Source organism: Ochrobactrum sp. MYb379 (genome assembly GCF_037479515.1).
Lineage (GTDB): Bacteria > Pseudomonadota > Alphaproteobacteria > Rhizobiales > Rhizobiaceae > Brucella.
The window spans coordinates 286860-344530 of sequence record NZ_JBBGYW010000003.1 but is presented as its reverse complement, the minus strand read 5'-3'; the positions used below and the strand labels follow the sequence as shown (position 1 = coordinate 344530).

Sequence of the window (57671 nt, the reverse complement as noted above, 5' to 3'; positions counted from 1 at the left end):
AGAAGCTTGAAAAAACCTTTGATGGCTTTGTCGATGAGCTTGCTTCACTGAACAAGGAAGTCTACTTTTCTGGTGAGGTCATGCCCGATGCTGTTGAGAGATTGAACGCGCTCTCGTCACGCATAAAGTCTGATGTTATGCAGAGCGAAATTCCACCAGAAGATCAGGCTGTTTCTGCTGAGGAAGCAGAACACGAGGGGGCAACTAAAATCGATCAGCATCTTGCGCATATGGAAGCACTTTTGGCAGGCGGCAGGGTATGAGAAAGCCTGCGACGCTGAAATTCATTGCGCTATTTTCAATTTTTGCTCTTACCCTGAGCGGCTGTGCGACTGAAGCCTTGAAGCTCGCTCCGGCGTCCCCTGATCAGCCTTGGAAACCTGCGCAGGGGAAAAATGCACCTGCTGAAAATACCACAGGTGCTAAAGATTTCAGTATTCCATCCAACCCTGAACTGGCGCTCATTTCCAGTCCAGTCTCCGTTGATACGCGCTCGTCTTATGATCTTGCGCAGTTGATTGATCTTGCGCAGCGCAGCAATCCAACCACAAGAAATGCATGGGAAAAAGCACGTCAGGCTGCCCTTGCTGTAGGTATGGTAGAGGCAACGATGCTGCCCATAATCACAGCGAACGTGATTGGTGGTGTTCAAAAGACAAGTACGCCAGTTGATGTTCCTCTGATAGGAGAACGTACAGTTAATACGACCTTGAAGGGCGTCGCTCCTTCGGTAGCATTACAATGGCTGGTTTTTGATTTTGGTCAGCGCGCGGCGCTTGCGGATGCTGCAAAACAAGTCTCCTTTGCAGCCAATGTCACTTTTAATGCGATGCATCAGAAAGTTATTTTTGATGTTACCCGCACTTACTATGAATATAGCGCGGCGGTGGCCGGGCATCGGATTGCTGAACAAACCATGCGTAACAGCAAGGCCGTTCTTGCTGCGGTACAGGCGAAGCTGAATGAAGGCCGCGCCACAACTGTTGAGTTGGCACTTGCGAAGCAGCAGGTTGCGCAATCTGAATTGCGGCTTGTGAAATCGCAGGGGCAACAGCAGAATATTTATCAGGCACTTCTGGCGTCGATGGGCGTAAATGCCATGCTCAACATCAATGTTGAAAGTTCGATGAAAAGGCCGCTGCCCGCTAAGTTTGAAGGCATAACACAGCAGGCTGTCGAGACAGCCTTGTCCCGACGCCCTGACGTTGTCGCCAGTTACGCGGCATTGCAGGCAAGCAAGTCGGGCATAAAAGTTGCTCAGGCCGAATTTATGCCGAAAGTTTTTGTAGCGGGCGCGCTTGCTTCCACTAACAACCGTTTTGAAGCTGGCAGCTTGCCCTCAATTGGCAACCAGTCATCTGGAGCGGGTGTTCTGATCGGTGCCACGATGCCGCTTTATGATAGTGGGCTCCGTGCGGCCCAGCTCAAAAGCGCTGAATCGACACGCAATGCCGCGACTGAAACGTTCCGTAAGGTTCAGCTTGATGCGGTTGCAGAAATCGTTCTTGCATCCAATCTTCTTAAAACGTCTCTGGCTGCTAACAAAGCTGCGGGCGTTCTGGTTCAGACGTCCGCCACAGCATATGATGCGGCGCTTGAATCTTATAAGAATGGGCTTGGTACGATTACGATCGTCAATGAAGCCAACAATGCGTTGCTTGATGCAAAACTGGCGCAAACAGATGCACGTGCTGCCTCACTGATCGCGGCTGCTAATCTGGCATTCTTCACCGGGGCTTTGACATCAAGTTCGAGTGCTGTTGCGAGCTTGCCGGGAGTTTCAGCAGGGCAATGAAGGCTGGCTAAGGGCGGGGTAAAATGGCAAAATACTGGATAGCAGCAGGAATTATTCTGCTTTTTGCGATTGCCGCCTTTGTGTTCTGGTTTCTGATACGACACAAAAAAGGCTGGTCCAGAAATATTTTAGCTCACCTGACCTTCGTTGTAGCGATGTTTGGACTGATTATGACGTTCAGGCAAGTCGCTTATATGCTGCTTATTGACTATAAGATAACAGCGATTACGCCCGAAGTTATCAACACGGTATCAACTTTCGTCATGGCATTGATTGCCATGCAGCAGCTATTCCAGTTGATTAATCGCCTCACGCACAGCCAGATTGAACGTGGAAATGATGTGACGTCTGCGCGTATGGTCGCTCGTATTTTAAAGCTTGCGCTATTTCTCTTTATTATGCTGCTCTTTGGCGAGCAATTTGGGATAGGCCTTTCAGGTTTGCTTGCTTTTGGCGGTATCGGTGGCATCGCGATCGGTGTTGCCGGAAAAGATGTACTCAGTAACCTCTTCTCTGGGGTGATGCTTTATTTCGATAGACCGTTTAGCATCGGTGACTGGATAAGTTCGCCTGATCGAAACATTGAAGGTACAGTTGTTGAGATCGGCTGGCGGCTGACAAAGATTAAGACCTTTGATAATCGCCCGCTTTATGTGCCTAATGCCGCATTCTCGACCATCAGCGTTGAAAATCCGGGACGGATGACCAACCGACGTATCAATACCACTATTGGCTTGCGCTATGAAGACGGCGATAAAGTTTCTGGCGTAATCGACGACATAAGGTCGATGCTCAAAGCCAATGATAAAATAGACCAAACGCAAAGCCTGTTGGTCTATTTTAACGCCTTTGCGGACTCTTCGCTCAATATCATGGTTTATTGCTTTACCAAAACCACGCGCTGGGCCGAATGGCTCGATGCCCAGCAAGAGGTTTATCTCAGGATCATTGATATAGTTCATGCTCACGGAGCCGATTTCGCCTTCTCGTCTGAAACGCTTTATATCCAGCCTGATAAAACCGCCGAACAAAAGCCGGTTAAGGAATAGGTTTGCTGCAAGCACAAAACGAATAAGTGTGATGATCGTTGGTTATCAATAGAATTTCGATATGCTATTGATTTCTTGCTTCGCCACTTTCCCAAGGCACAACCTTTGCTTTTTGGCGCTTTCGAGCACGTTTGCTAATCGATAGGGTGCTTAAAATTGGAAGATAGTTTTTTCTTCATCCCGAGATTGGGAGAAGCTGTCGCGGAAATCAGAAGCATAGACTGGTCGCGCAATCCTCTTGGAGCGCCGGAAACCTGGCCTCGTCCACTCAGGACTGCCGTTCAAATGATGATGGCGTCCCGTTTTCCAAAGGCGATTGTTTGGGGTCCGAAATTCATTACCCTTTATAACGATGCTTTTAAGCCTATTCTTCGCGACAAGCAGAATTGTATGGGTAAGCCATTCAATGAAATATGGTCTGAAGTTTGGAATGATATTGGACCAATTGCCGAGAAGGCAATGCGCGGCGAGGCGACTTTTATCGAAGACTTTCCGCTGCTCATCAATCGTTCTGGCTTTAGCGAGCAGTGCTATTATACATTCTGCTATAGTCCTATTTTGGACGAAGACGGCAGTGTTGGCGGCATGATGGATACTGTTATTGAAACGACAGGCAAAGTCGAAGCCGAGAAGAACGCTCAGATTATGAATGCTGAGCTTGCACACCGCATCAAGAATACTTTTAGCATTGTAGGGGCTATTGCTAGCCAGACCTTTAAAAGCCGGGATAACGAAGATGAGCTCAGCTCTTTCTCCCGGCGGTTGTTCGCATTGAGCAGCGCGCATAATGTGCTGCAGTTTGGTAAAAGCTCAAGCGGATCATTCGCGCGGATCATTGGCGAAATCACCACGGCGCTTGGCGTTGATGATCGCGTTGATATTGACGGTGCCGATATTTTTATCGGACCCAAAGCTGCAAGTTCAACGTCGTTGTTGATCCACGAACTTTCCACAAACGCTATCAAATATGGCTCGTTGTCCAATGAAACGGGTCGAGTTTCGATTAGCTGGAATACAATGGATCACAATGGAATTGCTACGCTATTTTTAAACTGGCGTGAAACAGGTGGTCCGGCAATATCAAAGCCGGATAGGATTGGCTTCGGATCTAAGCTTATCAGAATGGGCCTTATGGGAACTGGTAACGTCGAGATTGATTACACTTCTGCTGGTTTGCGGGCTAAAATGAACGCACCCATTTATCAGATGCAGGGCGAGGGACGTCTTTATAATGACGGTTAGGTAATAGCCGCGATCGTATCATCGTTATGTTGGGATGATGGCGGCAAGGCCTCCATTTATGGGTTTTCACAGCAGAAAATCGTGCCCGAAATGGCTTGATGTATAACGCTAAACCGAGAGCTTTTCCTTTTTTCAATTTATAAGAAATTGTCTCGTCTTAGAAGATGGTTGAACAATAGTGAGCGCTCACATTTTTCATTTGACGTTTGATGGTATATGTGAATAATTTCTTCATAAGTGAACGGAGGGGTTCACATTGGAGGAAATCAAATGTTTTTGACACGCTCAGGCGTTGGCCTGAAAGCTCTTACTCTTGCAATTTTGTCGGCTTCCGCATTGAGCGCTCCAGCGCAAAGTCAGGATCGTGCAGCATTGCTGGGCACGTTACCGACCGAAATTCAGGCGTTTTACACCGATGTGGTTGAAGTTGGGCCATCCACTTATGGCGACTTTAAAGCCCCTGCTAAGCCTTGGCGCTGGTGTCACTCGGAATCCTATATGGGCAATCCGTGGCGTGTAACTTTCAATGACGAACTCAAGCGCCTCGTGGATGGTGCTATCGCCGCAGGTGATGTGTCGGAATATGTCGTGTCAGATTCCAATGGCGATGCGACACAGCAGATTTCGCAAATGCGTGCCTTCATTGAACAGGGTTGTAATGTCATTACGACAATTGCCGGTTCCTCGACTGCTTTAAATGCAGTGATCGATGATGCTTATAAGGCTGGGATTCCGGTCATCACATCGGCTGGTTCTGTTACAACGCCAAATGCCATTAATGTCATGCATAACCAAAACCTCTGGGGCTACCAGATGGGCAAAGGCATTGCCGAAGCCCTCAAAGATGGCGGCACGATCCTTCAGGTTGAAGGTATTTCCGGCCATCCGCTTGTGCAGCAGGAAAATGCCGGCCTTGAAAAGGCTGTCGAAGAAGCCGGAAACCTTAAAATCGCCCGCAAGGTAAGTGGCGAATGGACTGGCACGACAACCAAGTCTGCTGTGCTTCAGGCACTCGCAACCACGCCGCAGCAGATTGATGCGGTCTGGTCCACAGGCAGTGAAGCGCGCTTTATTGCTGAAGCCTTCCAGCAGGCGGGGCGTCCGTTACCACTGATTGCAGGCTCCATTTCGGGGGATGCGCTCGGCTATTGGAATGCCAATCAGGACTCATTCAAGTTCTATGGTGGTGAGGTCTCACCGCATGTCGCAGCACAGAATGCATTCCGCGTTGCGCTGCGTGTTCTTGAAGGCCAGAAGCCGCTCGTAAACACGATCATTGCGCCGATGCCGCTCGTGACTCAAGTTGACCTACCAAACTGGTACAAGGACTGCATGAAGCCGGATTCGGCTGCCATCTTCCCGATCCCGCCGCAGGACCCGTTCCCCGAAGAATTGCTGAATGGCTACTTCTCGAATGGAAGTGCAACCGCACTTTATGATTTCGCAAAAGTACCAGCGTCCTGCGCCAAGTAAGTAGCTTGTGCAAATACAACCATTGCCAGAGTTTCTGGCAATGGTTTTCATTTTCTGCCTGCGGAAAGTCATTCCATTATGCCCGAGCCTGATCTTAACCTAATCGGCACATCCCATATGCACAGGCTGCTTGCGGAGGCTGGTCTGCCGCCGATCACGCATGCGCCAGTCAAATCATTAAGGATCGAAAACCTCGAAAAGCGATATGGCGAAACTGTTGCGTTAACGGGTGCTAACGTCGATTTTCGCTATGGGGTTCACACCATTCTGGGTGAGAATGGTTCTGGCAAAAGCACAATGCTCAAAATTCTGTCAGGTGTAGTGGCTCCTACGCATGGACGCGTCGTTCTTAACGATAAAACAATTGCCGCCAACTCCCCGGCAGAAATGAAAGCGCTTGGTCTCGCCACAGTCTTTCAGGAAGTGCTGATCGCGCCGCATCGTTCGGTTGTTGAAAATATTTTCTTGGGCTTTGATGGATTGCTTTCTCGCAAAGTCAGCAAAGTCGTGCGTGAAAAGGCGTCTCAAGCGGTTTTGTCGAAGATTGCCCGCTTTCCAATTGATCTTCATGTTCCTGCTGGCAGCTTGTCGCTTGCGGCTCAACAGTTGGTTGTCATTGCGCGGGCTTTCATTAGCCGTCCCTCGATCCTGCTTCTGGATGAAGCCACTGCTGCGCTTGATTATGCAGATCGTGATCTGGTTTTTGAGACAATCGAAGATTATGCAAAGTCGGGTAACATTGTGATCTTCATTTCGCATCGTCTTGAAGAGGTGAAGCGTCTTTCCGATCAGGTTACGGTTCTGCGAAGCGGGCAGATTGTCGATACGCTTGACCGACATCAGATCAACAGTCAGATCCTTCTTGAACTCATGGCACCGGAGGCTCATCTCCATGTCGAATAATCAGACTATTCTTAGCTACGAAAACCTTGTGCTGGCGCCGGGGCGCAAAGCTCTGTCCGGCACGATCCGCGCTGGCGAAATCACCGGGCTTGCAGGATTGGAAGGCCACGGACAGGAGCAGTTTTTGCTTGCACTGGCGGGTTTTAGTCAGCCGCGCCAATCCTCAGTCGAAGTAGTTGGCAGGTCAGGCGAGCGCCAAGCCTATCGTAATCATCATGATGCAGCAAAGCGTGGGGTTGTTTACCTTCCGCGCGACAGACGCGCGACCGGCATTTTCCCGGTGCTTTCCGTACTTGATAATTTCGGCATGCCTTCTATGCCGCGTTTTTCGTGGGGCGGTATACTCAATCGCCGCAAGCAAAAAGAAGAATTGCAGCGCTATACGGAATTTCTGTCGATCCGCTATCCGGCCATGGATGCGCCAATTACGGCATTGAGCGGTGGCAATCAGCAGAAGGTTTTGCTTGCAAGGCTTTTGGCGCTGAACCCGCGTGTGATGCTGCTTAATGACCCAACCCGCGGCGTCGATCTAAATACGCGCATGAAATTCTATGAAGCATTTCGCAAGCTTGCTCGTGAAGAAGGCATTGCGCTTGTGATCCTGTCGAGTGAAATCGAGGAAATTTTGCAAATCTGCGACAGTGTTTCGGTGTTTCGTGATTTTGAATGCTCAAAAACAATAGGCAAATCTGAAATGTCGATGTCAGGTGTTCTTGCGGCCATGTTCGGACAGGATGAGGTGGCGCTATGAGCACATCCAATCAATCAGGTTTTTTGCAACGTCTGTTCTCTGGCGGGCAGGAAACGCGACTGGCCACAATCCTCTTTGTCATTCTGCTAGTTGTTAATATCGTGCTCAATCCGGTGCGCTTTGCACCGTCAAACTGGGGCGCAGTTCTGGGGCTTGCAGCACCACTGCTGCTGACTTCGCTTGCAATCACAATTCCGTTTCTCGCCGGGCGCGGTTCGATTGACATCTCTGTTGGCCCGCTCGTCGGATTGATCAATGTTATTTTGGTGCAGTTGCTGATCACCAAGGGAGGCATATCCTCCCCCTTTGTTATCATACCCGCAGCCATCGCGCTTGGCGTTCTTGCGGGCGCACTCAACGGACTGCTTGCGGCAATCATCCGTATTCAGCCAATTGTGGCGACGCTTGGCACTTATCTGATATTTGGTGGGCTGGCGCTGACCATCCTGCCGTCACCATCCGGTTCAGTTCCGGCATGGTTTGCAGCCCTCGCAGGTCCATGGTCCATTCTACCGGTTGGCACGGCCATTCTGATTTGGATCGGCATTAAACGCCTGCCATTTTATGAAACGCTGATGGCGGTTGGTAGTGAAGACCGCGCAGCCTACACTGCAGGTGTCAATGTTCCGCTTGTACGCTTTATGGCTTACGTACTGGCTGGCCTTTTTGCGGGTTTGGCAGCAATCTCGCTGACAGCTCTTATTGGCTCCGGCGATCCGATTATCGGACCGGGCTATACGCTGATTGCCATTGCTGCGGTAGCACTAGGCGGCGTCAGCCTTGCTGGTGGTGTTGGTGGTTTGAAAGCAGCATTTCTGGGTGCAGCTGATATTTTCCTGCTGCAAAGCATGTTGACGGCGTTCAATGTATCTACTTTCGTTCTTCAAGCCGTCTATGGCGCAGTTCTTGTTCTGGCTGTGTGCCTCAACTCTGAAAAACTGAAACTTTATTTCCGACGCAAGGTGGCGCAGCCATGATTAAAGCCTTAGCTACCAATCGTGCGCTGGTCGCCTTCATCGGGGTTGTTCTTGTTTTCCTTCTCGGTGCAGCCCTCATTCCCGGCTTTGCCAGCTTGTTTTCCATCCGCGCCATGCTGGTTCTGGCATCGCTGCTGGCTATTGCAGCGCTCGGTCAGACGCTGGTGATGATCCTTGGCGGTATCGATCTTTCGATCCCTTTTGTCATTGGCTTTGCTAATGTGGTCTTTGCAAGCCTCTATGGTGATGGAATGTCGCCGCTGATGGCAGGGGTGATCGTGCTTGTATCAGCGGGTCTGATTGGCGCGTTTTCGGGCGCATTGTCAGCCGCACTTTCCATTCATCCCTTGATCGTAACTTTGGGCGTTGGCACAATGGTTCAGGCGGGTGTTCAGATATGGACACGCGGGTTGCCGACCGGCTCGGCTCCTGCCTTCATCAATGACTTTGTATCATTAGGTGGCAGCATCGGACCTTTACCGTTTCCATGGTTGATCCCGTTCACCCTCTTCCTGACTATTGGCACAGTTTTTGTGTTGCGGCGCACGATTTATGGCCGCAAGCTTTATGCGCTTGGCTCTAACATCAAGGCCGCAGAAATTGCGCTGATCAGGCCTGTGGCGATCTGGGCGATCACGTTTGGCTTGAGTGCTATGTTTGCAGCGCTTGCCGGCATTTTGCTGCTCGGCTTTACCGGATCATCAAGTGCGACGGTTGGCACACCCTATCTGTTTCAGACAGTATCAGCGGTAGTGATTGGCGGAACGGCATTAATTGGCGGCCGAGGCGGTTTTGTCGGTACCGTTGCAGGCGCTATCATGTTGATGGAACTGCGCACATTCCTGATCGGTATGGGGTTTTCGGATGCCATGGTGCAGTCTGCACTTGGTGTGCTTATCCTTCTTCTGGTGGCAGCCTATGGCCGCGACCGTCATATCCGTAACCTGATCTGAAGGAAATACAGATGGACGAAAGGCTTGCAAAAACCATTGCCGCCATCAGGGCATCAGGTGCGGATTGGGGCATTTTCACCAGCCCTGACGGGGTTGCCTATGCATCCGGACATATCGTGGCAATTGAAGCGGGACCATCACCATTTGCTGGTGGTCCTGCCATTGCAGTGGTAGGCAAAAATGGTGAGTGCGGACTTGTTGTCACCAATCTTGAAGCTGGCACCCAAAGCTGGGCCGAATTGATCGTCACCTATGAAGGCTTTTCCTATAAAAGCCCGACCGATATTTTCGCCAATTATTGCGATACGGCTGGCCAGTTATTTGCAAAGCTCGGCGTGAGTGGAACAGTGGCAATTGAGGAAGCAAGCTTTCCATTATCACTGCTGCCACTCATTGAAACATGCAAGCGCGTGTCGATTGGCGATGCGTTTAAACGCGAACGCATGATCAAAACATTAGCGGAAATTGCGTTGCTACGCGAGGCCGCATTAACAGCATCAGCCGGGCAGCGGACATTTCTCGAGAAGACCAAAGCAGGCCGTACCGAGCTTGAAGTCTTTGCCGATATAAGACTTGCGATGGAAAGCCGTGCCGGCGAACGCTTGCCGCTGACCGGCGATTTCATCTCCGGCAAAGAGCGTACATCGGCATTTATGGGCTGGCCGACGAACCGGACGATACAAACCGGCGATCCGCTGATTTGTGATCTAGCACCGCGCGTCAATGGCTATTGGGGTGATAGTTGTGCATCGGCCATGCTTGGAAAGCCAAGCGCAGGTTTTGGAAAGCAGTTCAAGGCAGCAAAATCGGCGCTTGATTTGGCCATTGAGATTATCCGCCCGGGGCTTGGTATCGGCGAACTCGATCAGAGATTACAGGCGCATATCGCGGCCCATGGTTACAGCTATGCTCACCATTCCGGCCACTCGATCGGCACATCTGTGCATGAATGGCCAAGGCTCGTCGGCTATGAAACCGAGAGCTTTAAAAAGGATATGGTGGTTATGGTCGAACCGACCGCCTTTGACCCTGACATTGGCGGTGTGAGGCTCGAATTTATGCTGCACGTCACAGAAAATGGCTGCGATGTGCTAACCGATTTCGAGCATCAGTTGTCTATAGATTAAACGGTCGGATGCAGACAGGTGTGCCGATTTCTATCCGCTTGCCTGTGTCGGTTAGTTTACCTGATGAACGATCTCTCGAGAATATATTGATGCAATCGCTGTTCTGGTTGGCAACCAGAAGCCAGTTGCCGTCTGGTGTCAGCGTAAAATTGCGCGGTGTTTTTCCGCCCGTAGGCACGAAACCTAGATCGCTCAAATTCCCGTTTTGCTGATCAATACTAAAAGCGGCAATGCTGTCATGGCCTCGATTGGAGCAATATAAATGTGCACCATCCGGCGAGATATGAATATCTGCACCGTGGGATTCTACGCCCGATGGTATCGTCGCCCAACTTTGAACAAGCTGCATTTCGCCGCCATTGCGATGAATGAGTGAAACAGTGGAGTTCAGTTCATTGGCAACATAGATAAAACGACCATTTGGGTGCTGCGCGATGTGGCGCGGTCCGGCACCGGGTGACACAGCAACGCTTGCCTGTCTTTCGAACTGCCCTTGCTCATCGACGCGATAGGCAATCACTTCATCAAGCCCAAGGTCAGCAGACAGGAAAATTCCGCCGTCTGGAGTTTCGACTATGCAGTGAGGATGGCTGCGTTCCTGCCGTTCGCTGTCCGGACCTAGCGAACCTTCATGGCGCACAGAACCTGTTACAGAACCGAGACTGCCGTCATCATTGATAGGAAGGGCAACGAGAGACTGATCTGGGCCACCGCTCCCCATTGCATAATTGGCAACCAGCACGAACTTTCCGTCACGGCTGATGGTATTGTGCGCCGTTATACTACCCTGACAGGCTTGCTTGTTGAGGTAGACCAGTTCGCCTTTTTCACCATCAAAACGATAGGCGCTCACGGCGCCCTCATGCCACCCAAACACTTCAGAATTGGCATAGATTACGCCGGAGACAGGATTAACGCTAAGGTAAGTTGGATTGTCGACAGAGGAGGTGCTGCAAATGCGCTGGGCGTCACCGGTGGCGGTATCGAATGCATAGATTGAAAGGCCTTTGCCACGCGCACCCTGAAAATAGGGTGCTTCACGATTAACTGAGCCCACTGCCAGATAAAGTTTACTCACGCATTCCTCCAATGCAATTCACGTCGATTGATCCATCCCTTATTGCCTGCCGACATGCAAGCTTGGGGCGGCAACTTGAGTTCGGGGCATCGCTATTTTGATGATTATCTGCACAATAGGTTTAGCCCGAATCTAACTGCAATGGAGTGTAGAGCCGATGCAAAGAATTACCATAACTGTCGATGATGATCTTATGACAGAGTTGGATGCTTTGATTGCTCTGAAAGGATACGCCAATCGCTCCGAGGCTGTGCGTGATCTGGTCCGTGCGAGTATCAAAGATACCGCAATTGCATCTGACGCAACCAGCGAATGTGTTGGAGTGTTAAGCTATGTTTATCAACATGATGCGCGTGATCTTGCAAAAAAATTGACAACGTCACACCACGAACATCATCACATGTCTGTTGCCTCGCTGCACGTGCATATGGATCATGAATTATGCCTTGAAGTTAGCCTGCTTCGCGGCGAGGTGAAAGCGGTGAAAGAGTTTGCAAACTCCATCATTTCGCAGCGGGCTGTCGTGTACGGCGATGTTTCAATTATTCCCCACCAGAACAATCATCATCACGATTGACGCTGAATAGAACAATTCATACAGGACTTTAGTTCTAAATTCGATAATATCATATTGAAAACATTGATTTAGACTGATTGCTCTGTTTAATGCATGTGTGTTTTGTTTTAGCAGTCACCAGCTACTTGATAGTGGACAATTATGGATCTGACCGTTCTCATATTCTTGCTTGTATATCTTGCGATGGGTTGCGGAACTTTACCAGGTTTTAAGGTTGATCGGACGGGCGCTGCAATCATTGGCTCGCTCGCAATGCTTGTGGCAGGCAGTATCACTGCGCAAGCTGCATGGAACGCGATTGATTACAAAACCTTGGGCATGTTGTTTGGCCTGATGGTCGTATCAGCCGGATTTTCTGTTTCTGGCTTTTATGGCTGGGTTGCAAAGCGCGTAACAGAGCTACCATTATCGCCGCCGCTATTGGTCGGCGTCATGATTGTTATGGGCGCTTCGTTCTCAGCGTTTCTGACAAAAGATGTGGTCGCAGTGGCTATGACGCCCTTGCTGGTTTCGGTGAGCTTGGCGCGCGGGCTTAATCCTGTGCCATTTCTTTTGGCTTTCTGCTTTGCCGTTAATACCGGTTCAACAGCCACTTTGATCGGTAGCCCGCAGAATATGATTACCGCTCAGCAATTGGGTTTGTCGTTTAACGGGTTCCTGAAAATAGCTGTTATTCCCGCACTGCTTTCTCTGCCGATTGTCTGGGGCGTTATCGTTTTCGCATATCGGGGCCGCTGGGAGCTGAAGGCACCTTCGACCAAAGGCGACGATGTCTCGCAGGCGAGTGAAATTGACGTTCTAGAGACAATAAAAACCGGACTCGTAGCAATTGTCGTCATTGGGTTCTTTGTTTTCAGTGATTTCCCACGCGAGCTTGTTGCTATGGCTGGTGCCGGTATCCTGCTTGTAAGCCGTAAAGTTTCATCGAAAGACATGCTCAAACAGGTCGATGGCGATCTGCTGCTTTTGATCATGGGGCTTTTCATTGTAAATGCAGCGATAGCCGGAACAGGCATTCCGCAGGATTTGCTCAACCATTTACGCGAAGCCGGTCTTAATTTGAATGATCCGCTTTCACTGCTTTTTGTTGGCGGCGTCTTAAGCAATCTGGTTGGAAACAATCCAGCCGTCATGCTGTTGGTGCCTTATCTTCATTCTGGCCCTGATGCCGATGCATTGGGTGCTGCTTTGGCTTTGGGGACAGGTTTCTCAAGTAATATGATCGTCTTTGGCAGCCTCGCTGGTATTATCGTTGTTGAACAAGCTGGTGCGCGTGGCATTAAAATATCATTTATGGAGTTTGCCAGAACTGGCGCAATTGTGATGTTTTTATGTATGATCGTTGCTGCTTCCTGGATATTTGTTTTAACCAAATTCTAGTTGATAAGATTTATTGCAAAATTTCTGAAAATTTAAGTTTGCTTGATAAGCATATCAATACTGTAAATAGATGCCGATGTATTAATCCTGATCTCAGAAATTTATTTATTTATTTGTAAAATAAGTATTGCTCCGTAACGATGCGATTGCTAGCTTGACTACGGTGGTTTAATCGAGGGGAGCTATCTTATGGGCTGCTGCATGCCGACTCCCCATTGTCTTTGTACGGAGGTTACGTATGCATTTCACGCCGCGAGAGATTGACAAGCTCATGATTCATACGCTGGCGATTGTCGCGCAGCGTCGTAAAGACCAGGGTTTGAAGCTCAATCATCCTGAAACCGTATCTTTGATTGCTGCCGCCGCCCTTGAAGGCGCGCGCGCTGGAAAGACGCTCGAACAAGTCATGGAATTGGCGCGTAAGACCATCACCAAAGATGATGTGATGGAGGGTGTCGTTGAGATGATCCCTTACGTGCAGGTTGAAGCTGTTTTCACTGATGGCAGCCGTCTCGTTACCGTTCACGATCCAATCCAGTAACCCCCGCAGGGAGGCTTAGTTATGGCTGAAGATAAAGCAAAGACTCCTGTTGGAGGATTGGTTCTCGGTAAAGGCGATATTGAAATCAACGCCGGCTATCCAACAACAACTTTGAAAGTCCGTAATAAAGGCGACCGTCCAATTCAGGTTGGCTCGCATTATCACTTTTTTGAAGTGAACGCCGATCTGGAGTTTGATCGCGAGCAAGCTTTTGGCAAGCGCCTGAATATTCCTGCAACAACCGCTTTGCGTTTTGAGCCGGGCGATGAAAAGCAGGTCGTTCTTGTTCCTTATCAGGGCAAGCAACGCGTTCTCGGGTTCAACGGCCTGGTGAATGGTTGGGTTGGCGAAGAAAGCTACAACGAATCCCGCCCACGTCTGACGGATGCAATGGAGCGTGTTGCGCGCTACGGCTTTAAAAATAAGCCGTAATTGCCCGCCCCAACATCAGCGAACAGGATAGTGAAATGGCTAAAATCTCAAGGCAGCAATATTCGGATTTGTACGGTCCGACCACAGGCGACAAAATCCGTCTGGGCGATACTGATCTTTACATCGAGATTGAAAAAGACCTTCGCATCTATGGCGAAGAAGCGGTTTACGGCGGCGGCAAAACGCTGCGTGACGGCATGGGCTATGACAACGAACTGACGAGTGCCGCTGGTGCACCGGATCTTGTCATTACCAATGTCACAATCGTTGACGCCATTCAGGGCGTCATCAAGGCCGACGTAGGCATTAAAAACGGCCTGATTTACGGCATCGGTAAAGCAGGCAACCCGTCCACCATGTCAGGCGTTACACTGCCGCTCGGACCGGGAACGGATGCGATCTCCGGTGAGCATCTGATCCTGACGGCTGGTGGCATCGATGCGCACGTACACTTCATTTCGCCACAGCAGGCAGAAGCCGCTCTCAGCAATGGCGTGACCACGCTTTTTGGCGGTGGTATTGGTCCATCGGACGGCACCAACGGCACGACGATTACGCCGGGAACGTGGAACATCGAAATGATGCTGCGTTCATTTGATAGCTGGCCCGTCAATGCGGGCGTTTTGGGCAAGGGCAACTCTTCTTCAGTTGTGACTATCGAAGAGCAGCTTCGCGCTGGTGCCATGGGCCTCAAAATCCATGAAGATTGGGGCAGTACACCGGAAGCAATCCGTACATCGCTCACGGTTGCTGATGCATTTGACGTACAGGTTTGTATCCACACCGATACGCTCAACGAAGCTGGTTTTGTTGAAAATACCATTGCCGCTTTTGAAGGCCGCACCATCCACACCTATCACACTGAAGGTGCTGGCGGCGGTCACGCACCGGATATTATCCGCGTTGCAGGTCAGCCGAATGTTATTCCAAGCTCGACCAACCCAACGCTGCCATATGGCATCAATTCGCAGGCCGAATTGTTTGACATGACTATGATCTGCCACAACCTCAGCCCGAAAATTCCGACCGACGTTGCTTTTGCTGAAAGCCGCGTGCGCCCGGAAACCATTGCGGCTGAAAACGTGCTGCACGACATTGGTGCAATTTCCATCCTGTCGAGCGATAGTCAGGCAATGGGTCGCGTCGGTGAAAACTGGATGCGTACCATCCAGACCGCACATCTAATGAAGACGCGCTTTGGTGCTTATGAAGGGGACAAGTCCGGCAACGACAACCAGCGTGTGCTGCGTTTCGTGTCCAAAGTGACCATCAATCCAGCAATTGCTCAGGGCGTGTCCCATGTGGTTGGCTCGATTGAAATCGGCAAAATGGCCGATCTGGTGCTCTGGGAGCCAGCATTCTTCGGTGCCAAGCCGAAAATGGTCATCAAGGGCGGTATGATTTCATGGGCCTTGATGGGCGATCCGAATGCATCGCTGCCAACGCCACAGCCAGTGATCTATCGTCCGATGTATGGCGCATTTGGGTCGGCATTGCCAAAAACCCGCGTGACATTCACGTCGGCTGCAGGTTTTGAGCATGGCATCGTGGATCGTTACGAGCTGAAATCACAGGTCATGCCGGTTTATAACACGCGCGCTATCAGCAAGGGTTCAATGGTTCGCAACAATGCGTTGCCGACGATTGAGGTGAACCCGGAAACATTCGCGGTTACCGTGGACGGCAAGCACGCTACCGTTGAGCCAGCGACGAATGTTCCTTTGACACAGCTTTACTTCTTTAGCTGATGTGAAATCTGCGGGAGGGAGCTATCCCTCCCGCTTTCAAATATAAAATGTAATGCCTGAAAGTGTATGCTTTTGCGGCACTTTTCAGTGGCCGATATGAAGCGATAAGCTTCCGGAGGAACTATGATTCTCGTTGAGAAAACACTCGGTAACATCAAGGATTCCGTGTGGCATGATCGTTCGCATCATGCACAGGTTGATTATCTTGCTCTTGAGCAATGGGAAGCTCCAAAAAGCCGTTTGCGTAAGGAAAGCGAAGGTGGCGTAGAGCTTGCCATTTCACTTCCGCGTTCCGAGCATCTGCATGATGGTGATGTTCTTTATTACGACGAAGCCGCGAAAATTATCGTTGTCGCACGCATAGCGCTCAAGGAAGTGATGGTCATTGAGCTTGAAGGGCTGGAAGAACTCGCACCTCAAGAAATCCTCCGCATTTGCTTTGAGCTGGGTCATGGTCTGGGCAATCAGCATTGGCCAGCGGTGATTAAAGGCACAACGGTTTATGTGCCGCTGTCTGTTGATCAGAAAGTCATGGCCTCTGTCATGCGCACCCATGCGTTTGATCGCGTAAAGACGCATTTTGCACCGGGCGAAGAAGTTGCAGCGAAGCTTGATGCCAAAGAAGTACGGATGCTTTTTGCGGGCGCCGACGCGACACCGCATCATCATCACGATCTTCACAAGCATGAGCACGCGCATTCGCACGATCACTCCCATAAACACGGCCACGAACATTCTCACGGTGACCATTCTCACTCTCATGATCATAGCCATGAACACAGTCATGACCACGATCATTCGCATGGCCATCATCACGGGCACGATCACAGGTAAGCAATGTCAGGCATAAAGAACGAAGAACCGCGTTCTATGCAGGATATGGTTCTTTTGGCGAAACTGCTGCAATTCTCGGATTCAACCTTGCCGGTTGGTGCTTTTGCATTTTCAAACGGGCTTGAATCTGCCCTACAGACCGAGGTTGTAAAAAACCCGGAAAGCCTGCATCAGTTTGTCAATCTGGTGGTTCGACAGGCCGCTCATATGGACGGCATTGCATTTCTTCATGCCCATCGCGCCATTCTGGCGGGAGATTATGAAACTGTGCTTGCCGCTGATCATGAAGTCTGGGATCGCCGGGTGGGCGAAGAGCAACAGCTTATGCTGGCCCGAATGGGTAAGAAATTCGCTGAATTGTCTCTCAAGATCAGCGATTTTCCGCCGCTTGAGCGCTGGCTGAAAGACATCAAATCCGGCACCACACCCGGATGTTTTCCAATCGGTCAGGCATTGGCTTTGGCACATATGGGCGCAGATGAACGGCAAGCTTTTGTTGTCCATCAATATGGCGTTGCATCGATGATCTTGAGCGCTGCTATGCGGTTGATGCGCATTGACCATCTCGACACGCAACGCATTTTATTCGCAACGCAGAGCCGGGTTGAAAGCGACTATGAGGATGTGCACGGTCTGGGGCTAGATGAAATGTCCAGTTTCGCACCGATCTTCGATGTTTTGGTCGCGCATCACACGAAAACGCATGTCCGTCTATTCATGAACTGATTACGTTTCGAAATAGGAATAAACCATGAAGAAAATTACACGTATTGGTATCGGTGGACCTGTTGGTTCGGGCAAGACGGCGGTTATTGAAACGATCACGCCACGGCTGATTGAAATGGGCATCAAGCCGCTCATCATTACCAATGACGTTGTGACGACAGAAGACGCAAAGCAGGTTCGTCGCACACTCAACGGCATTCTGATCGAAGAAAAGATTGTTGGCGTTGAAACCGGCGCTTGCCCGCATACGGCAGTGCGCGAAGATCCGTCGATGAACATTGCAGCGGTCGAAGAGCTGGAAGAAAAGTATCCGGACAGCGACGTTATTCTGATTGAATCGGGCGGCGATAACCTCACGCTCACATTCAGCCCAGCTCTCGCCGATTTCTATATTTACGTGATCGATGTGGCTGCTGGCGACAAGATTCCTCGCAAGAATGGCGCGGGCGTTTGTCAGTCCGATATTCTCGTCATCAACAAAAAGGATCTCGCACCTTATGTTGGCGCGAGCCTTGAAGTGATGGACCGCGATTCCAAGCTGATGCGTGGCAAAAAGCCATTTGTTTTCACCAATTGCAAAACGGGTGAAGGTATTGATGATCTGATGAAGCTCATTCTCGATATGGCTCTGTTTGACGTTAAGCCAGTTCTCGCTACCGAAGCCGCTGGGTAAACTCATGAGCCTTCACGAGCGACTAAGCCGACTTGATGCAGCCCGTGAGCTGAACTCGTATCAAACCGAGCCAGCTCAGATGCGTGCTGCCGGACCCGGAAAAATCGGCGAGTTGCGTCTGGGCTTTTCTATTCGCAACGGTCGCTCGGTGCTGCATGATCTTTATCGTGTGGCTCCGCTTCTGGTTCAGCAGGCGCTTTATTGGGACGAAGCGATGCCTGAGCTGCCGATTTGCTCCATCATCTCGATTGGCGGCGGCATTTTGCAGGGTGATCGCTACAAGATCGATATTCATGTTGGTGAAAATGCTTGTGCTCAGGTGACATCACAGGGCGCAAACCGTGTTCACCAGATGGATGCAAATTATGCCTCGCAATATCAGACGGTTACGGTAGAAGCAGGGGCTTATCTCGAATATTTGCCCGATTTCACAATACCTTATCGCAACTCTCGCTTCATCAACCAGACGGAAATCGTCATTGATGAGAGTGCGACGCTGATCTATGGCGAGATGATGATGACGGGACGAAAGCATCATCATGAAGACGAGCGCTTCGGCTTCGATTTGCTCTCCATGTTTGTCTCTGTGAAGCGGCCAAATGGTAAGCGCCTGTTTACGGATAAGGTGCTGATCGAAAAAGGTAATCCAACGATAGATTTTGCGGGCGTCATGCGCGGCTTTGATGCCTTTGCAAATATTGTCTGCGTCACACCGCCTGATGTTGCTGCACGTATCAAGGAGCGCGTCGAGGTAAACTTCAGCACTGATGCGCCACGCGCAATTTCGGGCGTATCCATGCTGCCCAATAATGCCGGTCTTATGCTGCGTACCGCAGGTATCGAGAGCTATGACGTGCGCGCTGAGGTGCGAAATTTCTGGAAAATTGTTCGTGAAGAAGCCCGTGGGCGTACTCTGCCAGAAGAGTTTCTCTGGCGTTAAAAATCGAAAAGCGGCTTCGATGGGTTGAGAGGGGATACTGAGATGGCAGAGAAGAAAGTTAGTTTTCCAATCACCTGCCTTCGTGGGGCGGGGCAGGTTTTCTTCATGGAAAACGCCTTTACCGGCGTAATGTTTTTTGCAGCAATCGCCTATGCGTCTTATGCGACCGGCATTTGGGCCACCACGATTGGCGCGGTCATTGGCCTGATCGTTGCCACGCTGACCGCTCAGCTGCTCGATTGCGATAAGCCATCCGTTAATTCAGGTCTTTTCGGCTTCAACGGCATTCTTGTTGGCGTAGCACTGCCAACCTTCATCGCAGCAACACCACAGCTCTGGTTTTATATCATTATCGGATCAGCACTAAGCACGGTCATCACAGCCACATTCGGCGCAACGCTTACGAAAAGCTGGGGCATACCCGGGTCAACAGGCCCGTTCGTGCTGACCGGCTGGCTGATGGTCGCTGGTGCTTATTCGTTTGGCGCACTTGATGTTACCGGCGATGCTCCAAAACTCGTCTCCGACTATATTGCAGGTGCTGCGACCATTCCGGCCACTATTGAATTGGTGCAAATCTTCTTCCGCAACATTGCGCAAGTATTTTTGCTCGGCAATGAGGTAAGTGGCGCTTTGATCCTGATCGGCATTTTCGTCGCTTCAAGACAGGCGGGCATTGCGGCAGCGCTCGGATCGCTGATCGCCATGATCACAGCAATTGGCATGCGCGCTGATCCGGCAACGGTTGTTCAGGGGCTTTATGGATTTAGTCCAGTGCTGACAGCGATTGCAGTCGGTGTGATTTTCCTGAAAACCGATGGAAAAGTCATCGTTTACGCCGTGCTTGCAACCATTGTCACCGTGTTCATTCAGGGTGCCTATGATGTGCTCATGGCCCCAATGGGACTACCGTCATTCACAGCACCCTATGTGCTTACACTTTATCTGTTTATCGCACCGAAGAAACTTTTCGCACCGCATCCTCATAAGCCGGTCGCCAAGCATCTTGTCAGCGATAAGTAATTTTTGAAATAGGAACCGATGGCTCTGAATTTCAGTTCTGAAGGAAAAAGAACATGCAAACTATAAGTGCTGGCGACACAGCTTTTCTTCTGATTTGTACGGCGCTGGTCTGTATGATGACCCCGGCTTTGGCGCTTTTTTACGGTGGTCTTGTTCGCCAGCGTGATGTGCTGTCCATCATGATACAGAACTTCGTCTGTATGGGTGTGATCGGCCTGATCTGGGTTTTTGGTGGTTTCAGCCTTGCCTTCGGCCCGTCAATCGGCGGTGTCATTGGTGACATCACCACCTATTTTGGCATGTACCATGTGGGTATTGAACCAAATCCGCAATACGCAGCGAATGTTCCTTTCATTCTGGTATTTGCTTATCAGATGATGTTCGCGATCATCACGCCTGCGCTGATGACCGGTGCCTTTGTCGGGCGCTTTAAGTTTGGTGCGTATCTGTTCTTCATAGCCTTCTGGACCATTCTGGTTTACCTGCCAGCAGCGCATTGGGTTTGGGGTGGCGGCTTCCTTGCAAAACTTGGCGTTGTCGATTTTGCGGGCGGTATCGTCATTCACGCTTCTGCCGGTTTCTCTGCATTGGCTGCTGCGAAATATCTCGGTAAGCGCAAGCTCGCAGCCGGTGAAAAAGAATCACAGCCTGCCAGTTTGCCGCTTGTTGCAATCGGTGCAGGTCTGCTCTGGTTCGGTTGGTTCGGCTTTAACGCGGGTGGCGCTTATGCGGCTGACGCATTGGCCGCTTATGCTTTCACCAACACAATGCTTGCAGGCTCTATCGCCATGCTCGTCTGGATGTTCTGGGAGTGGAAAGAATCCGGTCGTCCGTCGTTCTCTGGCGTTCTTGTTGGCGCAGTGACCGGTCTTGCAACGATCACGCCTGCTGCCGGTTACGTTGAGCCGATGACCGCACTGCTTATCGGTGCCATCGGCGCTTCGGTCTGCTTCAATGCAAAATATGTACAGAAGTGGCTCAAAATCGATGACACGCTGGAAGTCTGGCGCGCGCATGGTGTTGGCGGCATGACAGGGGCGATCCTGATCGGTGTAACGGCCAGCTCCAGCATTAATGCTGTTTCGGCAAGCGCGTATCAGCTCGGCATTCAGGCAATGGCTGTGGCTATCGTCGCGGCTTATGCCTGGATTATCACGATGATCCTGCTCAAAATCCTTGATGCTTTCGGTCATCTGCGCGTGCCGGAAGAAGTGCAGGTCGAGGGTCTCGACGATAATCTCTACGGAGAAAATGCTTTCAGCCTTTGGGGTATGAAAAAGCACATGGACAAGTAAATCGTCCATTGAATAACGCAAAAGCCCGCATCTACTCGTTGCGGGCTTTTCTTTCAATTTCTCATGCACTTAAAGCAAAATAAAATTCTTATTTTATCGATATATTGTTTGCCTCCCCCAAATACTGCGGTAAGATGTTTTTGGAAAAAGATCATACTCCGGGGGTTAGAGATGAATTTCAAATCCGTTTCGGTTGCAGCCATTGTTGCACTTGCATGTGCGTCATCAGCCTATGCCCAGCCCAAGGATACGCTGGTTCTGGCGATCGGTGGTGAGCCGGATAACGGATTTGATCCCCTCGCGGGATGGGGCGGCTATGGAAACCCGCTGTTCCAATCGACATTGTTGCGCCGTGATGTGAACCTTGAGACTGCACCTGATTTAGCAACAAGTTGGACGCTGTCTGACGACCGAAAGGTCTGGACAATCAAATTGCGCGATGACGTGCAGTTTTCTGATGGAACACCCGTCACGGCAGAGGATGTTGCTTTTACATTCAATACAGCCAAAGCATCCGCAAACGCGATTGATTTGAGCGTTATGGAAAAAGCCGACGCTATCGATAAAGACACGGTTCAGATTTTGCTTAGCAAACCGTGGATCACTTTTGTCGAAGCATTCTATACGCTCGGCATTGTGCCTGCGGCGTCCTATGGTCCTGATTATGGGCGTAAGCCAGTCGGTTCCGGCCCCTATAAGTTTGTAGCCTGGAATGAAGGCGAACAGCTTATCGTCGAGCGCAACGACGCTTATTATGGTGATAAGGGGCCATTTAAGAAAATCACGTTCCTTTTCACGGGTGAGGCGCCGGGGTTGGCTGCAGCAAATGCTGGCGCAGTCGATATGGTCGCTGTTCCGGCACAGTTGGCGGATGCTGTTCCAAATGGCTTTCAAGCAATACCGGTACAAACCGTTGATAATCGCGGTCTGAGCCTGCCCTTTACCAAGCCGCATGACGTCAATGGCCGCAAAGTTGGTAATGCTGTGACGTCAGATCCTGCTATTCGCAAGGCGATCAATATGGGTATTGATCGGAAGCTGGTCGTGGATGTTGCCCTCCATGGTCATGGCACACCTGCATTCGGTCCCGCCGATGGACTGCCATGGGCAGGGAAAGCCGATCAAATCGAGTTTAATCTCGATGGTGCAAAAGCACTTCTCGATGATGCTGGTTGGATGGTTGGAGAAGATGGTATCCGCACAAAAGACGGAGTGAGAGCCGCTTTTCCGATCAACTATCCGGCGAGTGATGCAACGCGACAAGCATTGGCCGAAACATCGGCTGAACTGTTGCGCCCGCTCGGTATTGAAGCAACGCCGCAGGGCGGAAGCTGGGATGCCATCGGACGGGTGATGCATTCCGAACCCGTGGTTTTTGGTTTCGGCAGCCATTCACCTTACCAGCTTTACAGCCTGTTTGCCGAAAAGCTTGGCGGCGTCGAATATATGAACCCGAGCTACTACGCCAGCCCGAAGGTTGAAGAGCTTTTTGAAAAAGCGCAGGGCGCTGGCAGCCTTGAAGCGTCAATGCCTTATTGGTCTGAGGCCGCTGATTATTATGGGCTGAAGGGTGATAATTCATGGGCATGGCTTGTTAATTTCGACCATGTTTATTTCGTCAACAAGTGCCTTGATCTCGGAAAAACGCAGATTGAGCCGCATGGACATGGTTGGCCAGTCACTGCAACGATTGCCAACTGGCGGTGGACCTGCGAGTGACGGCAAACCTCGCCACTCAGATTTCCTTACGCATTTTGCGTCTTTGTGCGCTGGTGATCTGCGTTGCTTTCGCAGTGTTCCTGCTGATGAAGGCATCGCCGATTGATCCGGTGAACGCGTATCTCGGTCCAGCGATGGCCTATGTTGGGCCAGAGCAAAAAATGCAGATCGCTGCGATTTGGGGATTGGATCGCCCAGTCTATGAGCAGTTTTTGCGATGGGCCGGAAATATTCTCAGTGGTGATCTCGGCTTTAGTATTACGTATAATACGTCCGTTGCCGAGGTGATGAGCACGCGCATCGGTGCTTCGCTGACGCTCACAGGCCTGGCGTGGTTGCTATCCGGGGTGCTCGGCTTTTCTCTCGGGATGGTTTCAGCGGCTTATGAAGGACGCTGGCCTGACCGTATCATTCGGCTTTATTGCTACGTTCTTGCTGCCACGCCAACTTTCTGGCTGGCAATGCTGATGCTCGCGCTGTTCTCAGTGAAACTCGGCTGGACGCCAATATGTTGTGCTGGCCCGATTGGCATTCCTTCGGAAGACGTCACCGTCATAGAGCGTGTTCAGCATCTGATACTTCCTCTGACGGCATTGACGCTTTTTGGTGTAGCGCAGATTGCTTTGCATTCGCGCGCCAAGCTGATTGAGGTACTACAATCAGACTACATTACCTTTGCGCGTGCACAGGGCGCGCGTCAGGGAGACATCATTCTGCGCCATGGCATTCGCAACTCAGCTCTACCAGCTTTGACCGTGTTGTTTGCCTCGATTGGTGAGATTTTCGGTGGAGCCATTCTCGCAGAACAGGTTTTCGCCTGGCCAGGATTGGGGCGAGCTGCCGTTGAAGCAGGTATCCGTGGTGATGTAGCCTTGCTGCTGGCAGTCGCCATGTTGACCACGATTGTTGTTTCAACGGGCAACATGATTGCCGATATTCTTTATCGGGTTGTCGATCCAAGATTGAAGGGGCAAGCATGACGGCTTTCCCTCTTAACGGGCGCATCCGTGCGTTGATCAGCGCCATGTTTGCTCTGGCTATCATTGCTGCTATTTCAATTGGTGCTTGGGTCTATGGCAACGTCGGCGTTCGTTCTGACTTTTCCATACGCAATTTATCACCCTCATTCTCGCATTGGTTTGGCACTGATCAGATGGGGCGCGATATGCTGGCTCGCACGCTGCATGGGTTAACGCTAAGCCTGCGAGTTGGTATTCTGGCAGCAGGATTTTCCGTTGTCATCGCGCTGATTATCGTTCTGCTATCAGGCCTTGGTAAAGCAGCCGATGCGATTGGTAGCTTTGTTACAGATGCCATGCTCGCCATGCCGCATCTGGTTCTGCTTATCCTGATCAGCTTTGCTCTGGGTGGTGGAACTGGTGCCGTGATCATCGCTGTTGCGATTTCGCACTGGCCGCGTTTTGCGCGTATTTTGAGGGCTGAACTTATTCAGGTGCGCGTCGCGCCCTTTGTTGAAGCTTCGCGTAGCTTTGGAAAGTCGCGCAGCTTCATCCTAATCAATCACATCTTGCCGCATCTACTGCCCCAAATGCTGGTTGGCTTTCTGCTGATGTTTCCGCATGCGATTTTGCATGAAGCAGGCCTGACATTCTTAGGCTTTGGTCTGGAGCCATCCCGCCCCGCTATCGGGATTATGCTGTCAGAAGCCATGCAACATATCACTGGCGGCCGCTGGTGGCTCGCCGTCTTCCCCGGTCTTGCACTGTTGATCATGGTGCTGTGCTTCGACTTACTCGCCAATGCATTGCGTCGCCTTATCAGTCCAAAAGAGGCCCACATATGATGCTTGAAATCGATGGTCTGTCTGTTTCCTTCCAACGCTACAATGGTCTGTTCCGCCAGAATTTGATGACGCGATTATCCGATGTGACGCTCAATATCGCAGCAGGTGAAATCGTTGCACTGGTTGGGCATTCGGGAGCTGGCAAAAGCCTGCTCGCGCACGCAATTCTGGGGCTCTTACCAAACAATGCCTTAGCGACCGGGGATATTCTCTTCGGTGGCAAACTGCTTGATGAACACAAGCGCCGTGAGCTGCGAGGCCGAGAGATCGCGTTGCTGCCACAGCAGACGACTTATTTGGACCCAACGGCAAATGTCGGGGCTTTGATCAGCTGGGCGGCAAAACGCGGCGGAAAGCTTTCCAACATTGAAAAACGTTTGAACGATGTTGGACTGGATGGCGACGTTGCCCAACTCTACCCTCACCAACTTTCAGGTGGCATGGCTCGACGTGTGCTTATGGCGCAAACAACAGCAGGCGGCGCGAAACTGATTGTTGCTGATGAGCCAACGGCTGGGCTGGACCCTTCTAATCGGGATATTATTCTGGATAAATTGCGCAAACACACAAATGAGGGCGGAGCGGCGCTGCTTATTACGCATGATCTTGTACCGGCGCTTTCCTATGCGGATCGTATCGCAATATTGAACGATGGAAAAATTAGTTGTGTGGTGCAAACATCTGCTTTCACTGGAGCAGGGGAAGCGCTTGGCTCACATTACGCAAGATCACTGTGGCGCGCACTGCCACAAAACGAATTCAGTGCCTATGCTTGAAGCCAGAAACCTGAGTGCGAAGTTTGGCAAGCGCCTCGTGTTTGAAGGCGTTTCGCTGTCTCTGAAAAGATCGTCAATTTATTGCATTTCAGGACCGTCCGGTTGCGGGAAAACGACACTTGGCCGCATTTTTGCAGGTCTGAATCGGCCCTCTAAAGGCGACGTTACCTTCGATGGTTCCAAACTACCCTCATCGAAGCGCTGGCCGGTGCAATATTTGTATCAATCGCCACTATCCGCCATGAACCCAAGGTGGAAGATCAGAAAAATTATTGCTGAAGCCGGTGAAACAGATGCAGAAACCGCGCGCATGTTGGGCGTTGAAGCCGAATGGGACGATCGTTATCCGCATGAGCTGTCCGGCGGACAATTACAGCGAGTTTCAATTCTGCGCGCTCTTGGCGCAAAGCCAGATTTTCTGGTTGCCGATGAAATAACCTCAGCGCTTGATCCGATTGCACAAGCACAGATATGGCATCTCCTAATGGGCCTTACCCAAAAATATGAATTAGGCATTGTTGCTATCAGCCATGACACAAGCTTGCTCTCCAGAATTGGGGATGCAAACAATCATTTCAGACTGGGTGTTTAAGCCACAAAAATAAAGCCGGGAAAAATCCCGGCTTTATGGTGTTGGGAAACTAAACAGGCAGTCTCTGCTTGACCAAAGTCGTCCAGTAAGAACAACCCCAGGCAATCACATCGTCGTTGAAGTCATACTTTGGATGATGCAGATTGGCGCTTGGGCCATTGCCGATGTTGATCATCGCGCCCGGTACTTCGTTGAGCATGAACGCAAAATCTTCGCCGCCAAGCGTTGCTGGCATATCACGGGTTACGCGTTCAGCGCCTGACACAGCTTCTGCTGCAAGTGCTGCCAATTCTGTTTCGTGCTCGTGATTGACGGTCACCGGATAATTGCGCTGATAGTCGAGTGTCGCCTTTGCACCAAAGGCATCAGCAATGCCCTGAACCGCGCGCGTCAGCTTTTCTTCGACAAGATTGCGGACTTCTTCGCGCAGTGTACGCACGGTTCCGGTCAGTTTGATCGACTGCGGAATGACGTTGAACGCATCGCCACCATGAATAGTGGTAATCGAGATTACGGCGGAATCCAGCGGATCAATCGTGCGTGCCGTTAGAGTCTGAATTGCCTGAATGAGTGCTGCTGTAACAGGGATTGGATCAATCGTATGGTGCGGGGAGGCTGCATGTCCACCGACGCCATCAATTGTAATATCCAGCACATCGACTGAACCCATAATAGGGCCGGAATTGATCGTGAAATTGCCAACTTCGAGGTTGGGACGGTTGTGCATGCCGTAAACTTCGTTGACCGGCCAGCGCTTGAACAGCCCGTCGTCGATCATGGCTTTCGCACCGGCGCCACCTTCTTCGGCGGGCTGGAAAATAACGATGACTGTGCCATCGAAAGCCCGGCTTTTTACCAATTCGCGAGCAGCACCCAGAAGCATAGTCGTATGGCCATCATGGCCGCAGGCATGCATCTTTCCCGGCACTTTGGATGACCATTCTGCGCCGGTTTCTTCAAGGATCGGCAAGGCGTCCATATCAGCACGCAGGGCAATCGCGCGGCCTGATTTGTTGGTCTGGCCACGAATGACGCCAACAACGCCTGTGCGGCCAATGCCTGTTACGACTTCATCAAGGCCAGCAGCGCGCAAAGCTTCTGCCACCTTTTCTGCGGTGCGATTGACATCATAAAGGAGTTCCGGGTTTTCGTGCAGATCACGGCGGAAGGCGATAAGTTCGTCAAGCTGGTTCGAAGTCCAGTTTTCAACCGGCATTTCAGGCTCCTTGTTCTTGTGCCTCAAGGCTGTAACGGAAGTCGCAATGGCTTGCGCCCTTCATGATCGTCTGGGTGCGTTCCAGTTTCATTTCGGGGTTGTAGCCGATGCAGAAATCACCATCGCGATTACACGAGAGCAGGTGCCCGATATGACCAAGCCCCATGTCGCGATACATTTCCGAATAGCGGCAGCGCTTCACGTTGAAATCGAAATGATCTTTGCCCTGCGAAAGTACCTCTATTTCGAGTGCATTGTCTTTGGTCCAGAGCGGCAGAATATCGGCAAAGTCCTGCAAGTCTGGGGTGCGACCCAGCTCATCCGCAAACACCTTACCCTGATCAATCGCGGAGCGTGTCACCGCTTCGCCGATTGCTGCCTGAGCTTCTTCTTCGCCTGACCGCTCACGAAGAACCTCATAAACATTTTTGAGAACGAGTGCCTCGATGCGGCGTCGTTCGAGAATTGGCAATTGATTCATGGATCTACCTTTCGCATGAATGTTTGACAGTCTGACTTACAAATTCGGCTCCGTGAGATCTTTGCGCCGTAGCCATGCGAGATAGAAAGGCGCAATCTTTCGAGCAATTGAGTGGAATGGCAGCGGTGCTGGCTCTGAAACCGGAAGTGCGAGTTCTTGCAATGGTTCACCATCAAGAGCGCGCGCAAATTCGCGGCCCATTGCGGTGCCGAGCGCAACGCCACGACCATTGCAGCCGATCCATGCCCAACCATTGGTTCCAAGCTGATGAACACGTGGGAAACGATCCCATGTCATGCCGATGTAACCGCTCCAGACATGCGTCATTTCCGGCTGACCAAGCGCTGGAAATGCTTCTGCCAGATTGTGCGCAGCCTTTTGCTTTACACGTTCTGCAACGTTGTAATTGCCCATAACTACGCCGCCGGTGATAAGACGATTACGTGCGTCGTAACGGAAAAAGCGAAGATCGCCCCGTGTATCAGAAACAGCCTGACGGCCGGGCAGGATCATCGCGCGCAGATTATCGCTAAGCGGTGCTGTTGCCATTTGCCATGACAACACCGGCACGATTGTACGCGCCAGACGTGGGGCAAGGCTTTCCTTTATTTCGCCGGTATAGGCATTGGTCGCAAGCAGAAAGCCTTTTGCACGAACGGTTGCGTTTCCAACGCGCACTTCCCAATGATCGCCCTTACGTTCAAAAGAAGTAACCGGGCTTTGCTCATGAATGATCGCGCCATGACGCTCTGCAGCACCTGCAAGGCCACGTGCCAAAGCCAGCGGATTGATATGGCCGCCTGTCGGGTTGAACATGCCGCCATACCAGAAATCACTGCCCAAGAGCTTTGAGGTGGAAGCGCTGTCGAGATATTCTGCTGGGAAACCAAAGCGTTTCCATGCTTCGACGCGTGCTTGAGACAGTTTAACGCGGCCCGGAGAATGTGCTGGCTGAAACCAGCCCGTCTGTTCGGCTTCTGCTTCGATTTTCTCATCGCGAACAATAGAGAACAGCGTGTCAGCACTGTTGCCAATCAGCTTTGCAAAGCGTTCACCGGCATTGCCATAGCGTTTGGCTATGGCATCTGGTTCAGCCGCAGTCATGGTTGGAATGACTTGTCCATTGTTGCGTCCTGATGCACCCCAGCCAACAGCATTGGCTTCAAGCAGGATAACCCGCTTGCCGCGCTTTGCGAGATGCAGCGCTGCCGAAAGACCTGTGAAACCGCCGCCGACGATTGCAACATCGGCTTCCGTGTCGCTGTTTAATGGCGCGGCGGGTATGCGGGATGGTGCTGTTGCAGCCCAGATGGATGGAGGGAACTGGATATTTTGCATGTTATTAGCCGTTTTCATTCTACGCCGTCTAAGCGGGGTGGCGTCCAGTTTTTGCCGGGAATGGAAGCAAGCAGACGCTGGGTGTATTCATGTTGGGGATTGGCGAAGACATCTGCCGTCTCTCCCGCTTCAGCAATTTCGCCTTTTGACATGACGATGATGCGGTCGCACAATTGCGCCGCTACACGCAGGTCGTGTGTTACAAAGAGCAGCGAAAGGTTGAGCCGTTCGCGCAGGTCAGCCAGCAGGCGCAGAACCTGTGCCTGCACCGAAACGTCGAGCGCCGAAACCGGCTCGTCAGCCACAATAATCCGCGGCTCAAGGGCGAGCGCTCGTGCGATGCCGATACGCTGACGCTGGCCACCCGAAAACTCGTGCGGGAAGCGGTCCGCTGCAGCGGGTGACAGCTCGACCAGTTCAAGCAGTTCACGCGCTTTGGCATGAGCTTGCTTTTTTGGCATGCCGTGGACAATTGGTCCTTGAGCAATCAGGTCCACAACACGGCGCCGCGGGTTGAGCGACGCCATAGGGTCTTGGAAGACCATCTGAATGTCTTTGCGCATAGAGCGCACTTCACGTGCGCTCGCGCTTAAAAAGTCGCGACCATTCACATCAACCTTGCCGCTATCGGCTTCGAGAAGACGTGTCACAATGCGCGAAACTGTTGTCTTTCCTGATCCGCTTTCGCCAACAACGCCAAGCGTTTCGCCCTGACGCAGTATAAAAGACAGGTCTTTGACCGCAGGAACGGCACTGCGCTTGCCGCTAAAAAGTCCGCCTTGCGCTTTGAATGTCTTGCGCAGGTTCTCAGCTTTGAGAATGACGGGTTGGCCTTCAACGGATGCTTTGATTGCAGGAGGCGTCAGTGCCGGAACCGATGCGATCAGCGCCTTCGTGTAAGGATGCTGAGGGTGGTTGAGCACCTCATTGGCTGGGCCTTCTTCAACCAGTTCTCCAAGCCGCAAGACCGCCACGCGATCGGCAATCTCCGCCACCACACCAAAATCATGGGTGATGAAAAGAATGCCGGTATTGTGTTCGCGTTGCAAGTCGCGAATGAGCTTGAGGATTTGCGCCTGTGTCGTGACATCAAGTGCAGTTGTTGGTTCATCGGCGATGATCAGGCGAGGCTTCAAAATCAGCGCCATGGCGATCATGACGCGCTGTCGCTGGCCACCGGAAATCTGATGTGGATAGGCGTTATAGGCTGACTCTGGGTCAGGAATCTTGACCTCGTTCAGCATATCGATCACCGCAGCGTGCCGTTCTTTGCGGCTGAGCTTGGTATGCAACCGCAGCACTTCGTCGATCTGCCAACCAACCGTTTTCTGCGGATTAAGCGCAGTCATTGGCTCCTGAAAAATCATGCCGATGCGGTTGCCGCGCAGCTTTTTCATCTCGGCTTCGCTGAGCGAATAAAGGTCAGTGCCTTCTAGCCTGATGGTACCTTTGGTGACATGCACATGTGGCTCCGGCAAAAGACGCATGATAGCGCCAGCCGAAAGCGATTTGCCCGAACCGCTTTCACCCACAAGGCAAACGATTTCACCCGGCTTGATGGTGAGCGTCAGGTCTTGCAAAGCAAAAGGACGGTCGGCACCTTTGGGCAGCGCAATTTGCAGGTTCTGGATTTCGAGAACGGGAGCCGCAGTCATTTCTTTTTCTGCCTTGGATTGAGCGCGTCGTTCAGGCCTTCGCCAAGCAGGCTGAAGGAAAGCACGGTGAGCAGAATAGCGATGCCAGGAATAACCGAGCAGAACCAGTCGGTACGTAGCACCGCACGACCCTGACCAATCATATTGCCCCAGCTTGCATAGTTGGGATCGCCAAGTCCGAGGAAAGCGAGAGCACTTTCCATCAGGATAGATGTGGCCATCACAACAGATGCGAAGACGACGACTGGTGGCAGAGCATTGGGCAGGATTTCACGAAAGATAATAGAAAGGTTGCCAACACCGAGATTGCGCGCCGCATCGACAAATTCGCGTTTGCGCAGGGCCAGAAACTCGGCACGGACCATGCGTGCCGGTGCAGTCCATGAAACAATGCCGATGCAGATGATGATGTTTTCAATTGAAGAGCCGAAAATTGCAACCAATGCCAGCAGCAGCACAAAGCTTGGAATGGTCTGAAATGCTTCGGTTATGCGCATCAGCGTGTCATCAACCCAGCCACCATAATAGCCAGCCAAAGCACCGATGATAATTCCGATGGCTATCGAAATCATCGTCGCTACGACGCCGATGAGCAACGAAATACGCGCGCCATGGAAGATGCCGGCCATAATATCACGGCCAAGCTGGTCAGTTCCAAGCGGCGTTGCGGCATTGATGAATGGCCACGTCAGAGGATTGCCAGCACGGCGCAGAGGATCACCGGGCGCAATAACGTCGGCAAAAACGGCTATTAGCACAACGACAATGAAGAGAATGAGCCCTAGCACGGCAGCGCGGTTGCGGCTGAAACGTTGCCACAAGACGCGAGTGCGGGAAGCCTGAGGGCGAGGGAGGGAGACGTCCTGAATTGTCATGACAGTTCGATCCTGGAATCAAGCCGCGCATAGATAAGATCAGTGATGAAGTTCACGATCACCACCAGTATCGAGCACAGAAAGATGATGCCCATCAAAGTGTTGAGGTCGCGCTTGATGACCGATGTGTAGGCGAGTTGGCCAAGGCCGGGCAGTGAGAAAATCGTCTCAATGACCACCGAGCCGCCAAGCACGGTCGAGAATTGAAGTCCAAGCAGCGTCACAACCGGGAGGAATGCATTGCGCATAATATGATGGAACATCAGGCGCGCACCGCTTGCGCCTTTTGCGCGGGCTGTACGCACATAATCGAGGTCTTCAACTTCCAGAACGCTTGTCCGCATCAGGCGCATATAGAAGGCAACGTAGATTAGTGAGAGGGCAGTTGTCGGCATCACGAGATGCACGGCAATGTCCCAGACGTTCTTCCAACCTGAGTAAAACCCGCCAATGGTCTTGTAGCCGCCCACCGGCAGCCAACCCAGTTTGACTGAGAAAACAAACATCAGGATCAGGCTAAGAAAGAAGCTCGGCATGGCATAGCAAATGAGGCCAAGTGTCGAGATAGCATTATCGGTCAGCGAGTAAGCACGGCGTGCCGCAAAGGCGCCAAGCGCAATACCGAAAACAAATGCAACCGTGAGCGAGGACAACATCAGCAACAGCGTCGGAACGAGACGGTTCAGGAGAACATCCAGCACAGGCTGTTCATAGACATAGGACCAGCCAAAATCGAACTGTGCAAGCTTAGTGATATAGAGCCAAAGCTGAACCCAGACCGGCTGATCGAGGCCATATTCCGCACGCAAATTGGCAACGAATTGCGGGTCGGCGCCACCCATATCACCAACAAGAGCGTCGACGGTGTCGCCGGGCGCAAGTTTGATCAGGAGGAACGAGCCGACCATTATAAGAAGAATGACGGGTATTGCCTGTAAGATGCGCCGAAGCGCAAAACTCAGGATCGGGGGCAAGGACATTGCGGGCTATCCTGCAAAGATATTTGAAGCAGTTTTATTGTGGAACGTGGAGAGCTGTTGCCGGGGCTCCGGCAACAGCCTGATCTTAATTATTGATCAATCCAGAGATCGTACCAGCTTGAAGAATCCCAACGTGGTGTGTTGTGGTGGTTCTTCAGTGCCTTGTTGGTCACGCCGACGAACGGATGTTCGATTGCGAAGATGACCGGAAGATCCTGCATTTCAAGCTTCTGAATCTGGTGATAGAGCTCAGCGCGCTTGGCTGTATCAAGTTCTGATGCAGCTTGATCGATCAGCTTGTCCATTTCGTCCGATTTGTAATCGAACTGGTTTGACCATGCTGTGCCGACCGGGGCGCCCGAACGCAGCCAGACTGTTGTTGAAACAGCTGGATCGGAGCGGAACTGGTGCCAGCCGCTAGCGGTATCAAAGTCGTGATCGCGATAAACACCATTGAGGAAGCCTGGTGCGTCATTGGTTACGATTTCAACGTCGATGCCGACTTCTTTCATCGCCTGTGCGTAATATTCTGCCCAAAGCTGGGTATATTCACCCCATGGCGCAGGGCGGTGACGCAGCTTGAAGCGGATGCCGTCTGGACCAGCCTTATAACCGGCTTCGTCGAGCAACTGCTTGGCTTTTTCTACGTCATACGGATATGTCTGAACGTCGTCCGTGTAGTTGATGCCGCCCGAGCTCGGGATAGGACCGCGGCCCGGCTTGGCATAGCCACGCATGATGCTCTTGATCGCAAAATCAATATCAAGTGCGTGGTAGATAGCCTGACGTACTTTCAGATTGGCGAGGATTGGGTTTCGCAGATTGAACTCAACGGTCGAATGCGCGACGTTGTTTTCAAAACCCTTTGTGCCGGTATCGAAGCGGCCATCTTTCTGAAGGCGTTCGGTATCAGACATGGAAATGCCGTTGAAAGCAGTTTCCATCATTTCGCCTGACTCAAGTGCCACCGCAGCAGCGGCCTTGTCTGGCATAAAGCGCCAGATCACGCGGTCGAGATATGGGTATTCCTTGCCGCGCCAGTAGTCATCATTACGCTCGGCAATGATGTGCTGACCACGTTCATATTCAACGAACTTGAATGGTCCGGTGCCAACTGGTGCCGAATTATACTTGTTCTTGAGAATATCGGTGCCTTCATAAAGATGCTTCGGCACTGGATGGCCAAGATCCGGCATCGCTGCAACCAGAAGCTCCAGCGGCATAGGCTTGGAATAGTTGAAAACCGCCGTATGCGGATCTGTGCAATCGACCGACTCCAAATTTGCCTGAAGTGTCGTTGAATAGTTCAGCAGCTTCTTCCAGAGGTTCATCGCGCTGAACGATACGTCATCGCAGGTGAACGGCTGGCCGTCATGCCAGCGCACATTTTCGCGTAGCTTGAACGTGATCGCCTTGCCATCTTCCGACGAAGTCCAGCTCGTTGCCAGCACGGGCACATAGCCTTCATAGGTACGGTCGATCAGTGGCTCCATGATGCGACCAGTAATCTGGTAAACGCCCGTTGAAGCGCGCAATGCAGGATTGAGAACACCTTGCTCGGTGTTCATGTGTACAATGACTGAGCCGCCGCGTTTCACGTCTTCGGCGTGGGAGGACGCCGTTGCGAGTGAAAAAGCGGCGAGAAACAGGCCAAGGCCGGCTTTTCTGATATGCATTCTCTGTTCCCCTGAAGGACGTTGAGGGAGGGCTTTCAAGCCTCTTTTCCCGCAATGCCCAATATTGTTCAAGCCCTTGAAACCACTCAAAAAGCCGCCTCAAAGTGCAAATATTTCATGCAAGCACTGCCATGCTAGAATTTGCTACGATATTGTCAAGATAAACTAATATTCATACCAATATTGGTAAAATATACCGGATAAGGGGTGTTAATAAGTTTCAATTTTCTGCGTTTCTATAGGGCGAAATTGCTAATCAAGAGCTTTCAAAGCGTTTTCTGCGAAAAATAATCCTAATTTTCTCAAAAAATTGAAGCGTAAAAGCTGGGGTCAATAACAATTCTGTCTTTGTTAGCTTGAACTTGTAAAATCCCCGTGCACTATCTCCCACCCAATAGCTCATCCCTATAGCGAAACTCAAATAGCTGAATAGATCAAGCGAAAGGAACTCTTTGCATGTCTCATCCTGTTAAAGGTGTCGATCACGTTTTTCTTCTGGTCAACGATCTGGATAAAAGTGCTGAGCAATATCGGCGTCTTGGTTTCACGTTGAGCCCTCGTGGACTTCACAGCAAGGAAAAGGGGACAGGCAATTACACAATCATGTTCCCGGATGACTATTTTGAACTGCTCGGCATTGTTGCTGAAACAGAAGGCAACCTGCACCAGCGTGAGAAATTGAGCGCGCAGGGCGAAGGACTGCATGCGATTGCATGCCGTATAGAAAATGCACAGCAGGCGAAGTCAGAACTTGCCGCTTTAGGCATCCAAACAGGCGAAGTTGGCAAATTTTCACGTCCAGTGGAATTGCCAAATGGCAGCGAAGGCGTTGCAGCGTTTGAGACGGTTTCGTTTGCTGACAGTGAAGTGCCACAGGGCATGGTCTTTATGTGTCAGCATAAGACACGTGACACCGTTTGGGTGCCTGAATTGCTTGAGCATGCGAATGGTGCCAATGGCCTGGCAGCGATCATCGCAATTTCCGCGGATCCTGCAAAATCCGCCGAAGGCTTTGCAAGATTATATGCTGATGGTAAGGCAATAAGTATAGATGGCGGATGGCGCGTTGTGACGGGAGAAAACTCTGCAGAACTGCTCGTTTATGATCGTAGTTATGCAGAAAACAAATATGGTACGGCTTGGTTGGATAAAACATCAATTCAAGCATTTTCTGGGTTGCGCATCCATGTTGGGTCACTTGATAAGTTGCGCACAGTCCTTGATGAAAGCAACGTAACTTATACTGATGTTGTGAATGGTATCATCGTCTCTCCCGATGATGCCAACGGCACAATTGTTGAGTTTGTTAGTTAATTGTTTTTGCAGCCCCCCGAAAGATGAGGTTCGTTTTGCGGGGGCTCTTTGACCGCTTCGAAAGTTAAAAAATCCAACTATCGTTTTTTGCTTATAATTCATTGCTAGTTTTAATTTTGGTGTTTAATTCTTTTAATGAAGGTTTCTGCGGGGCAGGCCAGTGAGCGAATTTATGAGGGGCGTAAAAAGTGTCTTTGATCTCAACAGTCGTGCCGTTTATGACGGAAGTATCAAATTATAATATCCCCCACGATTTGTGGCTTGCTTGTACAGCTTTATTGTTCCGTGATGCGAGTGGTGGCGCTTATGCAGGGCGCACCATGGAGCTAACCATAGAGCTTCCTTATGTCGTTACGAGTATTCCAAAGGGGCATAAGTTTTCTTCCGTTGTTGATGGCCACAAGCCTTTAAAGTTCCAGTCCAAGTATGGGATCTTTGCAATTGCGGTTCCCAATGAGAGTGTCGCAGACCTGAAAATTGTAGAAGGTGTGAACGAAGAAGGTCTCACTTTCAGCGTGCTTGCCTTTTCCGGAGCATCTGGTCCTGCAGCTAATACTGCCAAGACTAAGGCAATGCTTGCTGCAATCGATCTTGGTGCTTGGGTTTTGGCGCAGTTTGCTAGCGCGGCAGACGTGAAAGAAGCGCTTGGCCATAACACCGCAATACTAACTGCACTCGTGCCCTTGCATGGTGCAAAAACGCCGTTTCATTTTGTCGTACATGACCGTGCGGGTAAGTCGATTGTCATCGAGTTCTCAAGCGAGAGGCAAAATGTTTATGATAACCCGGTTGGTGTGATGACCAATGGGCCGGAATTTACGTGGCACCTGACTAACCTAAACAACTACACATTCCTGACCAATCTCGATCAGTCAAAAGGTAAGTTTGGTGATTTGCAGGTATCCCAGCCTGACTCGGGCATAGCGACAGCTGGTTTGCCCGCATCTAATACATCTGTTGGACGTTTTGTACGGGCGGCTTACTACACGACTTATGCTGAAAAACCGGCCTCGGAAAAAGCAATTCGCACACTTGGGCATATGATGAATAATTTTGATCGTCCGCGTGGCATAACGATTGATCCGCCGCAATCTGGTGGTCTGGATATTGAAAGTTTTGCTACTGAAGGCGATCAAGAGTATGAGTCAGAATATACATCCTGGACCGTGCTGGGTGATTTAACTAATAATGATTTCTACATTCGCACTTACGATTCAATCAACTTCATTAGGTTTGATTTAAAGCAGGTTTTCGCGAAGAATGAATTCAAAATAGCCCCACTCGATAAAATATCTGCTGCGGGCATTTTTGATGTAACTGATATTTTGTTAAAGTAAAATATCATTACTTTTGTTTGCGTGGCTTATTACAATGTTAGATCGGCCACGCAAACATATACGACAATTATACGCTTAGAGTAACGGATTTCCCAATCCATACTCCATACATATTCTGCGGCTGTTTCTAATTTCTGGTAAGTTGCATCCAATACCAGTGTTGGAGTTTATAAATGGTGGCGCAACCTTGCCCGGATTTCGCCTGAGTCATATTTTGCGGGCCGTTATCGTGCGTTTTGTGATTTCCGTTACGCCTATCAACATGATCGCCTTAGCGATTGATCTGCCTTGCGTATCTTGCATGTCAACTTGACGACGTTTCGTGACAATCCATTCGCATTTTGCCTTTACGGCGCAAATTCAATGTCCTTCTTCCGTTAATGAGCTATATTTCAAAAAGGATCATTGCTTGGAGCAGGTCGTTTTTTCTCGTTCTCGAGGATGTATGCTCACATATATCTTATGCCCTTTTTGCATCATGATATGCAATTTGAGAACTAATTGGGCATTCTCTAGTTCAATCCGTTGTTTTTAAAATAATTTATTGGGATCAAAATAATCTTTTGGGAATGAAGCGCTTGACTATCTTAGCGGGCAACTTCTTATATATCAGCTGATTAGGCAGACTTTTAATTGAGCGGCAAGGCACACCCAGCCGTTCAGCTAGGAATGAAATATGCAGCGCGTTTTCGACGGACATAATGATGTCCTTCTGCGTCTTTGGGAAACCCAGCGTAAAGGTGGCGACCCAATCAAGGAATTCATCGACGGCACAAAGATCGGCCATATCGATCTGCCGCGCTCCCGCAAAGGCGGCCTCGCTGGCGGCATCTGCGCCATCTATGTTCCATCTGGCGAACATATTGAGCTGGGCAAGCCGGATGCCAACGGACATTACGTTACACCACTTTCGCCACCGCTGGAACGCGCACCATCCCTAGATATCGCTCTCGAATTCGCATCGCTCGCGCTCCGTCTTGAAGAAGCCGGTGGCTGGCAGCTTTGCCGCAATGGTGCAGAGCTTGATGCAGCCATCGCAGGCGACACCTTCGCTGCCGTGCTTCATATGGAAGGCTGCGAAGCGATTGATGCAGATCTTGCAGCGTTGGACGTTTTCTATGCAGCAGGCCTTCGCTCGCTCGGTCCGGTCTGGAGCCGCAATAATATTTTTGCGCATGGCGTACCATTCGCGTTCCCGATGATGCCTGATACGGGTCCGGGCCTAACAGAAGCTGGCGAGCGCTTGGTGAAGGCGTGCAATCGCAAAGGCATTTTGATCGACCTCGCGCACATCACCGAAAAAGGCTTCTGGGATGTGGCAAAATTCAGCGATCAGCCATTGATTGCCAGCCATTCCAACGCCCATGCTTTGACGCCCGTTGCCCGCAACCTGACGGACCGTCAGATGGATGCGATCAGGGAGAGCAAAGGGCTTGCCGGTCTCAACTATGCAACAACTATGCTGCGTTCAGACGGCATGGAAAATGCGCAGACCACACTATCTGACGTCGTCCGCCACATCGACTATATGGTCGAGCGCATGGGTATCGATTGCGTGGCGCTTGGCTCGGACTACGATGGCGCAACTATTCCAGCGGAAATCGGCGATGCCGCGGGTACACAAAACCTTGTAACTGCGTTGCAGAATGCAGGTTATAGTGAGGAAGAACTTGCCAAGCTCTGCCGCAACAACTGGGTACGCGTATTAAAACAGGCATGGCACGAAGCCGCCTGAACACAAACAAAATTACAGAAAGGGAACTAAAATGAACCATTTCGGACGTTTCCGTCTTCTCGCTGCTGGTGCCGCTTTTGCCGCCATCTTGGCTGCGAACCCGGCATTTTCGGCCACACCAGCTGATACGCTGGTTCAGGCTTGGGCAATTGATGACACCATCACGCTCGACCCGGCTGAGTCCTTCGAACTTTCACCAGCTGAATTCATCGGTAATGCCTATGACATGCTGGTTCGCCTCGATATCAACGACACATCGAAAGTCGTGCCCGGCGTTGCTGAAAGTTGGACCATTTCAGAAGATGGCCTGACCTATACGTTCAAGCTCAAGCCAGGCATCAAATTTGCCTCCGGAAATCCGCTCACCGCAGCAGATGTTGCTTATTCATTTGAACGTGCCGTCCGCCTCGACAAGAGCCCGGCTTTCATTCTTACGCAGTTTGGTTTGACTGGCGACAACGTCAACGAAACCGCTAAAGCAGTTGACGAAACAACCTTCGTGCTGACTGTCGATAAGCCTTATGCACCAAGCTTTGTGCTCAACTGCCTCACCGCAACTATCGGCGCAGTCGTAGACAAGAAGCTTCTTGAAGAGCATTCGGTCAAGGTCACACCGACCGACGATTACAAATATGACACCGACTATGCGGCTGCATGGCTGAAGACCGGCTATGCAGGTTCGGGACCATTCAAGATTCGCGACTGGCGCGCCAACGAAGTTGTCGTTCTCGAACGCAACGACAATTACTATGGCGAAAAAGCCAAGCTCGCTCGCGTGTTCTATCGTCACGTCAAGGAAAGCGCCACTCAGCGTCTGATGCTTGAATCGGGTGACGTTGATGTTGCGCGTAATCTGGAGCCGGGCGATCTCGAAGCTGTTCAAAAGAACAAGGAACTCGCAGCAGTCGACGCTCCAAAGGGCACCGTCTATTACATCTCGCTGAACCAGAAGAACCCGAACCTCGCGAAGCCTGAAGTGCGCGAAGCTTTCAAGTATCTGGTTGATTATGATGCAATTGGCTCGACCCTGATCAAGGGTATCGGCGATGTGCGTCAGACCTATCAGGCAAAGGGTGTTCTCGGCGCTCTCGATGCAGCACCTTATAAGCTTGATGTTGAAAAGGCCAAGGAACTGCTCGCAAAGGCAGGTCTGAAAGACGGTCTGTCGGTCACTTTCGACGTTCGTAACACTCAGCCAGTCACCGGCATTGCTGAATCCTTCCAGCAGTCCGCTGCAAAGGCTGGCGTGAAGATCGACATCATCCCAGGCGATGGTAAGCAGACGTTGACCAAATACCGTGCGCGTAACCACGACCTTTATATCGGTCAGTGGGGCATGGATTACTGGGATCCAAACTCGAATGCGGAAGCTTTCACGTCCAACCCCGACAATGGCGATGACGCGTCTAACAAGACACTGGCATGGCGCAATGCATGGGACATTCCTGAGCTGACAAAGCAGACACAGGACGCATTGCTTGAACGCGACAATGACAAGCGTGCTGCGATCTACCAGAAGCTCCAGCAGGAAGCGCTTGAAACAAGTCCGTTCGTTATGCTGTTCCAGCAGATCGAAGTGGCAGGTCTTCGCGGCAACGTGAAGGGCTACAAACTCGGACCGACATTCGATTCGAACTTCCTCGCACCAGTCAGCAAAGACTGATCTGAAGAACGGTCAGACAATTGAATACAACAACAGCTGTTAAGAAAAAGAGGGGCGCCCGGCGGCGCTCCTCTTCCATCGCTTTGGCGATTGCCAGTTTTCTGGCTATCGTCATCACCACCTATCTTGGTCTTCTGGCCGTTACCTTTTTCATCGGCCGCGTTGTGCCGATTGATCCGGTTTTGGCCATTGTTGGCGACCGCGCACCCGCACATGTGGTTGAGCGCGTCCGTCAGGAAATGGGCTTCAACCTCCCCTATTACCAGCAGTTCTTCCTTTATGTGAAAGGCGTCCTGCAGGGCGATTTCGGCACGTCTGTTCTAACCACAAATCCGGTTATGACCGATATTCGCCGGGTATTCCCCGCAACGATGGAACTCGCAACCATTGGCACGATCATCGGTGCCTTGTTCGGTATTCCGCTCGGTGTTCTGGCCGCTGTTAAGCGTGGCAGCATCATCGATCAGATCGTGCGTGTGATCGGGCTCGTCGGCTATTCCGTGCCGATCTTCTGGCTTGGTATGCTCGCACTTCTGGTTTTCTATGCGCGCCTTGGCTGGACGTCAGGTCCGGGACGCATTGACATCACCTTTGAATATACCTTCACGCCCATCACCGGCTTTTATCTGGTTGATGCTATTATCCAACGTGACTGGGAAGCGCTGCGCAACATCGTCTCGCACCTTATCTTGCCGTCAGCTTTGCTCGGTTACTTCTCACTGGCCTATATCAGCCGCATGACGCGTTCTTTCATGCTCAACGAACTTGAGCAGGAATATATCGTGGCAGCGCGTGCAAAGGGCATTTCAGAAACCCGCATCATCTGGGGCCATGCTCTTCGCAACGCCGCGGTGCCGCTGGTGACCGTGATTGCACTTTCCTACGCAGGTTTGCTCGAAGGCTCTGTTCTGACCGAGACAATCTTCTCATGGCCGGGGCTTGGTCTTTACATCACCAATTCGCTGCAAAATGCTGACATGAATGCCGTTCTTGGTGGCACCATCATCATCGGATCAGTGTTTATTGCGATCAATCTGCTGTCCGATCTTCTCTATCGGCTTCTCGATCCAAGGACGCGCACACGATGAGCCAAATGACAGAAACATCCAATCTTTCGTGGCGCGAATGGCTGCTCTCAGAGCGCCCGCAATCGCGTATGCAGGCACGTCTGGGTCGTTCTTACATGATCTGGCGTCGTTTCACGGCCAACAAGCTGGCCGTGTTTGGTCTGCTTATCATCATAGCACTGCTGCTTGTTGCTGCTTTTGCTCCATTGCTGGCACCGCATTCGCCTTATACGGGTGACCTCGCCAATGCCCGCCTGCTGCCTCCGGGCACGCCGGGGTTCTGGCTTGGAACCGACGATCAGGGCCGCGATATTCTTTCGCGTCTGATCTATGGTTCGCGCCTGACACTCTATGTCGTGCTTCTCGTTGCGATCATTGCAGCGCCAATTGGCCTGCTGGTCGGAACCGTTGCTGGCTACGCCGGTGGCTGGGTTGATGCCGTGCTGATGCGCATTACCGATATTTTCCTTGCCTTCCCAAAGCTCATTCTGGCACTCGCCTTTGTCGCAGCCTTGGGACCGGGCATTGAAAACGCCATTATTGCTATCGCGATCACGTCTTGGCCGCCTTACGCACGTATCTCGCGCGCTGAAACGCTGACCATTCGCAATTCGGATTACATTTCCGCCGTGCGCCTGATGGGTGCTTCACCGTTCCGTATTGTTCTGCGTCACGTCATGCCGCTTTGCACATCGTCACTCATCGTGCGTGTGACACTCGATATGGCTGGCATCATTTTGACAGCAGCGGGCCTCGGCTTCCTTGGCCTCGGCGCACAGCCGCCATTGCCTGAATGGGGTGCAATGATTGCTTCGGGTCGTCGTTTCATTCTGGACCAATGGTGGGTTGCCGCCATGCCCGGCATTGCGATTCTTGTCGTCAGCCTTGGCTTCAACTTCCTCGGTGACGGTCTGCGCGATGCTCTTGATCCGCGGGGTAACAACCAATGAAGCCACTTCTGACAGTTGAAGACCTGCGCGTCACCTATCCGACCCGCACGGGTGCTATTGAAGCGGTTCGCGGTGTAAGCTTTACGCTTGGCCGCGAGCGCCTCGGAATTGTGGGTGAATCTGGTTCCGGCAAATCGCAAACGGGTCGTGCCATTATGGGGCTTACCCCCCAGCATGCTCAAATCACTGCGAAGAAACTGGAATTTGACGGGATCGACCTTCTCAATGCATCGGCACGCGAACGCCGCAGTTTGCGTGGCGGTCGTATTGCTATGGTGTTGCAGGACCCGAAATATTCGCTCAACCCAGTGATGACCATCGGCAAGCAAATTGCAGAAACACTGAAAGCCCATGGCAAATTTTCGCGTGCGGAAATCCGTTCGCGCTCAATTGCTATGCTGGAAGCCGTGCAAATTCGCGATGCCGAACGTGTCATGAAGCTTTATCCGCACGAAGTTTCGGGCGGCATGGGGCAGCGTGTCATGATTGCCATGATGCTGGTAGCCGAGCCTGAAATGCTGATTGCCGACGAACCAACATCTGCGCTTGATGTGACGGTGCAGCTTGAGGTGCTGGGCATTCTCGACAAGCTGGTTGCTGATCGCGGCATGGGTCTGATTTTCATCAGTCACGATCTACGTCTTGTCTCCTCCTTTTGCGACCGCGTGATCGTCATGTATGCCGGTAAAATCGTTGAGGAAATTGCAGCAAATGATCTTGCCAATGCGAAACATGCTTATACGCAAGGACTGCTAAACTGCATGCCGAAACTCGGAACTGACCGTCATCCGCTTCCCACCTTGCAGCGTGAGGAGGCATGGCGTCTATGAGCACTGTACCAGCTTTAAGCGTCGATAAGATCGACGTGTTTTTTGATCAGTTCCACGCGCTAAAATCCGTCAGCATCGAAGTGGCGCGCGGAGAATCTTTTGGTCTGGTTGGCGAATCCGGTTCTGGTAAATCAACGCTGTTACGCGCAGTGGCCGGGCTAGCACCTGTTGATGACGGCGAAATCCGCATTGACGGAAAGCCGCTCAAAACACCGCGTGATAAAGCCTTCTATCGCAATGTTCAGATGGTGTTTCAGGATCCTTACGGCTCGCTGCATCCGCGTCAGACGGTTGATCGTCTGTTGCTTGAACCCCTTGCTGTTCATGGCATTGGTGATACGGAACAGCGTATCGTTCGTGCACTCGATGAAGTGGGACTAGGCTCCGGCTTCCGTTTCCGCTATCCGCACCAGCTTTCGGGCGGTCAGCGTCAGCGTATTGCGATTGCACGTGCGCTTATCATTGAACCAAGCATTCTGCTTCTTGATGAACCAACATCGGCGCTCGATGCCTCCGTACAAGCCGAAGTGCTAAATCTGCTCGAACAAGTACGCCGCGACCGCAAACTGACCTTCGTTATGGTCAGTCACGATCTTGGTGTCGTCACTCATATGTGTGAACGACTGGCAGTCATGCGCAACGGTGAAGTGGTTGAGCAGCTCGAGGCCGGCGATCTTGTCGGTGGCAACATATCAGCCGACTATACAAAAAATCTGATGGTAGCCAGCGAAGGCTTCCGTCGCTAATTAAGCGAGGCTCTCCGTTGTATTTTGCGCAACGGAGAGCGTCGTTGCATGTTCATTATATTCTTGATGTTTTTGTATGAGCGCCGTCAAAGCGCAAGGCGTCTTTTGCCATTTTGGGAAGCTTAACTCCCAAACCTATGTCTCTTTATAGTCTAGCTGCGGCCTGGGATCGTTGCCCGCATAAAATTATTAACTCAGCTGTTTAAAGAGTTGATAGGTTAGCGAAATTCTGATCATCCTCTATGAAACAGCGATTTGGAGAGGTGCGCCGTATGTCCACTAAGTCCGGACTTTTTGCCGATACCATAATTTATAACGGTACTATCTGGTGTGGATTTGAGGAAGGCATAGCGGAAGCGCTGGCAATCTGGCAGGGCAAGGTGCTTGCAACAGGGACCAAAGATGAAATCTGGTCTCTTAAAGGCGATGAAACGCGTTTGATCGATCTGGAAGGGCAGTTTGCCACCCCCGGTTTAAACGACGCACATCTTCACCTTATTTCGGTCGGTCTGACGCTCAACTGGATTGATGCAACACCGCAAGCGGCACCGACTTTGGAAAGCTTGCTTGGCGCAATTCGTGAGCAAGCGGCTTCGGTTCCCGCTGGAACATGGATCAAAGCGCGTGGTTATGATCAGACCAAGCTCGATACTGGTCGCCATCCACATAAATCTGAACTCGATGCTGTTGCTCCTGATCATCCGGTCATGCTGGTGCGTGCCTGCGGTCATGTCTCGATTTTCAACTCGAAGGCTTTTGAGCTTGCTGGTATTGATGAAAAATCACCCGTACCTGATGGCGGTCTGATTGAGCAGAAAAATGGCGTACTGACCGGAATGGTTGCCGAAAATGCGCAAGGCGTTGTGCGTCAGGCTATTCCAGTGGCAACAACCGAGGAAATGATTGAAGCGATTGAAGCGGCAGGCAATATGTTGCTTTCTTACGGCATCACCAGCGTGATGGATGCAGCTGTTGGGCATGTCGCAGGCTTTGATGAGATCAGGGCTTACAATCTGGCCAAGCTTCATAAGAAGTTACCTGTGCGCACATGGCTTGTGCTGTTAGGCGATCCCGGCACTTCTATTGTCGAAAAATGCTATGAGGCCGGTTTGGTCTCCGGCGTTGGCGATGACATGCTGACCGTTGGCGCGGTTAAGATATTCCTTGATGGTTCGGCAGGTGGTCGTACAGCCTGGATGAGTAAGCCTTATCTGGGCGATGATGATAATATCGGCGTGCAGATACTGCCGGATGCTGAACTTGAAGCAATGGTTCTCGATGCGCATAAAAAGGGCTATCAGCTTGCTTGTCATGCCATTGGTGATGCTGCAATTGGTCAGTTGATTACTGCATATGAAAAGGCGCTTGCCGCTCATCCTGATGCGGATCGTCGTCACCGGATTGAACATTGCGGTTTCTCAACGCCTGAACAGCATCAGCGGATGCGAAAGGCAGGGATTTATCCATGCCCGCAGCAGGTGTTTATTTACGATTTCGGTGATGCTTATATTTCGGTTTTGGGTGAGGAGAGGGCGCTTTCAAGCTATCCGCTCAAGACTTGGAAAGATCTTGGTTTTAAGCCTGCAACAGGAAGTGATGCTCCTGTTTGTCATCCAAACCCATACCCAAATATCTACTCCATGTTGACGCGAGAGACGGGCAAAGGCACGGTCATGGATGCGCGTGAGTGTGTGAGCATTGAAGAAGCACTTCAGGTTTATACAGAGTTCGGGGCATTCTCACAGAAGCTCGAACACGTGAAGGGGAGGCTTATTCCGGGACAGGTTGCCGATATAGCTGTCTTTTCGCGCAACATGCTGGCTGCAAAGCCAGAAGAAATTCTCAACGATACGCTGTGCATGCTTACTATTCGCGACGGCGAAGTGGTATTCAAACGCTGATAAGAAATTATAAAAACACTAGGATGGGGAAAATCATGAGAAAATTTGCATTGCTTGCGGCTTTGTCTGCTGTGTTGATGGCCGGAACTTCAGCCTATGCCGCTGACGAACCACGCACGGGCGGCGTTATTAATTTTGTCGCACCTTACGGGGACAGCTTCTCGACGCTCGATGTTCAGGCATCGCCCACCACGCAGGACGAGTTTTACGCGAAGGCTATTCATCGCACGCTTTATGACTGGGATGCCGATCAAAATAAGCCCGTACTTGGTCTTGCGACCGATGTTTCAGTTTCAGATGACAAGCTCGTCTACACATATAAGCTGCGGGAAGATGCCTATTTTCATAATGGCAAGCCGCTGACTGCGGATGATATTATCTGGAGCTACACGCGGATAATGGACCCGAAGAAGGCGTTTCCACCGGCGCGTTATATTTCTGAGATCAAGGGTGCGGACGAATATACTCAAGGCAAAGCCGAGAAAATTTCAGGTCTCAAAAAGATCGACGATCATACGCTGGAAATCACGCTTAAGCAGCCAATTGATCCGGGCTATCAGTTTATGCGCAACAACACGTCGATCTATCCCGCCGGTGAGGGCGATAGTGATGAATTTCAGCGCAAGCCAGTTGGTCTCGGGCCGTATAAGTTTGCCGAATATATCCCTGGCTCCCGTCTAACGGTCGAGAAGTGGGACAAATATTACGAAAAGGGCAAGCCGTACGCAGACAAGATCAACATCATGATCATGGGGGATGCGTCGGCGCGTGATGTCGCTTTCCGCAACAAGGAAATAGATGTCGCAGTGCTTGGGCCTGCGCAATATTCTGCATATCTGGCCGATCCTGAACTCTCCAAAAACATGGTGGAAGTTGCTGAGGTCTATACGCGTGCAGTGGGCTTCAACCCCGACTTCAAGCCGTTTCAGGACAAGCGCGTTCGTCAGGCGATCAATTATGCAATTGATAGCGATCTGATCATCAAGCGCTTGGTGAAGGATAAGGCCTATCGCGCTGTTGGCTGGTTGCCGAATTCATCGCCTGCATTTGATAAGGATGCGAAGCCTTATCCCTACGATCCTGAAAAAGCCAAGGCTCTGCTTGCAGAGGCTGGCTATCCTGACGGTTTTGAGTTTGAACTCACCGCCACACAAAATGAGAGCTGGGGTCTAACGATTGTTCAGGCGATCATCCCTATGCTGGCTAAGGTTGGGATCAAAGTCACGCCCAAGCCGGTTGAGGCTTCGGTGCTTGCTGATGTTGTTCCGTCGGGTAATTTCCAAGCCTATATGTGGTCTTTGGAAAACGGTCCTGATGCGTTGACTGCTATGCAGTGCTTCTATTCAACGACGCCGCAATCGTCATGTAACTATCAGAAGTTTGCCAATGCAGATTTTGATAAGCTGGTTGATGAAGCGAAACTGGCCAAAACCGAAGACGAGAAGAACGAGCTTTTGAAGAAAGCCAACAATCTGTTGCAGGAAGAAGCGCCGGTCTGGTTCTTCAACTATAACAAGGCAGTGATGGCGCATCAGCCATGGTTGCATGGTCTTCAGCCAAACTCGGCAGAACTCGCAGTTCAGTCTTATGAAAAGCTCTGGGTTGACGACACTGTCCCGTCGGGGCGCTAAATTGAGCTGATTTTGATCGGCTCGCTTATTGTGGCGGGCTGATCTTCGCTGATCCGAAAAGAGGACTGTGTGCTCCATTTTATTGTCCGTCGCGTCTTGCAGATGATACCGACAGTCATTGCAGTGTCACTGCTGATCTTTGTTATTTTCAGCGTGGTCCCGGGCAGCATAGCAACGGGGCTCGTCGCGAGTGGCAAAGGCATGAATGATCCCAAAATGGTCGAAAAGATCACGCAGGAATTTGGGCTCGATAAGCCGGTTCATGTTCGTTTCGGCAATTACATGATGCAACTTGCCCAATTCGATCTTGGCACCTCTTACCGATCACGGCAGCCGGTGGTTTCGCTTCTTCAGGAGCGGATGGGACCGACACTGAAACTGGCATTCGTAGCGATGGGATTTGCAATCTTGATTGGCGTCCCGCTGGGCTTTCTGGCTGCACTGAAACCGGGCAGTATTCTCGACAGTGTGACAATGATTGGTGCCGTTTCGGGCCTTTCACTGCCACAGTTCTGGCTCGGGCTTTTGCTCATGTATCTCTTCGCGCTGACGCTTGGCTGGTTGCCGAGTTTCGGCTACGGCGATGGCGGTCTAAGGCACGTGATTTTGCCAGCGCTGACTTTAGGTGTGGCACCGCTTGCTCTTCTTGCGAGAACAACCCGCGCGGCGGTACTTGAAGTCATGGGTGCTGATTTTATCCGGACCGCGCGTTCAAAAGGCATGAATAGTTTCCGCCTTGTGCAATGGCATGTCATGCGCAATGCGCTTGTGCTTATTATCACAACCATTGGCTTACAGTTTGGCTCCATGATGGGGCAGGCCGTTGTGGTGGAGAAACTATTTTCATGGCCGGGTCTCGGTTCGCTGCTGATCGACAGTGTTGCATTGCGTGATATTCCGGTGGTTCAGGGAGCAATTCTTGTGATCGTATTGTGGTTCCTCATCATCAATACGATAGTCGACATTCTTTATGCGGTTATTGATCCGCGCATCAGCCACGAGTAGGCCCATGAAGCTTCGTTTCAATCTCGTATTTGGTGGCTTCATATGCGCTGTGATGGTGACGGGTGCTGTTTTCGCGCCGTGGATTGCGCCTTATCATCCCGTTATGGATGCAGATCTAATGAATGCGGAATTGCCGCCCGACAGCCAGTTCTGGTTTGGTACAGATGCGCAAGGGCGTGATGTTTTTTCACGCCTTCTTTACGGCGCGCGGGTCTCTTTGACAGTTGGCGTTGTATCGCAGTGCATCAATACTGTGATCGGACTTTGCCTTGGTATTTCGGCAGGTTATTTTGGTGGTTGGTGGGACGATTTCGTCACTGGCCTCACCAATTTGATGCTTGCAATTCCCTCGCTGATTTTTGCTCTTGCAATTATGGCGGTGCTTGGCCCCGGTCTTCCAAGTCTGCTGCTGGCGCTTGGTCTGACAAACTGGTCTTGGACGTGTCGCATCGCGCGCAGTTCTACCCTATCTCTTAAAAAGCAAGGCTATATTCAGGCCGCCAAGATGCTTGGTTACGGCGATAGTCGCATCATGATCACGCAGATTGTGCCGAATATGATTGGCCCAATCCTTGTTATTGGTACGCTTGGCATGGGAGAAGCTATTCTCGCGGAAGCAGCACTTTCTTATCTCGGTCTTGGCATCAGCCCGCCGGAGCCCAGCTGGGGCAATATGCTGACAGATGCGCGTGAACTGATTGTAAATGCGCCATGGGCGGCAATTTTCCCCGGTCTCGCTATTTTCTTTGCGGTGCTTGGTCTCAATCTGTTCGGTGACGGTCTGCGTGACTGGCTCGATCCGCATATGAGGACGCGCAAGGCATGATTGAAACCGCGCTTCTTGAGGTAGAAAACCTTCGCATTGATCTCAATTCGGGTTCGACCCCACATAATGTGGTTGAAGACGTGTCTTTCACCATTGGTGCTGGCGAAACTTTCGGTTTGGTTGGAGAGTCCGGATGCGGAAAGAGCATTACCGCACTTTCCATGATCGGACTGCTGCGTAAGCCCCTGTCTGTTGCAGGTGGCGCAATACGCTTCAAAGGGCAGGACCTTCGGAAAATATCAGCGCGTGACATGCGGAAACTACGCGGCAATCGCATTGCGATGATTTTTCAAGAGCCTATGACAGCCCTCAATCCTTTGTCGCCAGTGGGGCGACAAATTGCTGAAATGTTTGTGTTGCATCAGGGCGCGACATGGCATGAGGCAGAACGCAGGGCTGTGCAGGCGCTGGCAAGTGTTCAGGTTCCGGCGCCGGATCAGCGTGTAAAAAATTATCCTCACCAAATGTCGGGTGGTATGCGGCAGCGCGTTATGATTGCGATTGCGCTGGCTTGCGACCCCGATCTTTTGATTGCTGACGAACCAACAACAGCACTTGATGTCACTGTGCAGGCGGAAATCTTGCGCCTTATGCAGGAACTTTGCGCAGAGCGGGGCACATCGGTGCTGATGATCAGTCATGACCTCGGCGTTATTGCCAAGATGTGTCGTCGGGTCGGTGTTATGTATGCGGGGCATCTTGTCGAGGAACGTCTAACCGCAGATCTTTTCCAGCATCCTGCACATCCCTATACGCGTGGTTTGCTGGCGTCTCTTCCGCAGCTTGGATCCCGTCAAAAAGACGGACAGCGAAAGCTGCAGGAAATTGAGGGTGTCGTTCCATCAATTTCGGCCTTTCCAGAGGGGTGCAGGTTCGAACCACGCTGCACGCATACAACCGATATTTGTCGCACTGAGAAACCGGGCTGGACCCCATTATCCGATTTGGGCTCCGTAAGGTGCTTCCATCATGAGTGAAGCGAATTCCACTAATCCAGTTGAGCCTCTTGTTCGCGTCGACGATCTCTGTGTCAGATTCCCGATTAGCGGCGGAATATTTAGCCGTTCAAAGCAATTCCTATATGCAGTCAATAATCTGAGTCTGACCCTAAACAAGGGTGAGTGTCTGTCGATTGTTGGGGAGTCTGGCTGTGGTAAATCCACACTCGCACTTTCAATTGTTGGGCTGCAAAAGCTGACCAGTGGGGAGATTTTTTTCGAAGGCAAGCCGATTACATCTGCACACGAACCGTCGCGGATTGAACGTGCAAAAATGGCGCAGATGGTGTTTCAAGATCCGTTTGCATCGCTCAATCCACGCCAGACAATTTACACATCGCTTGCTGCACCCTTACGGCTTCATGGCATTAAATCGCGTTACGAAGTTGACGGGCGCGTTGAAGAAATTTTGCGTCTTGTCGGCCTGAAACCTGAACAGGCTCGACGTTTCCCGCATGAGTTTTCCGGTGGTCAGCGGCAGCGTATAGGAATAGCGCGTGCATTGCTGCTCAATCCGAGAGTCATTGTGCTGGACGAGCCGGTTTCCGCTCTTGATGTGTCGATCCGTGCGCAGATTATCAACCTGTTGCTGGAACTCAAAGAGCGTTTGGGCCTATCCTATATCATGATCAGCCATGATCTGAGTGTCGTTGAACACATGAGTGACCGTGTGGCGGTTATGTATTTCGGGCAGATCGTCGAAAGCGGGCAGTGGGATCAGGTATTCTCAAACCCGACCCATCCTTATACGCGACGATTAATATCTGCCATTCCTGATCCGATAGCGGAATTGACGGGCATAAAGCTGATTGATGAGAGAAGCGCGCCACTGCCACCTGATGGTTGTCAATTTTACCCGGAAAGCTTCGGCACACACGATGTTCATCAGCCGCCGCCATCGACGCAGTTGATTGACATTGGTGCAGGTCAAAGCGTCCGCGTTATTGAAAAACGATAATTGAGGATTTTTGGTTTGTTTATTGCTGTAAGCGTTTAAAAATTAACTCGCCAATTGGGATTGCTGATGTCGCCGCCGGTGAGGGTGCGTTGCAGACATGTAAAACGCGCTTAGACTGAATAAACTTGAAATCGTGGATGAGTTCGCCGGTGTTTGAAACGGCTTGAGCGCGTATTCCTGCCCGATAAGGAAGCAAATCATCGGCTGTAAGTGAAGGGCAATATTTTCTACATTTTTCCAGATAGCTGGATTTGAAGAGACTGTCTTTCAACTCCTGAATTGCGGAGCCAAAATTGTTTGAAATAACCTTCCAGAAACCCGGGAATTTCGCGTAGGTCGCCATGTCATGAAGGTTGACTGAGAGCTTTGCGTAACCCTCACGCGACATGCCAAGCACAGCATTTGGACCTACGGTCAGTCTGCCATCCATCATTGGGGTTAAATGAATGCCAAGGAACGGCATAGACGGATCGGGCACTGGATAAATCATGCGTTCGACCAGATTACTCAGCTCGGGCTTTAATGCGTAATATTCTCCGCGAAATGGCACGATTCGAAAATCAACGGCTTGTCCCGAACGCTGGGCGAGGCGGTCGGCTTGAAGCCCAGCGCAAGCAACAACGTAACGACTTTCCCATACTTGCTTGTTCGTATGAATCCTGACGGCATCGCTAAGCTCTTCGATACGATCAACCTCAACATTGAAAGTGATCGTGCCGCCCGCATTCCTGATCATATCGCCCATGGCTCTTGATACGGCGCGATAATCAACAATCCCACTTTGCTCAACCAGCAAAGCGCCAAGTCCGGTAACATGGGGTTCGAGTTCGATAAGCTCCGCTGGAGTTAAACGCCGACATGTTATACCATTCGCAGCAGCATTCGTTTCGAGATTTGCCAGTCGTTGTAATTCCATCTGGTTGGTTGCGACGACTAATTTTCCGGGCGTGCGATAGGGAATGTTATTTTCATCGCAAAATTGTTTTGTCATGCGTTCACCTGAACGACAAAGCTCTGCTTTCAGGCTTCCGGGTTTATAATAGATACCGGCGTGAATAACCCCGCTATTATGCCCAGTCTGGTGCGCGGCGAGCGAGCTTTCTTTTTCTAGCAGAAGAAGGCTTGCACCGGGTTCGCTTTTAACAATCTTCAGCGCGGTCGCCAAACCGACGATGCCGCCTCCCACAATACAATAGTCGTACATGTTTGCGCCCAAAATCTGCTGTATGACCAGTTCCAGTAATTTGTTACATGAAGAAAAATTAAGGTCAATCAGACTTGCATAGATGCTAAGGTTCAGAATACGCATCTTTGTTTGTGCGAATGATTATAGAGAATATAGCGTCTGTGATCAGACGGTTCCGACGTATCAAACATTCGTAAAAGTGAATGTTGATCGGTTGCCAAAAAGTGGTTGTTGCCCCAAATAGTTGGTTGATTGAGTTATCATTGTGAAGAGAAATGGATCAAAAGTGATACGATTAATATCTGGTTTTCTGTTTCTCTTTCTGGCGCTTAGCTCTAGCTCACATGCCTTAGAAGCTCGACCGCCAGCAGCATTAGAACCGTTGCCGCAACAAATGCAGGCCGCGCAATTGACCTCAGAGTTTCTGACACGCTTCCATTACAAGCCAGTCCCGCTCGACGATAAGCTATCAGCGGTGGTTATGGACCGATTTATCGACTCGCTTGACCCGGAACGGCTTATCTTTTTGCAATCCGATATCGATAGCTTCATGACGAGCAGCAAGAAAATCGATGATGCCATCCAGAAGCAGGATTTGAGCATACCGTTTGCAATTTTTAATATTTATCAGGAGCGTATTACTGATCGCATTACTTATGCGCGCAACTTGCTCAAGGATAATTTTGATTTCACCGTAAAGGAAAGCTACCCTCTGGCCCGCGATAAAGGCCCGTGGCCTAAGACCTCTGCTGAGCGGGATGACCTTTGGCGCAAGCGCGTTAAGAACGATTGGCTGCGCTTGAAGTTAGCTGGCAAGAATGACGCCGACATTCGTGAAACGCTTGGAAAGCGCTACGATAATTCACTGGCGCGTGTCTTTAAGTCGAAACCAGAAGATGTATTCCAGACGTTTATGGCCGCTTATACAACTTCAGTTGATCCCCATACGGATTATTTTGGGGCTAAGGCCTCCGCTGAGTTCGATATTTCAATGAAGCTATCGCTGGTCGGTATTGGCGCTGTTTTGCAGGAAAGAGACGATTACACGACTATTCGTGAACTTGTAGCAGGTGGCCCAGCACAGCTTTCGGGTAAGGTGGCTGTGGGCGACAGAATTGTCGGGGTAGGGCAGGATAAAGACGGTCCGATCAAAGAAGTTGTTGGAATGCGCCTCGATGAAGTGGTGGAGTTGATACGCGGTGCAAAAGGTACAGTTGTAAGGCTGGATATCCTACCAGCAGATGCAGGACCAGATGCGACGCATCATATCGTCAGTCTTGTGCGTGATAAGATTAGTCTTGATAAACAGGCAGCCAAGCAGACGATCCTGTCCGTAAAGGATGGCGATAACACCAGTAAGATTGGCGTGATTACACTTCCTGCGTTCTACGAGGATATTGAAGCGCGCCGTAAGGGCGACAAGGATTATCGCAGTGCCAGCCGCGATGTTGCGAAGCTTATCACTGAACTCAAAAAAGAGAAGGTCGATGGCATATTGTTCGATCTGCGCAACAATGGTGGTGGCTCATTGTCAGAAGCTATTGACCTCACTGGTTTGTTTATAGGCAAGGGGCCTGTTGTTCAGCAGCGCAATGCAAAAGGGGAAGTGAAGGTCGAAAGTGACGATCTCCCAGTGCCAGCATGGGATGGGCCGCTCGGAGTTCTAATTAATCGCGGATCTGCTTCCGCTTCCGAGATTTTTGCAGCTGCGATACAGGATTACGGTCGTGGTGTTGTTATCGGCGAGCCGAGTTTCGGTAAGGGCACTGTCCAGACGGTTGTTAATCTGGATGAAGTTGTGAACAATCCTGAGCCACAATTTGGCGAACTGAAATTTACGGTTGCGCAGTTTTTCCGGGTTAACGGCGGTACAACCCAGTTGCGCGGTGTGACGCCCGATATTGAGTTGCCAGGGCTTTATAACTTGGAAAGTTTCGGAGAATCGAGCTTTAAGAACGCTCTGCCGTGGACCGAGATTAAGCCTGCAAAATATAAGCCCACAGGCGATGTGAAAAAATTGATTCCATCCCTGCAACAGCTGCATAGTAAACGTGTCGAGAACGAGCCTGAATTCCAGAGTTTCGTCCAAGATATCGATACCTTACAACAGGATCGCGAAAAAAAATCTATATCGCTCAATGAAACAGAGCGTCGTGATGAGATGAAGGCGAGAGCAGACCGTCTGAAGTCTCGTGGACAAGATACTGCTGAAATAGAATCTTCCAGCGACGATGGATTGCAGGCAAATGAGCGAAGCCTGAGTGCTGATCTTGCTATCGAACAAGCACGCGCTAAAGCCAAGGATGTACTGCAAAACGAAGCTGCTGCTATTACTGCGGATTTGGCGGACTTGCAGAGTGCAAGAGTAAATTCAACTCAAAAATAATAGCCGTTCAAGCCACATAAACTAACCGGCTTCTGACGATATAGAAGCCGGTTAGTTTTTTAGATACCGGCTCATACCAATGTCTTTTGCTGTGGCGCGGCGGTGAATTTCGGCCATGGTAGAATGAAACGCGGCGTTACGTTGCTCAAGCTTCGCATGTTCAGCCAGATGCGCGTGAACAAGCTCACGGATTTCGGCTAGATAGCGGCTTCATCGATTGTGCGCATAGCGCCCCTATCAACGACGATTTCTCCAGCAACCATAACCGTCTCGATTGACGAGCCGTTCTCGGGATAGACAAGGTGCTTGGCTACATCATTAAGCGGGGTAAAGCTGAGCGTTGAGAGATCGATGATCAGCAAATCGGCAGCCTTGCCAATTTCGAGTGATCCGGTGACATTCTCCAGCATTGCACTGCGCGCACCGCCAATGGTCGCCATGGTCAGTATTTCATCAGCCCTGATCCATTTAGCGGAATCGGGAACAGATACGCTGTGGATCAGACCGTCCACACGCATCACATTAAAAATGCGCGCAGTATCGTTTGAGGAAACACCGTCGGTTCCCAAACCAATCGAGACACCTGCATCCATCAATTGACGAACGGGCGCAATGCCAGCACCAAGTTTCTGATTGGAAATAGCATTATGCGCAACAGAACAACGCGCATCGCCCATCATCTCAATGTCTTGCTCGCTGACCCACACAGAATGTGCAATTGTTGTGTTGCGAGAGAGTATCCCCAGTTCGTGCATATATTTGCATCCTTATAGGCTTTAAACACCGTTGAAAGCCGGGAAAGATCATGGGCTGGCGGATCGAAAAAATCATCGCACAAGGTGATCACACCATTGCGCAAAGATTCCATCGCCAGAAACATACTGCGCAGATAAAGCAGACTCTGATCAATGGTCGGCCCCATCAGCAGCGGATAGGCATAAAGCAACCAGATTTCGAGCGGCATGCCTTCATATCGGCCACGGAAGAATGTCTCGCTTGAGTGGGTGTGCGCGTTGATGAGACCGGGCATAACAAGCCGGTCTTTTCCATCAATCATAACCGCATCGGGCAATGCCGCAAAATCGTTGCCAATGGCTGAAATCCGACCATTTTCAATCAGAATATCGCCATTTATCGGACGACTTCCGTGCTGCGCGCACATGGTCAGAATGGTGGCATTTCTGATGATCGTCTGATTTATGATCGGCATGACAGGTCTTCCCGCAATTACTGATCGCGCAACTCGCCAAAGCCGTTGGCAGCTTTCGTGCCGCCACGCAATTGCGTGCTAATCCAGATGCCAATAACCGTTGCGATATAGGGTAAGGCGAGCAGCAGATCGTGTGGAACACGGTCGCCAAAAGCCAGTTGTGCCCCGATGCCGAGTGCACCCACCACAGCAAAGAACACCGCGGCGAGACTTGCGCCAATAGGGTGACCAGCACCGAAGATAACGGCAGCAAAGCCCATAAAGCCCCGACCAGCGGTCATGTTCTGCGTGAAAATCTGAAGACTACCGGCTGCAAGTTCCCCACCGGCCAATGCACACAAAACACCGCCAACCATTAGCGCCACAAGACGCATCAAGGCAGGGTTTATGCCGATGCTACGCGCTGCAAACGGATGTTCGCCTGCTGCAGTTAAACGCAAGCCAAAACGTGTGCGTCGTAAGACAACCCACATGGCAAACACGACAAACGGCATGAGAAGCACGAGGATCTAAAGAGAGCCATGGGCGCCGAATGCCGGGCCGATGCGCGGCTGACCGAAAGGTGCGCTGACTCCGGCTTGCGCGCCAAAAATGGATTGAACGGCAAGCGCTGTGCCACCAAGGCCCAAACCGGTTAGCCCGAGACCCGCAATGATCTGATTGGCTTTGAGTTTTTCGACAACAAACCAGAACAGGATTGAGCCGACAACATAGACGCTAATCGCAATCAGAAGCGCTGACCAGATCGATTGTGTGAACACAATACCGACAATGGTTGCGCAGGCACCGACAATCATCAGGCCCTCAAGACCGAGATGCCAGATACCGGTTCGCTGCGCGATCACCCCTGCGAGTGTGACATAAATCAGCGGCGTACCTGAGCGCAGGATAGCAATTACGAAGTCTTCCATATCCGTCCTCCGAGTTTTGCGATCCGGTCAACGACGCTGGATTTTGCAGTGATAAAGAGAGCGATTGCGGCATTGATAATGTCGATAGCTGATGACGGAAGACCCGCCATAATCGGCAGATACAAAGCTGCAGAGGCAAGTCCACCGAAAAACAGCGCAACAAATGCTGTTCCAACCACGGAGAAATTAGCAACGAGTGCAATCAAAATTGCCGTAAAACCATGTCCCGGCAGGAAACCGCCGGTGATACGGCCATTTGGCCCCATGAATTCAATTGTTCCGGTAAGACCGGCAAGCGCACCGCTGAGCAGAAAACTCGCAAGCCCGATGCGCCATGTCTGCGCACCCGAGCTTTGCGCATCGAATCCCACACAAAGGAAGTTGCTCC

At 51.1% G+C, this 57671-nt stretch carries 52 protein-coding genes and 2 pseudogenes (2 of these 54 cut by a window edge); 41 read left to right on the top strand and 13 right to left on the bottom strand.

Going from position 1 to position 57671, the window contains the following annotated elements; all coding sequences use genetic code 11:
* From WH356_RS08860 to WH356_RS08815, 10 genes are all read left to right on the top strand, one after another.
* Window positions 1-263: the 3' end of an FUSC family protein gene (locus WH356_RS08860; RefSeq protein ID WP_339509938.1), read on the top strand. Its footprint begins 1657 nt before the window's first position; 263 of the gene's 1920 nt are visible here — the last part of the coding sequence; its start codon lies off the left edge, out of view; its stop codon occupies window positions 261-263.
* Window positions 260-1795, top strand: coding sequence for a TolC family protein (locus tag WH356_RS08855; RefSeq protein ID WP_339509937.1), 1536 nt, complete (start codon window positions 260-262; stop codon window positions 1793-1795). Before WH356_RS08860 ends, WH356_RS08855 begins: the two co-directional genes overlap by 4 nt.
* A gap of 23 nt (window positions 1796-1818) precedes the next feature.
* Window positions 1819-2844, top strand: coding sequence for a mechanosensitive ion channel family protein (locus tag WH356_RS08850; protein WP_339509936.1), 1026 nt, complete (start codon window positions 1819-1821; stop codon window positions 2842-2844).
* A 285-nt stretch (window positions 2845-3129) separates the two neighbouring features.
* A complete protein-coding gene (locus tag WH356_RS08845; RefSeq protein ID WP_339509934.1) occupies window positions 3130-4086 on the top strand; it encodes an HWE histidine kinase domain-containing protein in 957 nt (318 codons plus the stop codon).
* Window positions 4087-4356: 270 nt separating this feature from the next.
* Complete coding sequence (locus WH356_RS08840) at window positions 4357-5559, top strand: substrate-binding domain-containing protein (protein WP_339509933.1); 1203 nt, start codon at window positions 4357-4359, stop codon at window positions 5557-5559.
* A 78-nt stretch (window positions 5560-5637) separates the two neighbouring features.
* A complete protein-coding gene (locus WH356_RS08835; protein WP_339509932.1) occupies window positions 5638-6462 on the top strand; it encodes an ATP-binding cassette domain-containing protein in 825 nt (274 codons plus the stop codon).
* On the top strand, window positions 6452-7213 hold the full coding sequence (locus tag WH356_RS08830) for an ATP-binding cassette domain-containing protein (protein WP_339509931.1): 762 nt from the start codon (window positions 6452-6454) through the stop codon (window positions 7211-7213). Before WH356_RS08835 ends, WH356_RS08830 begins: the two co-directional genes overlap by 11 nt.
* Complete coding sequence (locus tag WH356_RS08825; RefSeq protein ID WP_339509930.1) at window positions 7210-8190, top strand: ABC transporter permease; 981 nt, start codon at window positions 7210-7212, stop codon at window positions 8188-8190. Before WH356_RS08830 ends, WH356_RS08825 begins: the two co-directional genes overlap by 4 nt.
* Complete coding sequence (locus tag WH356_RS08820; protein WP_339509929.1) at window positions 8187-9143, top strand: ABC transporter permease; 957 nt, start codon at window positions 8187-8189, stop codon at window positions 9141-9143. The genes WH356_RS08825 and WH356_RS08820 overlap by 4 nt, the downstream gene beginning before the upstream one ends.
* A gap of 11 nt (window positions 9144-9154) precedes the next feature.
* A complete protein-coding gene (locus WH356_RS08815; RefSeq protein WP_339509928.1) occupies window positions 9155-10270 on the top strand; it encodes a M24 family metallopeptidase in 1116 nt (371 codons plus the stop codon).
* On the opposite strand, the gene WH356_RS08810 is transcribed toward WH356_RS08815, so the two are convergent.
* The gene (locus tag WH356_RS08810; RefSeq protein WP_339509927.1) at window positions 10260-11348 is read right to left on the bottom strand and encodes a lactonase family protein; all 1089 of its coding nucleotides are present in this window, start codon (window positions 11346-11348) and stop codon (window positions 10260-10262) included. The two genes, WH356_RS08815 and WH356_RS08810, sit on opposite strands and share 11 nt — an antisense overlap.
* Window positions 11349-11505: 157 nt before the next feature.
* Between WH356_RS08810 and nikR the strand changes: the two genes are divergently transcribed.
* The 16 genes from nikR to WH356_RS08730 all read left to right on the top strand — a co-directional run bounded on the left by nikR (window position 11506) and on the right by WH356_RS08730 (window position 26408).
* The gene (gene nikR / locus WH356_RS08805) at window positions 11506-11925 is read left to right on the top strand and encodes a nickel-responsive transcriptional regulator NikR (RefSeq protein ID WP_339509926.1); all 420 of its coding nucleotides are present in this window, start codon (window positions 11506-11508) and stop codon (window positions 11923-11925) included.
* Window positions 11926-12066: 141 nt separating this feature from the next.
* Complete coding sequence (locus tag WH356_RS08800) at window positions 12067-13305, top strand: ArsB/NhaD family transporter (RefSeq protein ID WP_339509924.1); 1239 nt, start codon at window positions 12067-12069, stop codon at window positions 13303-13305.
* A 238-nt stretch (window positions 13306-13543) separates the two neighbouring features.
* Complete coding sequence (locus WH356_RS08795) at window positions 13544-13846, top strand: urease subunit gamma (protein ID WP_339509923.1); 303 nt, start codon at window positions 13544-13546, stop codon at window positions 13844-13846.
* A 21-nt stretch (window positions 13847-13867) separates the two neighbouring features.
* A complete protein-coding gene (locus WH356_RS08790) occupies window positions 13868-14278 on the top strand; it encodes an urease subunit beta (protein WP_339509922.1) in 411 nt (136 codons plus the stop codon).
* 35 nt (window positions 14279-14313) lie between these two features.
* A complete protein-coding gene (locus WH356_RS08785; RefSeq protein WP_339509921.1) occupies window positions 14314-16026 on the top strand; it encodes an urease subunit alpha in 1713 nt (570 codons plus the stop codon).
* A 123-nt stretch (window positions 16027-16149) separates the two neighbouring features.
* Window positions 16150-16860: an urease accessory protein UreE gene (gene ureE, locus WH356_RS08780; RefSeq protein WP_339509920.1), complete on the top strand. Its 711-nt coding sequence runs from the start codon at window positions 16150-16152 to the stop codon at window positions 16858-16860.
* A gap of 3 nt (window positions 16861-16863) precedes the next feature.
* A complete protein-coding gene (locus WH356_RS08775; protein WP_339509917.1) occupies window positions 16864-17586 on the top strand; it encodes an urease accessory protein UreF in 723 nt (240 codons plus the stop codon).
* A 25-nt stretch (window positions 17587-17611) separates the two neighbouring features.
* A complete protein-coding gene (ureG, locus tag WH356_RS08770) occupies window positions 17612-18259 on the top strand; it encodes an urease accessory protein UreG (RefSeq protein ID WP_250042530.1) in 648 nt (215 codons plus the stop codon).
* A gap of 4 nt (window positions 18260-18263) precedes the next feature.
* Window positions 18264-19199: an urease accessory protein UreD gene (locus tag WH356_RS08765; RefSeq protein ID WP_339509911.1), complete on the top strand. Its 936-nt coding sequence runs from the start codon at window positions 18264-18266 to the stop codon at window positions 19197-19199.
* A gap of 42 nt (window positions 19200-19241) precedes the next feature.
* The gene (gene yut, locus WH356_RS08760) at window positions 19242-20222 is read left to right on the top strand and encodes an urea transporter (RefSeq protein WP_339509909.1); all 981 of its coding nucleotides are present in this window, start codon (window positions 19242-19244) and stop codon (window positions 20220-20222) included.
* A gap of 53 nt (window positions 20223-20275) precedes the next feature.
* Window positions 20276-21517 carry an ammonium transporter gene (locus tag WH356_RS08755; protein WP_339509907.1) on the top strand — a complete coding sequence of 414 codons (1242 nt, stop codon included), beginning with the start codon at window positions 20276-20278 and terminating at the stop codon, window positions 21515-21517.
* A gap of 171 nt (window positions 21518-21688) precedes the next feature.
* Window positions 21689-23236: an ABC transporter substrate-binding protein gene (locus WH356_RS08750; RefSeq protein ID WP_339509905.1), complete on the top strand. Its 1548-nt coding sequence runs from the start codon at window positions 21689-21691 to the stop codon at window positions 23234-23236.
* On the top strand, window positions 23233-24216 hold the full coding sequence (locus WH356_RS08745; RefSeq protein ID WP_339509902.1) for an ABC transporter permease: 984 nt from the start codon (window positions 23233-23235) through the stop codon (window positions 24214-24216). The genes WH356_RS08750 and WH356_RS08745 overlap by 4 nt, the downstream gene beginning before the upstream one ends.
* Complete coding sequence (locus WH356_RS08740; protein ID WP_339509899.1) at window positions 24213-25040, top strand: ABC transporter permease; 828 nt, start codon at window positions 24213-24215, stop codon at window positions 25038-25040. Before WH356_RS08745 ends, WH356_RS08740 begins: the two co-directional genes overlap by 4 nt.
* Window positions 25037-25816: an ATP-binding cassette domain-containing protein gene (locus WH356_RS08735; protein WP_339509897.1), complete on the top strand. Its 780-nt coding sequence runs from the start codon at window positions 25037-25039 to the stop codon at window positions 25814-25816. Before WH356_RS08740 ends, WH356_RS08735 begins: the two co-directional genes overlap by 4 nt.
* Window positions 25809-26408, top strand: coding sequence for an ABC transporter ATP-binding protein (locus WH356_RS08730; protein ID WP_339509895.1), 600 nt, complete (start codon window positions 25809-25811; stop codon window positions 26406-26408). The genes WH356_RS08735 and WH356_RS08730 overlap by 8 nt, the downstream gene beginning before the upstream one ends.
* A 49-nt stretch (window positions 26409-26457) precedes the next feature.
* Here the strand turns inward: WH356_RS08730 and WH356_RS08725 are convergent, their stop codons facing one another.
* The 7 genes from WH356_RS08725 to WH356_RS08695 all read right to left on the bottom strand — a co-directional run bounded on the left by WH356_RS08725 (window position 26458) and on the right by WH356_RS08695 (window position 34629).
* Window positions 26458-27624, bottom strand: a complete 1167-nt coding sequence (locus tag WH356_RS08725) for a M20 aminoacylase family protein (protein WP_339509893.1) — start codon at window positions 27622-27624, stop codon at window positions 26458-26460.
* A gap of 1 nt (window position 27625) precedes the next feature.
* The gene (locus WH356_RS08720; RefSeq protein ID WP_339509891.1) at window positions 27626-28105 is read right to left on the bottom strand and encodes an L-2-amino-thiazoline-4-carboxylic acid hydrolase; all 480 of its coding nucleotides are present in this window, start codon (window positions 28103-28105) and stop codon (window positions 27626-27628) included.
* A 36-nt stretch (window positions 28106-28141) separates the two neighbouring features.
* Window positions 28142-29443, bottom strand: a complete 1302-nt coding sequence (locus tag WH356_RS08715; protein WP_339509889.1) for an NAD(P)/FAD-dependent oxidoreductase — start codon at window positions 29441-29443, stop codon at window positions 28142-28144.
* 14 nt (window positions 29444-29457) lie between these two features.
* Complete coding sequence (locus tag WH356_RS08710; protein ID WP_339509887.1) at window positions 29458-31098, bottom strand: ABC transporter ATP-binding protein; 1641 nt, start codon at window positions 31096-31098, stop codon at window positions 29458-29460.
* Complete coding sequence (locus tag WH356_RS08705; protein WP_339509884.1) at window positions 31095-31973, bottom strand: ABC transporter permease; 879 nt, start codon at window positions 31971-31973, stop codon at window positions 31095-31097. Before WH356_RS08705 ends, WH356_RS08710 begins: the two co-directional genes overlap by 4 nt.
* Window positions 31970-32953 carry an ABC transporter permease gene (locus WH356_RS08700; protein WP_339509881.1) on the bottom strand — a complete coding sequence of 328 codons (984 nt, stop codon included), beginning with the start codon at window positions 32951-32953 and terminating at the stop codon, window positions 31970-31972. The genes WH356_RS08705 and WH356_RS08700 overlap by 4 nt, the downstream gene beginning before the upstream one ends.
* A gap of 89 nt (window positions 32954-33042) precedes the next feature.
* Window positions 33043-34629, bottom strand: coding sequence for an ABC transporter substrate-binding protein (locus WH356_RS08695; RefSeq protein WP_339509879.1), 1587 nt, complete (start codon window positions 34627-34629; stop codon window positions 33043-33045).
* Window positions 34630-35085: 456 nt separating this feature from the next.
* Between WH356_RS08695 and WH356_RS08690 the strand changes: the two genes are divergently transcribed.
* The 14 genes from WH356_RS08690 to WH356_RS08625 all read left to right on the top strand — a co-directional run bounded on the left by WH356_RS08690 (window position 35086) and on the right by WH356_RS08625 (window position 51590).
* On the top strand, window positions 35086-35943 hold the full coding sequence (locus WH356_RS08690; protein ID WP_339509877.1) for a VOC family protein: 858 nt from the start codon (window positions 35086-35088) through the stop codon (window positions 35941-35943).
* Between the two features lie 188 nt (window positions 35944-36131).
* Window positions 36132-37280, top strand: a complete 1149-nt coding sequence (locus WH356_RS08685) for a linear amide C-N hydrolase (RefSeq protein WP_339509875.1) — start codon at window positions 36132-36134, stop codon at window positions 37278-37280.
* A gap of 676 nt (window positions 37281-37956) precedes the next feature.
* A complete protein-coding gene (locus tag WH356_RS08680) occupies window positions 37957-39015 on the top strand; it encodes a dipeptidase (protein ID WP_339509873.1) in 1059 nt (352 codons plus the stop codon).
* A 31-nt stretch (window positions 39016-39046) separates the two neighbouring features.
* Entirely contained in the window at window positions 39047-40678 is a 1632-nt protein-coding gene (locus WH356_RS08675) for an ABC transporter substrate-binding protein (protein ID WP_339509871.1), read from the top strand.
* A 77-nt stretch (window positions 40679-40755) separates the two neighbouring features.
* On the top strand, window positions 40756-41766 hold the full coding sequence (locus WH356_RS08670) for an ABC transporter permease (protein ID WP_421565690.1): 1011 nt from the start codon (window positions 40756-40758) through the stop codon (window positions 41764-41766).
* Window positions 41763-42695, top strand: a complete 933-nt coding sequence (locus WH356_RS08665; protein WP_339509867.1) for an ABC transporter permease — start codon at window positions 41763-41765, stop codon at window positions 42693-42695. The genes WH356_RS08670 and WH356_RS08665 overlap by 4 nt, the downstream gene beginning before the upstream one ends.
* Window positions 42692-43525, top strand: a complete 834-nt coding sequence (locus WH356_RS08660; RefSeq protein WP_339509865.1) for an ABC transporter ATP-binding protein — start codon at window positions 42692-42694, stop codon at window positions 43523-43525. Before WH356_RS08665 ends, WH356_RS08660 begins: the two co-directional genes overlap by 4 nt.
* Complete coding sequence (locus tag WH356_RS08655) at window positions 43522-44271, top strand: ABC transporter ATP-binding protein (protein ID WP_339509862.1); 750 nt, start codon at window positions 43522-43524, stop codon at window positions 44269-44271. Before WH356_RS08660 ends, WH356_RS08655 begins: the two co-directional genes overlap by 4 nt.
* A gap of 272 nt (window positions 44272-44543) precedes the next feature.
* Complete coding sequence (locus tag WH356_RS08650; protein ID WP_339509860.1) at window positions 44544-46172, top strand: amidohydrolase; 1629 nt, start codon at window positions 44544-44546, stop codon at window positions 46170-46172.
* A 35-nt stretch (window positions 46173-46207) separates the two neighbouring features.
* A complete protein-coding gene (locus WH356_RS08645) occupies window positions 46208-47803 on the top strand; it encodes an ABC transporter substrate-binding protein (protein ID WP_339509858.1) in 1596 nt (531 codons plus the stop codon).
* Window positions 47804-47872: 69 nt separating this feature from the next.
* Window positions 47873-48808 carry an ABC transporter permease gene (locus WH356_RS08640; RefSeq protein WP_339509856.1) on the top strand — a complete coding sequence of 312 codons (936 nt, stop codon included), beginning with the start codon at window positions 47873-47875 and terminating at the stop codon, window positions 48806-48808.
* Window positions 48809-48812: 4 nt separating this feature from the next.
* A complete protein-coding gene (locus tag WH356_RS08635; RefSeq protein ID WP_339509854.1) occupies window positions 48813-49634 on the top strand; it encodes an ABC transporter permease in 822 nt (273 codons plus the stop codon).
* A complete protein-coding gene (locus WH356_RS08630) occupies window positions 49631-50611 on the top strand; it encodes an ABC transporter ATP-binding protein (RefSeq protein ID WP_339509852.1) in 981 nt (326 codons plus the stop codon). The genes WH356_RS08635 and WH356_RS08630 overlap by 4 nt, the downstream gene beginning before the upstream one ends.
* The gene (locus tag WH356_RS08625) at window positions 50604-51590 is read left to right on the top strand and encodes an ABC transporter ATP-binding protein (protein WP_339509849.1); all 987 of its coding nucleotides are present in this window, start codon (window positions 50604-50606) and stop codon (window positions 51588-51590) included. Before WH356_RS08630 ends, WH356_RS08625 begins: the two co-directional genes overlap by 8 nt.
* A 19-nt stretch (window positions 51591-51609) precedes the next feature.
* Here WH356_RS08625 and lhgO read toward each other — a convergent pair whose 3' ends face one another.
* Entirely contained in the window at window positions 51610-52899 is a 1290-nt protein-coding gene (lhgO, locus tag WH356_RS08620) for an L-2-hydroxyglutarate oxidase (RefSeq protein WP_339509847.1), read from the bottom strand.
* A gap of 166 nt (window positions 52900-53065) precedes the next feature.
* Here lhgO and WH356_RS08615 point away from each other — a divergent pair, with 166 nt between their 5' ends.
* Window positions 53066-55162 carry a carboxy terminal-processing peptidase gene (locus WH356_RS08615; RefSeq protein WP_339510331.1) on the top strand — a complete coding sequence of 699 codons (2097 nt, stop codon included), beginning with the start codon at window positions 53066-53068 and terminating at the stop codon, window positions 55160-55162.
* Window positions 55163-55213: 51 nt separating this feature from the next.
* Here WH356_RS08615 and WH356_RS24035 read toward each other — a convergent pair.
* The 4 genes and pseudogenes from WH356_RS24035 to WH356_RS08590 form a co-directional block, all read right to left on the bottom strand.
* Window positions 55214-56363: pseudogene (locus tag WH356_RS24035) on the bottom strand (amidohydrolase family protein).
* A 26-nt stretch (window positions 56364-56389) separates the two neighbouring features.
* A pseudogene (locus WH356_RS08600) lies at window positions 56390-57283 on the bottom strand (ABC transporter permease).
* Entirely contained in the window at window positions 57268-57594 is a 327-nt protein-coding gene (locus WH356_RS08595; RefSeq protein WP_339510329.1) for a hypothetical protein, read from the bottom strand. Before WH356_RS08595 ends, WH356_RS08600 begins: the two are co-directional and overlap by 16 nt.
* Window positions 57486-57671, bottom strand: partial view of an ATP-binding cassette domain-containing protein gene (locus WH356_RS08590; protein WP_339509841.1) — the 3' portion only. It continues 576 nt past the right edge of the window; 186 of the gene's 762 nt are visible here — the last part of the coding sequence; its start codon lies off the right edge, out of view; its stop codon occupies window positions 57486-57488. The genes WH356_RS08595 and WH356_RS08590 overlap by 109 nt, the downstream gene beginning before the upstream one ends.

Bases quoted from the DNA above. Each gene is read 5' to 3' on its own strand.
- WH356_RS08635 (WP_339509854.1), top strand. From the start codon at position 48,813: ATGAAGCTTCGTTTCAATCTCGTATTTGGTGGCTTCATATGCGCTGTG.
- WH356_RS08840 (WP_339509933.1), top strand. From the start codon at position 4,357: ATGTTTTTGACACGCTCAGGCGTTGGCCTGAAAGCTCTTACTCTTGCA.
- WH356_RS08720 (WP_339509891.1), bottom strand. From the start codon at position 28,105: ATGAATCAATTGCCAATTCTCGAACGACGCCGCATCGAGGCACTCGTT.
- WH356_RS08785 (WP_339509921.1), top strand. From the start codon at position 14,314: ATGGCTAAAATCTCAAGGCAGCAATATTCGGATTTGTACGGTCCGACC.
- WH356_RS08845 (WP_339509934.1), top strand. From the start codon at position 3,130: ATGATGATGGCGTCCCGTTTTCCAAAGGCGATTGTTTGGGGTCCGAAA.
- WH356_RS08705 (WP_339509884.1), bottom strand. From the start codon at position 31,973: ATGACAATTCAGGACGTCTCCCTCCCTCGCCCTCAGGCTTCCCGCACT.
- WH356_RS08765 (WP_339509911.1), top strand. From the start codon at position 18,264: ATGAGCCTTCACGAGCGACTAAGCCGACTTGATGCAGCCCGTGAGCTG.
- WH356_RS08830 (WP_339509931.1), top strand. From the start codon at position 6,452: ATGTCGAATAATCAGACTATTCTTAGCTACGAAAACCTTGTGCTGGCG.
- WH356_RS08820 (WP_339509929.1), top strand. From the start codon at position 8,187: ATGATTAAAGCCTTAGCTACCAATCGTGCGCTGGTCGCCTTCATCGGG.
- ureG (WP_250042530.1), top strand. From the start codon at position 17,612: ATGAAGAAAATTACACGTATTGGTATCGGTGGACCTGTTGGTTCGGGC.
- WH356_RS08675 (WP_339509871.1), top strand. From the start codon at position 39,047: ATGAACCATTTCGGACGTTTCCGTCTTCTCGCTGCTGGTGCCGCTTTT.
- WH356_RS08750 (WP_339509905.1), top strand. From the start codon at position 21,689: ATGAATTTCAAATCCGTTTCGGTTGCAGCCATTGTTGCACTTGCATGT.
- WH356_RS08625 (WP_339509849.1), top strand. From the start codon at position 50,604: ATGAGTGAAGCGAATTCCACTAATCCAGTTGAGCCTCTTGTTCGCGTC.
- WH356_RS08690 (WP_339509877.1), top strand. From the start codon at position 35,086: ATGTCTCATCCTGTTAAAGGTGTCGATCACGTTTTTCTTCTGGTCAAC.
- WH356_RS08730 (WP_339509895.1), top strand. From the start codon at position 25,809: ATGCTTGAAGCCAGAAACCTGAGTGCGAAGTTTGGCAAGCGCCTCGTG.
- WH356_RS08775 (WP_339509917.1), top strand. From the start codon at position 16,864: ATGTCAGGCATAAAGAACGAAGAACCGCGTTCTATGCAGGATATGGTT.
- ureE (WP_339509920.1), top strand. From the start codon at position 16,150: ATGATTCTCGTTGAGAAAACACTCGGTAACATCAAGGATTCCGTGTGG.
- WH356_RS08630 (WP_339509852.1), top strand. From the start codon at position 49,631: ATGATTGAAACCGCGCTTCTTGAGGTAGAAAACCTTCGCATTGATCTC.
- WH356_RS08680 (WP_339509873.1), top strand. From the start codon at position 37,957: ATGCAGCGCGTTTTCGACGGACATAATGATGTCCTTCTGCGTCTTTGG.
- WH356_RS08700 (WP_339509881.1), bottom strand. From the start codon at position 32,953: ATGTCCTTGCCCCCGATCCTGAGTTTTGCGCTTCGGCGCATCTTACAG.
- WH356_RS08755 (WP_339509907.1), top strand. From the start codon at position 20,276: ATGCAAACTATAAGTGCTGGCGACACAGCTTTTCTTCTGATTTGTACG.
- WH356_RS08660 (WP_339509865.1), top strand. From the start codon at position 42,692: ATGAAGCCACTTCTGACAGTTGAAGACCTGCGCGTCACCTATCCGACC.
- WH356_RS08725 (WP_339509893.1), bottom strand. From the start codon at position 27,624: ATGCCGGTTGAAAACTGGACTTCGAACCAGCTTGACGAACTTATCGCC.
- WH356_RS08650 (WP_339509860.1), top strand. From the start codon at position 44,544: ATGTCCACTAAGTCCGGACTTTTTGCCGATACCATAATTTATAACGGT.
- lhgO (WP_339509847.1), bottom strand. From the start codon at position 52,899: ATGCGTATTCTGAACCTTAGCATCTATGCAAGTCTGATTGACCTTAAT.
- WH356_RS08855 (WP_339509937.1), top strand. From the start codon at position 260: ATGAGAAAGCCTGCGACGCTGAAATTCATTGCGCTATTTTCAATTTTT.
- WH356_RS08790 (WP_339509922.1), top strand. From the start codon at position 13,868: ATGGCTGAAGATAAAGCAAAGACTCCTGTTGGAGGATTGGTTCTCGGT.
- WH356_RS08800 (WP_339509924.1), top strand. From the start codon at position 12,067: ATGGATCTGACCGTTCTCATATTCTTGCTTGTATATCTTGCGATGGGT.
- yut (WP_339509909.1), top strand. From the start codon at position 19,242: ATGGCAGAGAAGAAAGTTAGTTTTCCAATCACCTGCCTTCGTGGGGCG.
- WH356_RS08850 (WP_339509936.1), top strand. From the start codon at position 1,819: ATGGCAAAATACTGGATAGCAGCAGGAATTATTCTGCTTTTTGCGATT.
- WH356_RS08695 (WP_339509879.1), bottom strand. From the start codon at position 34,629: ATGCATATCAGAAAAGCCGGCCTTGGCCTGTTTCTCGCCGCTTTTTCA.
- WH356_RS08735 (WP_339509897.1), top strand. From the start codon at position 25,037: ATGATGCTTGAAATCGATGGTCTGTCTGTTTCCTTCCAACGCTACAAT.
- WH356_RS08665 (WP_339509867.1), top strand. From the start codon at position 41,763: ATGAGCCAAATGACAGAAACATCCAATCTTTCGTGGCGCGAATGGCTG.
- WH356_RS08710 (WP_339509887.1), bottom strand. From the start codon at position 31,098: ATGACTGCGGCTCCCGTTCTCGAAATCCAGAACCTGCAAATTGCGCTG.
- nikR (WP_339509926.1), top strand. From the start codon at position 11,506: ATGCAAAGAATTACCATAACTGTCGATGATGATCTTATGACAGAGTTG.
- WH356_RS08715 (WP_339509889.1), bottom strand. From the start codon at position 29,443: ATGCAAAATATCCAGTTCCCTCCATCCATCTGGGCTGCAACAGCACCA.
- WH356_RS08795 (WP_339509923.1), top strand. From the start codon at position 13,544: ATGCATTTCACGCCGCGAGAGATTGACAAGCTCATGATTCATACGCTG.
- WH356_RS08835 (WP_339509932.1), top strand. From the start codon at position 5,638: ATGCCCGAGCCTGATCTTAACCTAATCGGCACATCCCATATGCACAGG.
- WH356_RS08815 (WP_339509928.1), top strand. From the start codon at position 9,155: ATGGACGAAAGGCTTGCAAAAACCATTGCCGCCATCAGGGCATCAGGT.
- WH356_RS08740 (WP_339509899.1), top strand. From the start codon at position 24,213: ATGACGGCTTTCCCTCTTAACGGGCGCATCCGTGCGTTGATCAGCGCC.
- WH356_RS08825 (WP_339509930.1), top strand. From the start codon at position 7,210: ATGAGCACATCCAATCAATCAGGTTTTTTGCAACGTCTGTTCTCTGGC.
- WH356_RS08655 (WP_339509862.1), top strand. From the start codon at position 43,522: ATGAGCACTGTACCAGCTTTAAGCGTCGATAAGATCGACGTGTTTTTT.
- WH356_RS08645 (WP_339509858.1), top strand. From the start codon at position 46,208: ATGAGAAAATTTGCATTGCTTGCGGCTTTGTCTGCTGTGTTGATGGCC.